The sequence below is a fragment of the Streptococcus sp. D7B5 genome (genome assembly GCF_029691405.1).
GTDB lineage: Bacteria > Bacillota > Bacilli > Lactobacillales > Streptococcaceae > Streptococcus.
The window spans coordinates 1,669,619-1,727,289 of the sequence record NZ_CP121467.1 but is presented as its reverse complement, the minus strand read 5'-3'; the positions used below and the strand labels follow the sequence as shown (position 1 = coordinate 1,727,289).

Sequence of the window (57,671 nt, the reverse complement as noted above, 5' to 3'; positions counted from 1 at the left end):
GCATATGTTCTGAAGTGACAATCTGATAAGAAATTCCCTGTAGCTCAGCATCTTCCCCACGCAATTGATGCGTTTCGATATTCTTGAAGGAATCTTGATAGCCGAGCAATTGTGGAATGCTCTTAGCTGACAAGTCCACATTGGTCTGCATGTTATCACTCAAAGCTTTGAGGATACCTTGATAATGACTCACACTGTTTAGGCTCAAAACCTTCTCAACGATCTTTTGAATAACTTCACGTTGACGTTTTTGACGACCATAGTCTCCCTCTGGGTCTTGGTAACGCATCCGTGAATACACCAGAGCTTCCTCCCCATTCAAGGTTTGTTCTCCAACACCGATAGAAATCTTATTAAACTCCTCTTGGTCAGCAATCGAAATTGGGAAACCGAGTGTATTGTTGACGGTAATTCCACCAACCGCATCCACCAATTGTTGAAGCCCCTGCATGTTAACCATCACATAGCGGTCAATGTGGATATTCATCATCTTTTGAATAGTAGAAATTGCAAGTTCCGCACCACCATTAGCATAGGCCGCATTGAGTTTGGCTTCCTGAACTTGACCGTTTCCAGTCTCAATCTTGGTCAAAATATCCCGTTCCAAACTCATCATTGTGGTTTTCTTTGTTTTGGGATTAACCGTCAGGAGAATCATGGAATCACTATTTCCCGCCCACGGGTCTGTACGTTCCACATTTCCCGTATCTACCCCCATCAAGAGGATGGTCAGAGGCTCCGTCGCTTCGATAACGTTGGTTTCTTCACCAATTTTTTTATAAGTCTTTTCACTCAAGGTTGCTGTTCCTTGTTGGAAAATGGTGTAACCATAAACCGCTACACCTAAAACTGTTACTGCTAGGAAACCTAGCACCATTCCAATTAATTTTTTAATCATCTCGTTATTCATTTATCAGCTTGCCCATAAGACAAACATCTAAAAATATCCCTTCTGCTAAATAGGCTCCTCTTTCTTGTAAGCCTTCTGTGATAAATCCCATTTTTGAGTAGAGGTGGATCGCAGCCTCGTTTCGTTTTTGTACACTGAGTTGCAAACGGCGCAAGACGCCACTGACTTTAGCCCACTCGATGCCTTCTTCTAGAAGTATAGTCGCCAAGCCTTGGTTCCAGAATTTCCTGCGAACTGCTAGAAAAACATCACCGATATGTCGAACTCTTAAATGTTGGTCCGCTGTGATATTTAAGACTCCTGCAATCTCATCATTCAGTAAGGCGAGGAGAGTAATTTGATTCTCTGATGCAGCTTGTTTTTCGATAAAAAGAGCCATTTCAGAAGCTGTCATCATGATGCCATTTTCATCCAAGCTGGTAAAATCTGTCTCTTGACCGACACAATCTAAAAATGCAATTAAGGCTGTAGCATCTGAAATCTCTGCCTCACGAATACACAACTCATACTCCATCTTGAAGCTCCTTGATGAGTTGTTCAGCCCGAGAGCCATGAGCCGTAAAATGAAGACAACGCCCCTCAGCTTCTTTCAAAATTTCCAACTCCAAGTAAGAATCTGGTAAATCTTCACCCAAAAGATGCCCCCACTCAATAACAGTCACACCACCACCGAAGAGAAACTCATCCAAGTCAATAGAATCAGCATCACCTTCGATACGGTAGACATCCAAGTGGTAAAGTGGCAAACGTCCTTCGTACTCTCTGACAATGGTATAGGTTGGACTTTTAATCATTTGACGGATATCCAAGCCCTTAGCAAGGCCTTTTGTAAAGGTTGTTTTACCCGCTCCCAACTCTCCAGTCAAGATCAGAACATCGTCTTTTTGAAGCAAATGACCTAATCTTTCTCCGAGAGCTAGAAGCTCTTCTTCATTTTTTGTGTGCATGCTACTATTATACCAAAAAGTTTTCTTTTGTGTGAATTTTCTTTATGGACTTACTATAACAATTTTGAAAAATTCTCCTCCACTTAAAAGAATACAACTATTGAAAAAACAAACAGGATATCCCGAATCAGGTGCCCATAAAAGGAGATTTCCCTTTGAATACATTTGGGAAAAAGGAAACGTGCGCATAGAAAACCAACACTGATATAAAGAAGAATCGAGGAAATCACTATGGGGTTCCTCAAGAAAACTATCGTAGCTAGAACGGAAATGACGACTGTTTTCTTTTTATTTAGGTGATTTTCTATAGCGCGAAAAATTTTATCAAAAGGTAAGAAAATCAATAGATCTACTCCTAGCAAGAAAAAGAAGGAGGGTAAAAAGAGGTCAACCAGTTCCTGCTGCAATTTGCTAGTGGTTTGGATGCTTTCTGAGAGAACCAGACAGGTTGCCAGAAGATTGACTACTAAAAGGAGGCAATAAACAAGGCTCACTTTCTTTTGAACATGTAAAATACTATGTCTAGACTGGTCTGCTGTATGGAAATAATTTATCCCAGCGCACAAAACAGAAATTCCTACTATCAAAATCAAAAAGTAAGCATTGGTCTGTTTTAAAGATAAAAAGGATTCTTTCCATAATAGGCAACTACTAAAACTAATCTGGATGACTGCAATCAGTAACAATAGGCGAATTGATTTTACCATTTCTTTTCCCTCCCTATATGGGATTATACCTTGTGAGGAGTTTGAAATGATTGTTTCCGCCTCAAGTGTTCTTTTTTTGTGCTCAACTGACCAAAAAACAGCTCTCTTGTGCACAGAACTGTTCTTTTACCAGTCTAATCCTTAAACCAGAGAGCAATTTCACGTTTTGCAGAAGCTTCCGAATCGGAGCCATGAACTACATTTTGAATAGCTTGATTGTCTCCTGCTGCTTTAGCAAAATCTCCTCGGATAGTTCCAGGCAAGGCTTCTTCTGGACGAGTAGCACCCATCATGGTCCGCCAAGTTTCAATCACTTTCGGTCCTGATAGAATGCCCACCACTACCGGTCCTGAAGTCATAAACTGACGGATAGGAGGATAAAAACTTTTTTCAACCAAGTCTTGATAGTGTTGATCAATCAAAGCTTCTGAAACTGCTGAACGTAACTCTAATTTTTCGATTTTGAAACCACGCTCCTCAATTCTTTTCAGAACCTGACCAACCAGCCCTCTTTTCACACCATCTGGCTTAATGATAAAGAATGTTTGTTCCATACGGACACCTCCTTGGCATTTTAGTTCTTCTATTCTACCACACTTTATGAAAAAGTGGGAAAATTTTCTGAAACAAAACAAAGAGAACCTTTGGGTTCTCTTGTTTGCTTTTATTCTACTGTTTCTTCAACTTGGATTTCCACAACTTCCTCTACAGGAGCAAGTTCTGCCTCTTCTTGTTCTGGAGCCAGATATTCTGCTTCATTGATAGCTTGTGGTTCAAGGTTACGGTAGCGAGCCATACCAGTACCAGCTGGGATGATCTTACCGATGATAACATTTTCCTTGAGTCCAAGGAGATGATCTTTCTTACCACGGATGGCCGCATCTGTAAGGACACGAGTTGTTTCCTGGAAGGAAGCCGCTGACAAGAAACTATTTGTTTCAAGTGAGGCTTTGGTGATTCCCATAAGAACTGGGCGACCAGTCGCTGGAACTCCACCTGCGATAAGAACATCCTTGTTAGCATCTGTAAAGTCGTTGATGTCCATGAGAGTACCCATAAGAAGGTCTGTGTCACCTGGATCCATGACACGAACTTTACGGATCATTTGACGAACCATTACCTCGATGTGCTTGTCACCGATTTCTACCCCTTGGCTACGGTAAACTTTTTGTACTTCACCGAGAAGGTAGGTTTCAACTGACAAGACATCACGAACAGCGAGGAGACGTTTCGGTTGGATAGAACCTTCTGTCAATGCCGCACCGCGAGAGACTTGGTCTCCAACTTCGACGCGCATACGGGCTGTAAATGGTACCACGTATTCGCCTTCTCCAGTTTCACCCTTAACGAAGACTTTCTTGGTACGAGTTGACGCGTCTTCTTCGATAGCTGTAACTTGTCCTTTGACCTCTGTGATGACCGCTTCCCCTTTAGGATTGCGGGCTTCAAAGATTTCTTGGACACGAGGAAGACCCTGAGTGATATCGGTATTTGAGGCAACCCCACCCGTGTGGAAGGTACGCATTGTAAGCTGTGTACCAGGTTCCCCGATAGATTGGGCAGCGATTGTACCAACTGCTTCACCAACTTCAACCGCATCACCAGTCGCCAAGTTGATACCGTAACAGTGACGGCAGACACCATGACGAGTGTTACATGTAAATACGGAACGGATAGTCACTTCTTCCACACCAGCATTGACAATTTCACGCGCCTTGTCTTCTGTAATCAACTCATTTGGACCAATGATCACTGCGCCAGTTTCTGGGTGTTTAACAGTTTTCTTAGTATAACGACCATTGAGACGCTCTTCGAGAGACTCGATCATCTCTTTTCCTTCTGCGATAGAACGGATCAAGAGACCACGGTCTGTTCCACAGTCGTCCTCACGGATGATAACGTCTTGGGCAACGTCAACCAAACGACGAGTCAAGTAACCTGAGTCGGCTGTCTTAAGGGCCGTATCGGTCATACCTTTACGGGCACCGTGAGTTGAGAAGAACATTTCGAGTACTGACAAACCTTCGCGGAAGTTTGAAAGGATTGGCAATTCCATGATACGTCCATTCGGAGCAGCCATCAGACCACGCATACCGGCAAGCTGTGAGAAGTTTGAGATGTTACCACGGGCTCCAGAGTCCATCATCATAACGATTGGGTTCTTAGGATCTTGGTTGGCAATCAAACGTTTCTCCAATTTTTCACGAGCTGCACGCCATTCAGCTGTAACGGCATTGTAACGCTCGTCGTCTGTGATCATACCACGACGGAATTGTTTGGTGATTTGTTCTACACGTTTGTGTGATTCCTCAATGATTTCAGCCTTGTCTTCAACGACTGGAATGTCGGCGATCCCCACTGTCAATCCTGCAAGAGTTGAGTGGTGGTAACCGAGGTTCTTCATACGGTCAAGTAGGGCAGATGTTTCTGTCGTACGGAAACGTTTGAAGATTTCAGCGATGATATTTCCAAGGTTTTTCTTCTTGAATGGAGGGTTGAGTTCAAGGTTGCGAATTGCTTCCTTGATATCTCCACCTAGTGGCAAGAAGTACTTAGCTGGAACACCTTCTGTTAAGTTAGCATTTGTTGGTTCTTGCAAGTAAGGTAGACCCTCTGGCATGATGTCGTTGAAGAGGATTTTACCAACAGTTGTCAGCAAGACCTTGTGTTTTTGCTCTTCTGTCCATGGTTTGTTAAGACTGTCTGTTGCGATACCAACACGTGAGTGGAGGTGAACATAACCATTGCGGTAAGCCATAACAGCTTCGTCACGGTCTTTGAAGACCATTCCTTCACCCTCACGACCAGCTTCTTCCATGGTCAAATAGTAGTTACCCAAAACCATGTCCTGAGATGGAGTAACAACTGGCTTCCCATCTTTCGGGTTCAAGATATGCTCAGCAGCAAGCATGAGGATACGAGCTTCTGCTTGGGCTTCTTCTGAAAGCGGTACGTGGATGGCCATTTGGTCACCGTCAAAGTCGGCATTGTAGGCTTCACAGACAAGTGGGTGCAAGCGAAGGGCCTTACCATCAATCAAGACTGGCTCGAAGGCTTGGATACCCAAACGGTGAAGGGTCGGTGCGCGGTTCAAAAGCACTGGGTGTTCTTTAATCACTTCTTCGAGGATATCCCAGATGCGTTCATCTCCACGTTCCACCAAGCGTTTCGCTGCTTTGACGTTTTGCACGATATCACGGGCAACGATTTCACGCATGACAAATGGTTTAAAGAGCTCGATCGCCATTTCACGCGGCACACCACATTGGTACATCTTAAGAGTTGGACCAACGGCGATAACGGAACGTCCTGAGAAGTCAACACGTTTACCGAGCAAGTTTTGACGGAAGCGTCCTTGTTTCCCTTTAAGCATGTGGCTCAATGATTTGAGTGGACGGCTACCTGGTCCTGTGATCGGGCGACCACGACGACCATTGTCAATCAAAGCGTCAACCGCTTCTTGAAGCATACGCTTCTCATTTTGAACGATGATACCTGGTGCATTCAACTCAAGCAAACGAGCCAAACGGTTGTTACGGTTGATAACACGACGATAAAGGTCGTTCAAGTCAGATGAGGCAAAACGGCCACCATCCAACTGCAACATTGGACGAAGATCTGGTGGAATAACCGGAAGGATGTTGAGAATCATCCATTCAGGTTTGTTTCCAGACTTGTAAAAGGCATCCAAGACATCCAAACGACGGATGGCTTTGACACGTTTTTGTCCAGTAGCTGTTTTCAACTCTTCTTTGAGTTCCGCAATTTCTTTTTCAAGATCTACTTGTTTCAAAAGGTCTTGGATAGCTTCAGCACCCATCTTGGCAACGAATGATCCATAACCATACTCACGCAAGCGTTCACGGTATTCGCGTTCTGTCATGATTGACTTGTGCTCAAGTGGTGTATCCTTCGGATCAATCACCACATAAGCCGCAAAGTAGATAACTTCCTCGAGGGCACGAGGGCTCATATCAAGGGTCAAGCCCATACGGCTTGGAATCCCCTTGAAGTACCAGATGTGAGATACAGGAGCTTTCAACTCGATGTGCCCCATACGCTCACGACGAACTTTTGTACGCGTTACTTCAACCCCACAGCGGTCACAAACAATCCCTCTGTAACGAATGCGTTTGTACTTCCCACAAGCACATTCCCAGTCTTTTGTAGGACCAAAGATGACTTCGTCAAAGAGTCCTTCACGTTCTGGTTTCAAGGTACGGTAATTGATTGTTTCAGGTTTTTTGACTTCTCCATAAGACCATGAACGGACTTTGCTTGGAGAAGCTAGGGTGATTTGCATACTTTTAAAACGATTTACATCAACCACTATTTCTTCCCTTTCTATTCTAAGTGAACTGCTTATTCTTGTTCAGCAGCTTCTTCTGTTGCTTCCGCTTTTGTTGCCTTCTCAGCTTCTTCAGCTTCAAAGGCTGCTTTAGCCTCTTGGGCCGCTTTTTCGCGGGCTTTTTCAAGGTCATCTACGTGGATGACATCTTCGTCCATTCCTTCATCCAAGTCACGAAGTTCCACTTCTTGGTCGTCTTCGTCAAGGACACGCATGTCAAGACCAAGAGATTGCAATTCTTTTACAAGAACTCGGAAGGATTCTGGAACACCTGGTTTTGGAATTGGTTTTCCTTTTGTAATGGCTTCATAAGCTTTCAAACGTCCGTTGATATCGTCAGACTTGTATGTCAAGATTTCTTGGAGAACATTTGACGCACCGTAGGCTTCAAGAGCCCAAACTTCCATCTCACCGAAACGTTGTCCACCAAACTGAGCTTTACCTCCGAGTGGTTGTTGGGTAACGGTTGAGTATGGTCCGACTGAACGCGCGTGCAATTTATCATCAACCATGTGGTGGAGTTTGATCATGTACATGACACCAACTGATACACGGTTATCAAACGGCTCACCTGTACGTCCATCGTAAAGGATTGTCTTAGCATCGCTGTCCATACCTGCTTCTTTAACAGTGTCCCAAAGGTCTTCCGAACTTGCTCCGTCAAAGACTGGTGTTGCGATGTGGATACCAAGAGTACGGGCTGCCATACCAAGGTGGAGCTCCATAACCTGACCGATATTCATACGTGATGGCACCCCAAGTGGGTTCAGCATGATATCGACTGGAGTTCCGTCTGGAAGGTAAGGCATGTCTTCTACAGGAACGATACGAGAGACAACCCCTTTGTTTCCGTGACGTCCGGCCATCTTATCTCCGACCTTGATCTTACGTTTTTGAGCGATGTAGACGCGAACCAGCATGTTAACACCTGATTGCAACTCATCACCATTTGCACGTGTAAAGATTTTAACATCACGAACGACACCATCGGCACCGTGAGGTACACGAAGAGAAGTGTCACGAACTTCACGAGACTTGTCTCCGAAGATAGCGTGCAAGAGACGTTCTTCAGCTGAAAGGTCTTTTTCACCCTTAGGTGTGACTTTACCTACAAGGATATCCCCTTCTTTAACCTCAGCACCGATACGGATAATACCCATTTCGTCAAGGTCTTTAAGAGCATCTTCCCCAACGTTTGGAATTTCACGAGTAATTTCTTCAGGCCCAAGCTTTGTATCGCGCGTTTCTGATTCGTATTCTTCGAGGTGGACAGATGTGTAGACATCGTCTTTGACCAAGCGTTCACTCATGATAACGGCATCCTCGAAGTTGTAACCTTCCCAAGTCATATAGGCAACGATTGGGTTTTGTCCAAGCGCCATTTCCCCTTTTTCCATAGAAGGTCCGTCAGCGATAAAGTCGCCTTTTTCAACGACATCGCCAACTTTAACAAGCGTGCGTTGGTTGTAGGCAGTACCTGAGTTTGAACGACGGAATTTTTGGATGTGGTAAACGTCCAATGAACCATCTTTGCGGCGTACTTCTACCTTGTCAGCATCTGCGTATGTAACTTTACCATCATACTGAGCAATAACAGCAGCACCAGAGTCATGAGCTGCTTGGTATTCCATACCAGTACCAACGTAAGGTGCTTTTGGATCAATCAATGGCACAGCCTGACGTTGCATGTTGGCACCCATGAGGGCACGGTTGGAGTCATCGTTTTCCAAGAAAGGAATACATGCTGTCGCAACGGCAACTACCTGTTTTGGTGACACGTCCATGTAGTCAACCACTTCTGCTGGATACTCTTGGTTGACCCCTTGGTGACGTCCCATGACAACTTTTTCAGCAAAGGTTCCATCTTCGTTAAGACGAGAGTTAGCCTGTGCTACAGTAAATTCATCTTCTTCATCGGCTGTCAACCAAACGATTTCGTTGGTCACAACACCTGTTTCACGGTCAACCTTACGGTATGGTGTTTGAACAAATCCATACTTATTCAAGTGTCCGTAAGATGACAAGTTATTGATCAAACCGATGTTAGGTCCTTCAGGTGTCTCGATTGGACACATACGACCATAGTGAGTGTAGTGCACGTCACGGACTTCATATCCAGCACGGTCACGAGTCAAACCACCAGGCCCCAAGGCTGACAAACGGCGTTTGTGAGACAACTCAGAAAGCGGGTTGTGTTGGTCCATGAACTGTGACAACTGTGATGAACCAAAGAATTCTTTAACCGCAGCTGTTACAGGACGGATATTGATGATTTGTTGTGGTGTTAAAACTTCATTGTCTTGAACAGACATACGTTCACGGACATTACGTTCCATACGAGAAAGTCCAAGACGTACTTGGTTGGCAAGCAATTCACCAACTGCACGGATACGACGGTTCCCAAGGTGGTCGATATCATCCACACGTCCGATACCTTCCGCCAAGTTGAGGAAGTAGCTCATCTCTGCAAGGATATCCGCAGGAGTTACAACACGAACCTTGTCGTCTGGATTGGCATTCCCAATGATGGTTACAACACGATCTGGATCCGTTGGCGCAACCACCTTGAATTTTTGAAGGACAACCGGTCCTGTCAGAACAGCTGCATCGTTTGGAATATAAACAATCTTGTTCAAGTCGCCATCCAAGTGACTCTCGATACTTTCAATCACGCTACGAGTCATAACGGTACCAGCTTCTACCAAGATTTCACCAGTTTCAGGGTCTACCAATGGCTCCGCAATGGTTTGGTTGAGCAAGCGTGTTTTGATGTTGAGTTTTTTATTGATCTTGTAACGACCAACGGCTGCCAAGTCATAGCGACGTGGGTCAAAGAAACGCGCTACAAGCAAGCTACGTGAGCTTTCAGCAGTCTTAGGCTCACCTGGACGAAGGCGTTCATAAATTTCTTTCAAAGCTTCGTCTGTACGAGAGTCCATTGGATTCTTGTGGATATCTTTTTCAACGGTGTTGCGAACCAATTCGCTGTCACCGAAGATATCAAAGATTTCATCATCACCTGAGAAACCAAGCGCACGAACTAAGGTCGTAAATGGAATCTTACGAGTACGATCGATACGAGTATAAGCGATATCTTTTGAGTCGCTTTCAAGTTCCAACCAAGCTCCACGGTTAGGGATAACAGTTGAGCCGTATCCCACTTTACCGTTCTTGTCTACTTTGTCATTAAAGTAAACACCTGGTGAGCGAACCAACTGAGAAACGATAATACGTTCACCACCATTGATGATGAAAGTACCCATTTCGGTCATGATTGGGAAATCACCAAAGAAGACTTCTTGGGTCTTGATTTCGCCTGTTTCTTTATTGATCAAGCGGAAGGTTACAAAAATTGGTGCTGAGTAGCTAGCATCGTGGATACGTGCTTCTTCGAGCGTGTATTTTGGTTCCTTGATTTCATAGCCAACAAATTCCAACTCCATTGTGTCTGTGAAGTTTGAAATTGGCAATACATCTTCAAATACTTCCTTAAGACCGTGATCTAGGAAATCTTTGAATGAATCCGTTTGAATTTCAATCAAATTTGGTAAGTCAAGAACTTCTTTGATTCTTGAAAAACTACGACGGGTACGATGTTTCCCGTATTGAACGTCATGTCCTGCCAAGATGATTCTCCTTTGTAAATAAATTCCAAGCCTTGTCAATCAGGCTTTTCTAATCGTCATATGGTTTTAAAAACCCCTATCACCGTGTCCCTTTGATGAATTTTCAGAATCTTTAAATTTTTGTTACAAGCACTCAAAAACCTGAAAAAAAGCACAAAAAGAGCAGCTAAATCTGACTTTTTCAGAAGATTTAACTGCTGTGAGCCTTGTCTGGACAATATTTCAGACAAAACCTACGACAAATGATTATTCATATTATACCTTATTTAGCTAGATTTTTCAAGGTTTTTTTACTATTTTTTTAACAATCTTTTCCTATATATTATTTTAAAATTTCAAGAGAATGAAGCATTATATTTTCTCTCAAAAATCAGGAAAACGCTTGCACTAATATTTACCTCGTGCTATACTGATAAGGAACAACTACACAAGGAGAATTGTGATGAAAAAGATCCCATCTCAAACTGAGAAAAAAATGATTTATGGTATCCGTTCCTTGAAGAACGGAACTGGTTCTGTCCTTATTGGTGCCAGCATTGTCTTGCTTTCTGCTACAATGCCAACTATTTCGGCCAACGAAAACCTTCCTCAAACTCAGGAAAATACCAGCGCTGTGACCAAGGCCCCTACTGAGACTGAAACGAGTCAAACTCAAAAGGAAACGCCTATTTCTGAACAAAAGAATGCAAACGCTTCCCTTGATTCTAAAAAGGAAGCTACAGCTGCGGAAACTACTACGGCTGTGGAAACTACTACAGCACCCGAAACATCTAAAACAGAAGATGCTACTACAAGCCAGACTAACAGCAAGGAAGAGAAAGTAGAGGCCAGCACTTCGACACCAACTTCAGATCAAAAACCACAAGCAGACACATCTTTTGAAGAACCAATCGCAGACAACCACTTCCGCATCCATGTAAAAAAACTCCCTGAAGAAAACAAAGATTCTCAAGGTCTTTGGACTTGGGATGATGTTGAAAAGCCGTCTGAAAACTGGCCCAATGGAGCCAAGTCCTTCAAGGATGCCAAGCAAGATGACTACGGCTATTACCTAGATGTCAAACTCAAAAATGAGCAAGCCAAGAAAGTCAGCTTCCTTATCAACAATACCAAGGGGGATAACCTGACAGGGGACCGTTCTGTAGAGCGCCTCTCTCCAAAAATGAATGAGGCTTGGCTAGATGAAAACTACAAGGTATACAATTATCGACCTCAACCAGCAGGAACTGTCCGTGTCAACTACTACCGCACCGATGGCAACTATGACAAAAAATCTCTTTGGTATTGGGGCGATGTCAAGAATCCAAGTAGCGGAGAATGGCCTGACGGGACAGACTTTACTGCAACTGGAAAATATGGCCGCTACATTGATATTCCACTCAATGAAGCTGCAAGAGAATTCGGATTTTTATTACTAGACGAAAGCAAGAAAGGCGATGATGTGAAAATCAGAAAAGAAGATTATAAATTCACTGATCTAAAAAATCACAGTCAAATCTTCCTCAAAGATGATGACGAAACCATCTACACCAACCCTTACTATGTACACGATATTCGCATGACTGGTGCCCAACATGTGGCTAAGTCTCGTATCGAAAGCAGTTTTTCTACCCTTGTTGGAGCTAAGAAAGACGATATCCTTAAACGCTCTAATATCACTGATCATCAAGGGAACAAAGTAACCATTACTGATATCAAGGTTGATGAAGCAGGTAAAAAAGTGACCTACATCGGAGACTTCTCTGACACCCAACACCCTTACACAGTCAGCTACGATTCAGACCGCTTTACGACACGTTCAAGCTGGCGCCTCAAGGATGAGACCTACAGTTACGACGGTCCACTCGGTGCAACCCTAAAAGAAGATGGCAAGCGTGTTGACCTCACCCTCTGGTCTCCAAGTGCTGATAAGGTTTCCGTTGTTGTCTATGACAAGAAAGATCCTGAAAAGGTAGTTGGAACTGTCGCCCTTGAAAAAGGAGAAAAAGGAACCTGGAAACAAACTCTGGATGCAAACTCTGGTCTCGGTATCAGCAACTACACTGGCTACTACTACCACTACCAGATCGAGCGCCAAGATAAAACTGTCCTCGTTCTTGATCCTTATGCCAAATCACTAGCAGCCTGGAACAGCGACCTTGCAAAAACAGACGCTGCCCATAAAGTCGCTAAAGCCGCCTTTGTTGACCCAGCCAAACTAGGCCCACAAGACTTGACCTACGGGAAGATTCGCAACTTCAAATCGCGCGAAGATGCTGTCATCTATGAAGCCCATGTTCGTGACTTCACCTCAGATCCTGCCATCGCAAAAGACTTGACCAAGCCATTTGGTACCTTTGAAGCCTTTATCGAAAAACTGGACTATCTCAAAGACTTGGGTGTGACCCACATCCAGCTCCTTCCAGTCTTGTCCTACTACTTTGTCAATGAATTGAAGAACCAAGAACGTTTGTCTGCCTACGCTTCAAGCAACAGTAATTACAACTGGGGATATGACCCTCAAAACTACTTCTCCTTGACTGGTATGTACTCTAGCGATCCTAAGGATCCAGAAAAACGAATCGCAGAATTCAAAAACCTCATCAACGAAATCCACAAACGTGGCATGGGAGCTATCTTGGATGTGGTCTACAACCATACTGCCAACGTTGATATTTTTGAGGATATTGAGCCAAACTACTATCACTTTATGGACGCAGACGGAACCCCACGTACTAGCTTTGGTGGTGGACGTTTGGGAACTACCCACTACATGTCTAAACGTGTCTTGGTAGACTCTATCAAGTATTTGGTCGAAACCTACAAAGTAGATGGTTTCCGCTTTGATATGATGGGTGACCACGATGCGGCTTCTATCGAAGAAGCTTACAAGGCTGCACGCGCCCTCAATCCAAATCTTATCATGTTAGGTGAAGGCTGGAGAACCTATACTGGTGATGAAAATACGCCTGTACAACCTGCTGACCAAGATTGGATGAAGAAAACAGATACTGTCGCTGTCTTTTCAGACGACATCCGTAACAACCTCAAGTCTGGCTATCCAAACGAAGGTCAACCTGCCTTTATCACAGGTGGCAAACGCGATATCAATACCATCTTTAAAAATCTCATTGCCCAACCAACTAACTTTGAGGCTGACAATCCTGGAGATGTTATCCAGTATATCGCAGCCCATGATAACTTGACCCTCTTTGACATTATTGCTCAGTCTATCAAAAAAGACCCAAGCAAGGCTGAAAACTACGCTGAGATCCATCGTCGTTTGCGACTTGGAAACCTCATGGTCTTGACTGCTCAAGGAACCCCGTTTATCCACTCTGGTCAGGAATACGGACGTACCAAACAATTCCTTGATCCAGCCTATAAGACCCCTGTTCCAGACGATAAGGTTCCAAACAAGTCTCACTTGTTGCGTGACAAGGACGGCAAGCCATTTGTCTATCCTTACTTTATCCATGACTCTTACGACTCTAGTGATGCTGTCAACAAGTTTGATTGGACCAAGGCAACAGATGGCAAAGCTTATCCTGAAAATGTCAAGAGCCGTGACTACATGAAAGGATTGATCGCTCTTCGTCAATCTACAGACGCCTTCCGACTCAAGAGTCTACAAGATATCAAAGAGCGCGTCCGACTCATTACTGTCCCAGGCCAAAATGGTGTTGAAAAAGAAGACGTGGCCATCGGCTACCAAATCACCGCTCCAAATGGAGATATCTACGCTGTCTTTGTCAATGCAGATGATAAGTCTCGCGAATTTACTCTAGGAACTGCATTTGCTCACTTGAGAAAAGCTGAAGTCCTGGCAGATGAAAACCAAGCAGGACCAGTAGGAATTGCTAAACCTCAGGGTCTTAAATGGACTGAAAAAGGCTTGAAATTGAACGCCCTCACTGCCGTTGTTCTCCGCTTGTCTCAAGGTGGTGCTATTGTCGCCCCAGCTGTGGAAGAAAAACCAGAATTTGATCTTTCTAGCTTGGAAGTTGAACCAGAACAAGGCCAAGCTCAAAACCTAGCAGCCAATCCTGAAACTCAAGAAACTGCTACAGAGGCTCGCTCTCAGAACCTCCTTCCAAACACAGGAACTGAGAGCAAATCACTTCTTGCCCTTGCTGGATTCAGCATCCTTGCCCTTCTCGGACTTGGATGGTTGATGAAAAACAAGAAAGAGAACTGATAATCAATGAAAATCAAAGAGTAAACTAGGAAGCTAGCCGCAGGCTGCTCAAAGCACAGCTTTGAGGTTGTTGATAAGGCAAAGCTGACCTGATTTAAAGAGATTTTCAAAGAATATAACCTAGCCCTCCTATAGAAAAACACCCCATGATTAGAAGAATCTTCTAGTCATGGGGTGTTCTTTTTATGATACACTTATCCATCAAATCATATATTCTACACTATAGGTAGCATCTGATAAGATACGCGCCAGGAACTGCTTGGTTCGTTCTTCCTGCGGACGACTAAAGAAATCGTGGGGATTGTTCTCCTCTACGATACGGCCTCCATCCATAAAAACAACGTGGTTAGCGACATCTCTAGCAAATCCCATCTCATGTGTGACGACCACCATGGTCACACCTTCTCCCGCCAACTGTTTCAGAACATCCAAAACATCTCCAACCAACTCAGGGTCTAGTGCAGATGTTGGTTCATCTAGCAAAATGACCTCGGGCTTGACGGCAATGGCACGCGCAATTCCTATTCGTTGTTGTTGCCCTCCAGATAGTTGTGAAGGGTAGTAGTCTTTGTAGGCCAGTAAACCAACTTTTTCCAAGGCAGATTCTGCACGTTTAAGTGCTTCTTCCTTGGGAACTTTACGAGCTACGATTAGACCTTCTAGAATATTTTCCAGAGCAGTTTTATTTGCAAAAAGATTGTAGTGTTGAAAAACAAAGGCTGTTTTTTGGCGAATTTCTAGAATGTCTTTCTTGCTTAATTTGGCCAAATCATAAGTTTTTCCTGCCAAGGTCAAACGGCCACTGTCAGCTTTTTCTAAGTGGTTGAGACAACGGAGAAAGGTCGTTTTCCCCGAACCTGATGGCCCTAAGATAACGACGACATCCCCTTGGTTGACCTGGAGATTGACATCCTCCAGCACCTGCCTCTCACCAAATGTTTTTGCGATATGTTCTACTTGTAACATCCTGTCCTCCTATACAAAACGCGCGCTAGATGCTTTTGCACTCTTTTCTTTTTTCACATAGCCTTTTTCCAGTAGGGAGAAGCCCCACTGAATCAAACCACAGATCAAAATATACTGCAAAAAAATCACAAAATAAGACTCAAAATACTGGTAACCGTAGGACGCTTCTACACGAGCAATAGCGGTGATGTCCTTGATGGTCATAACAAAGACCAGAGAGGTCCCTTTGACGATATTGATCACCAGATTGGCTAAGTTAGGCAAGGCTGAGCGCAAGGCTTGAGGAAAAACAATCCTTAGATAGGCCTGGGTTGTAGTCAAGCCAATCGCATGCGCTGCCTCTAGTTGTCCCTTGTCCACCGTCAAGATAGCTGAGCGCAAAATCTCCGATAAACTCCCGACTGTCATCAAACTATAAATGATAAAGGCATAGTAGAGAGGATCAAGCTTGAAAATATCAAAGTCACTGCCTATGCTTTTGAGAAATTGATTCAGCAGGCTTGGAAACAAACTATAAAAGAAGAGAATCAATAAAATCGGTGGTGTCGCTCGGATAAAAGCCAGATAGACCAGAGAAAAACTCCTCACCCCTCGAACCTTGTAGATCTGCCCCAAGGCTAAAAATAGAGCCGGTAAAAAGCTTAAGACCATAGCCACAATCATGATAATCAAGGTGATTGGCACACCCTTCAAGGTCTCCAGAAAGGTCTTTACAATATAGTCTATATCCATTTCTTACCTCCCTTTTGTTTCCAAAGACTTCTCAAGCAAACGACTCAAGCTAGAAATAACCAAGGCAATCCCCCAGTAAAGAAGCGCAACTGCCGTATAGGTTTCCAGAGAGTAGTTCCCTAAATTGCGACTGATCAAGAGATTCCCCGCCCCCATAACATCAACAAAACCAATCGTATAGGCCAAGGCAGCATCCCGCATGAGATTGAGAACAGCAGTCGTTATATTGGGAAGAGCAACTTGAAAAGCTTGGGGAAAAATGATTCTCCAAAAAGTCTGACTTGGAGTCAAACCAATACTAAGCCCGGCCTCTGCCTGCCCCTTTGGAATAGCTTGATAGGCCGCCTTGAAAACCTCGGCAACAATAGCCGCAAACAAGAGAATCATCGTCAAGAGAACAAAAATAGTTTTAGACCAGTTGTTGATGTCCAAACCAAGCCACCATTTCAGAAATTCTGGCAAGCCATAAAAGACTAGAAAAAGCAAGACAATCGGCGGTGTACAACGTAGGGTAAAGATATAGCCTTTGGAAATCGCTGCAAAACTCTTGTCTTCTCCTACTTGCGCCCAGGCCAAGAGACCTCCAAAAAGGGAACCAAGAAGAGTGGTAAAAAAGAGAATGGACAAGGTCATAGGAAGTGCCTGCCATAAGGTTGGCAAAAACTGAAAGACCTTGGAAAAATCATAAGAAACCATGCAAAACCCTTTCTAGTCTTGGAATTTCTGGTCTAGTCTTTGTCTACGTAACTAAAGACATCTTCTTTAAAGTATTGCTGAGATAGCTTAGCAAGCGTGCCATCTTCCTTCAACTCTTTGATTGCTTTTTCATATTCTTTAGCGAATTTCTCACCCTTTTCATCACGGTGAATCAAGGGATAAGTTGGAATACCCTTGTATGGGAACCAGCTGAGTTTATCCGCATATTGGTGGTAAGGGCCATCTTCTGCGGTAACTGCTTTTTCAAAGGACAGTTTGATATCAAAGAAGGCGTCATAACGTCCTTCTAAGACCCAGGCATAGGCATCTGCCACTTTAAAGGATTCAGCTGCTGTTAGCTCAATCGGTGCATCCTGATGTTTTTCATTGTAGCTGGTGATAACATTCCATTGAGCATTCTGTGGAGAGATGGGAACCAATTTCCCTTTATTCTTAGCAAAGTCATCAATGGTTTTGTATTTCTGTTCATCTTCTTTTCTGACAGTAAATCCGATGATGCTCGCTCCGACTGGTTCAGATGGAATGACAAACTTTTTAGCTCGTTCATCTGTGTACCAAGCTCCCTTGGTTCCGATGTCATACTTACCTGATTCCAGACCAATCAAGAGGTCATCATCACTGGTACCCGTATATTCAAATTGATAGTTTGCCAACTTCTCATCAACAGCCTTCAAAACAGCTACCTCATAACCATCTGATTCCCCTTTTTCATTGACAAAGTCATAAGGTACATAGTTTTGTGTATGGGCAACCTTCAAGGTTATAACTTCAGCAGACGAAGCCGTTTCTCCATCCTTGGCTGGAGCACCAGCTAAACTTCTCCCGATAATCGTTGCCCCAATTACTACAACCACTGCTACACCACCGATAATCCATGCTTTTTTACTCATCTTTTTCTCCTTTAGTTTTCAAGCGCTTCTCTCACCCACTGGATACGTTCAACTGCGATATCACTTGGAATGGTACAATCTGCCCCAAGTACCAAGCCCTGTTCCCCAGCTTCTGCAACTAGTTTCTTTGCTTCAGCCTGAATGGCATCCTTGCTACCAGTATACAGTAAGCCTGTCTTGCCATTTTCAAATCCTCCAAGAACCGTACGTCCCTTGAAAATCTCACGACCTTCCTTGAGAGTGACTCCCTCTGGTCCTACAGCCCAGTTAAAGACTTGGGCTGGATAGTCTGCAAAAAGGTGAATATCATTTCGCGCCCCCTCGTAGCCACAGATATGAAGAACAGTAACACCACCAACAGCACTAGCTGCTTCCAGAACCGTTATCTCGCTAGGTGCAATGACAGCTTGATACTCTGCTGCCGACACTCGTTGATCTTGGATACTCTGCACGCTGAGGTAGATTCCATCAGCACCAGCCTCTTCGATGACAGCTCGACTGAGACTCTCAATATCTTCTGCAATCACATCCAACACCTTTTTAAGGGCTTCAGGATCTTCCACCAGAAAGTCCGCAATAAGGTCATCGCCACCAGACACTTCCCCAAGCAACCACTTGAGATAGGTCACAGGAGCAAAAATATTGTAAATCGCAACGATATCTTCTGTAAACTCTTGCTTGATTTTCTTAACCAAATCCACCTGCTCTTTTATCCAAGAATGATCTGGCCCGAGTGGTTGAATGGTTGCCAATTCTTGAAGTGATTTGCCTTTGGCAATCGCTGGATTTGGATAAGCAAAGTAGCCATCACTCATGAGTTTGATAAAGTCCGGCTGAACTTCTCGGATAAAGCGCTTATGGCCCTCGATATTCTTCTCGATAATGGCTGGATTTGAGAAACCGTGTAGCCATTCGTCTTCGGATGTGAAATGGTGCCAAAAACCAACTGGCACACGATCAACCTTTTCACCTCTAAATGCTTTTAAAACCCATTCTTTTTTTTCTGACATTCTTATTCTCCATTTCTTACTTTTTCAACTAATAAACTGCTTGCGATATCATTCGAGCGTAGAAAGGGGAGACTGAACTTGGAAAAATCCTGAACTCCACGACATCTCTCTCCATTTTTACAATGCCCATTTTTTACGACACTTATGGCAACCAAAGCCAGCAAACCGACAACTGCAATGAAGATGCACCATCTTTTACTTTTCATAGCTCCTCCTTTTAGAGAACAGCTGCCTGCCGAATCCAGTCCAACCTCTCTAAGTCAAAGTCATCTGGAACAGTACAGTCAGCTCCCAGAAGAACTCCTTTACTACCAGCTTCAGCCAGCAACCGTCTTGTTTCATTTTGCAATTCCGCCTTGGAACCTTGATAAAGCAAGCTTTTCTTGCCATTTTCAAATCCACCTAAAACGGCCTTGCCTGTAAACAACTCTTGACCCTGTGTCAAGCTAACATCCTCATGGTGGGTCGCCCAGTTGACCACTTGAGCCGGATAGTCCTTAAATATCGTCACATCATTGCTCGCACCTTCAAAACCACAGATATGGAGGATATTGGTCCCACCAACCTGATTGGCAGCCTCCAAAATCGCTATATTGCTCGGTTCGATATAGGTTTGGTAGAGTGCTGGTGTGATGCGCTCATCTTGAATTTCCTGGGTGCTGAGATAAATCCCATCAACTCCACCTTGCTGGATGATTTTCTGAGTTAAGGAAGCAATGTCTCCTGCAATCACATCTAGAATTGCTCTGAATTGCTCAGGATTTTCAAGCAATAGGTCAGCCACTTCCCTATCTCCTCGAGAAGTTTCTGTACGGAACCAGCGCTTGAGGTAGGAGATAGGTGAAAAGATATTGTAGAAAGAAGCAATCTCTTCTGTAAAGGTCTCTCGAATCGCTTGTACCACTTCCACCTGTTGCTGAATCCATGGGTGTTCATCACCAATTGACTCAATAGAAGTCAGCTCCTGAATGCTTGCAATCTTAGGATTATAGACATTACTTGGATAAAGGAAAAAACCATCGCTCATAATTTTGACAAAATCAGGACGAATCCTTTCCACATAGTTGCGATGCCCATCAACACTTTTTTGAAAGATACGTGGATTATTTAATCCCTGCCCCTTTTCTTCGAGTGTTACAAAATGAAACCAAAATCCGACAGGAACTCTTTCCACTTCATCGCCTCGAATCGCTCTAAAGACTAGATCTCTTTTACTTGCCATACCTCTCTCCTTCCATTTGGATTGAAACCATCTTACCACTCCTTTTCCCCTTTTCCCAATATATATTGACTATCAACTCGATTGAAAATTTTTATATCTATAAAGAAAAAAATCCCTGAAAAGCTTGATGTTACTAGCCTTTCAAAGATTCACTTTATTTTCATCTATTTTTCAAAAAGGAACTGATATAGATTTTCTATCAAGCCGATTGAATTTTTTTATATCCATCTTCATTCCCAAATTAAGTACATAATTTTATCCTAATACCAAATTACTACTGAAAAATTTCTTTTCTCTCGATATTTCCTTGCACAAATCCTGTGAAAACGCTACAATATTAATAGACTATTATTAGGAGGATGGGATTATGAAAATATCCAAAGTTACCATTACAATTGCTTCTACACTTACTTCCGTCATTTTACTGACTGGCTGTGGCACAAATTCGGCAAATTCACAGACAACACAAAGTAGTACATCTGATAATCAGGTTACCATGACCTATGATCAGTTGCGTTCAAGAGAAAATACTATGTCAACTCTTTGGTATCAAAAAGCAGCTGAGACCAAGGCACTCTATCTACAAGGTTACAATGTCGCTACTGATCGTTTGAAAGAACTACTAAAAACACAGACAGATAAACCCTACTCTATCGTTTTGGACTTAGACGAAACCGTATTAGACAATAGCCCTTATCAAGCTCAAAATGTCAAAGACGGAACAGCATTTACCCCAGAAAACTGGGATGTCTGGGTAAAAAAAGCCGCAGCCAAGGCTGTACCAGGTGCTAAAGACTTTCTCCAATTTGCAGACCAAAACGGTGTCCAAATTTACTATGTATCTGACCGCACGATAGATCAGGTAGATGATACGATCAAAAACCTAGAAAACGAAGGAATTCCTGTACAAAGCCGCGATCATCTCATGTTCTTAGAAAAAGGCGTCAAATCTAAAGAAGGTCGTAGACAAGCAGTCCAAGAAAAAACCAACTTAGTCATGCTACTAGGAGACAATCTTGTGGACTTTGCAGAGTTTTCAAAGACCTCTGAAACTGAGCGCAACCAAAAATTAGAGGAATTACAAAAAGAGTTTGGTGAGAAATTCATCATTTTCCCTAACCCAATGTACGGATCATGGGAAAGCACTGTTTACAATGGTAATAAATTGGATGCCAAGGGTCAAACTGAAGAGCGACAAAAAAACTTACAAGGTTTTGATAAATAAAATAAGAGAGCTATCTACCAGTTTACACCAACCACAAGATATCGTATTTGCGAGAATATCAAAAAAGACGATTTCCAAGCGGAAATCGTCTTTTTTACTATTTTATCTTGTACTTGGTATAAACTAGTATATATTCCACTAGATAGTATGCTCTATCACTTGTACCACTTCCACCTGTTGCTGAATCCATGGGTGTTCCTCACCAATCGACTCAACTGATTGAATTTTTTTATAACCCCTCTTTCATGGCAAAGTATGCTCGTACTTTTGGAGCCACTTGTGTGCCGAAGAGTTCAATAGCTCTCAAAACTTGATCATGTGGCATAGAACCAAGCGGTAGATGGAGCATGAAACGGTCCAAGTCTAAATCCTCAATCATGCGAATCAATTTTTCTGCCACCTGATCTGGATTGCCCACAAACATGGCACCATTTGGTCCAACTTGCTCCAAATATTGCTCATAGGTCAACTCCTGCCAGTGCGGACGGTCCTTGGAAATTGCATCCACCACTTGCTTGGTCGGATGGAAATAATCTTTGACAGCCTGCTCGCCATCTTCCGAAATCCAGCCCCAAGAATGAGCACCCACCTTCAGGTCTTTCTCCGCATGACCGGCTTCCCTACCAATCTCACGATAAGCTTGAATCAGCTTTTTAAAATAACGTGGATTGCCACCGATAATGGCATAGACAATCGGCAACCCCGCCTGAGCAATCTTCACTGTTGACTCTACATGACCTCCTGTCGCCACCCACAATGGCAATTTGTCCTGAACAGGACGAGGATAGACTTCTTTTCCAGCGATGCTTTGAGTCAATTGTCCCTGCCAGTTCACTTTGGTGCTTTCATTTGCCAGCTGAAGCAGGTCTAACTTTTCATCAAAAAGAGCTTCATAGTCTTTCAAGTCATAGCCAAACAGAGGGAAGGATTCGGTAAATGAACCACGACCTGCCATAATCTCTGCCCGTCCATTTGACAAGGCATCGATGGTAGCATATTGTTGGAACAAGCGAATCGGATCCATACTCGAGAGAATGCTGACCGAACTAGTCAAACGAATCTTTTTGGTATTGACTGCCCCAGCTGCAAGAATAATCTCTGGCGCCGATACCGCAAAGTCCTCCCGATGATGCTCCCCAATCCCGTACACATCCAAACCAACCTTATCAGCCAGCTCAATTTCTGCCACCAACTGACGAATGCGTTCATCATGACTGTAAATCTGCCCAGTCGCTTCCAGAGCGGTTGTTTCACCAAATGTTGAAATTCCTAATTCTACCATACTGTTTCCTCGCTATCTCTTTTAGTTTTTAGAGTATTTTATCACTAATTAGTTTTACTTTCAATGGATTTGCTCATTAGAAAAAGCCTAGATGAACTAGACTTTCTTGGTTTATTCTACTGTTACTGACTTAGCAAGGTTACGTGGTTTGTCCACATCGAGTCCACGGTGGAGGGTTGCAAAGTAAGCGACCAATTGCGTTGGTACGACCATTGAGATTGGTGAGAGGTAAGGGTGGACAGTCGTAAGAACGATATCATCTGTCTCTTTGGCAACATTTTCTTCTGCGATTGTAAGTACCTTAGCACCACGGGCTGCGACCTCCTGGATATTTCCACGAGTGTGGTTAGCAAGGACTGGATCTGACAAGAGGGCCAAGACAGGTGTCCCCTCTTCAATCAAGGCAATGGTTCCGTGCTTGAGTTCTCCTGCCGCAAAGCCTTCACATTGGATGTAAGAAATCTCTTTTAGCTTAAGACTGGCTTCCATGGCTACATAGTAGTCTTGACCACGTCCGATGTAAAAGGCATTGCGAGTGGTTTCGAGAAGGTCACGAACCTTTGCATCAATGGTTTCTTTTTCTGAAAGGGTTGATTCGATAGACTGAGCTACGATTGACAACTCATGAACCAGGTCAAAGGCTTGCGCTTTGGCATTGCCATTTGCTTCCCCGACTGCTTTTGCAAGGAAGGCAAGGGCTGCGATTTGTGCTGTGTAGGCCTTGGTTGATGCCACGGCAATTTCAGGACCTGCGTGAAGAAGCATGGTATGGTTGGCTTCACGTGATAGGGTTGAACCTGGCACGTTTGTCACTGTCAAGCTTGGAATGCCCATTTCATTGGCCTTAACCAAAACCTGACGGCTATCCGCTGTTTCACCAGACTGGCTGATAAAGATGAAGAGTGGTTTTTTGCTGAGAAGTGGCATACCATAGCCCCACTCAGAAGAGATTCCAAGTTCAACTGGCGTATCCGTCAATTCTTCCAGCATCTTCTTAGAAGCAAATCCTGCGTGGTACGATGTCCCAGCTGCAAGGATGTAGATGCGGTCTGCATCTTGAACAGCCTTGATGATAGCTGGATCTACGACAACTTGACCAGCCTCATCTGTGTAGGCTTGGATGAGTTTACGCATAACCGTTGGTTGCTCGTCGATTTCCTTGAGCATGTAGTAAGGATAAGTCCCCTTACCGATATCTGACAAGTCGAGCTCCGCAGTATAGCTGGCACGTTCACGGCGATTGCCATCATAGTCTTGAACTTCGACACTATCAGCCTTGACGATTACCAACTCTTGGTCATGAATTTCCATGTATTGGTTGGTTTCACGAATCATAGCCATAGCATCTGAGCAGACCATGTTGTAGCCTTCTCCAAGACCAATCAAGAGTGGTGATTTGTTCTTAGCGACATAGATGACATCTGGATTTTCAGAGTCAATCAAGGCAAAGGCATAAGAACCACGGATGATGTGAAGGGCTTTTTTGAAGGCTTCAAGAACTGAAAGACCATCTTCTTCTGCAAATTTTCCAATCAGGTGAACGGCAATTTCTGTATCGGTTTGCCCCTTAAAGTGGTGACCTGCAAGGTATTCTTCCTTGATTTCAAGGTAGTTTTCAATCACTCCATTGTGCACCAAGACAAAACGTCCTGCCTCAGAGCGGTGTGGGTGAGCATTGTCCTCAGTTGGTTTTCCGTGAGTCGCCCAACGCGTATGTCCGATACCAGTCGTTCCCTCAACACCGGCTGTCTTAGCAGACAATTCTGCGATACGACCGACAGCCTTGACTAGATGATTTTCAGCACCACCTAGGACAAAAATCCCCGCAGAATCATAACCACGGTATTCGAGCTTTTCAAGCCCTTGAATCAAAATATCAGTTGCATTTGTGTTTCCAACAACACCAACAATTCCACACATAGTATATACGACACAGACCAGCTGTGCTTTCTCCTTAAATTGGTATAGTCTAATTCTCGCTTTACGGAATCAGCAAAAACAGTATATACTTGTTTTTCTCACTTGTCAAGAATAAAAATTGGTATAGCTTCTATAGAGTTCCTGAAATTGAGATTTCACCTAATAGCTGACAAGGCAGATGCTTTACTTATAGTCGTAAGGGAGGAGGTTGCCATGTGATTTTTCTTCGCACTTTTATCTGCTATCTTTGCTGCCCTAACGTCAATTCTAGCCAAGATTGGGATTGAGGGAGTTCCATCCAATCTAGCAACTGCTATTCGTACGGTCGTCGTCATTCTTATGGCCTGGGCCATGGTTTTCTTGATCAATAGCCAGACCGAAATTGTCAACATCAGTAGAGAAAGTTGGCTCTTTCTCATCTTATCTGGCTTGGCCACTGGCACCTCCTGGCTCTGCTACTACAAGGCACTACAGATGGGCAATGGGACTGAGGTAGCCGCTGTCGATAAATTCCGTCTCGTCATCACCCTTGTTCTAGCCTTTTTCTTCCTACAGGATATCCTGACGTTTAAAACAATCATTGGCTGTATCCTGATTACGCTTGGGACCTTGGTGATGATCTTATAATAAAAAAGTGAGATGAAGATCACCTCACTTTTTATTCTTAAAATCCATTATTTTCACTGAGCTCTTTGAACCAGTGACCTGATTTCTTCAGGCGACGTTCCTGCGTTTCCAAGTCAAGCTCAACCAAACCATAGCGGTTTTTATAACTATTGAGCCATGACCAGCAGTCGATAAAGGTCCAGATTAAGTAACCTTTACAGTTAGCACCGTCTTCAATGGCGCGATGAAGCTCAGCAAGATGCCCTTTGACAAAGTCAATACGATAGTCGTCCTGAATCATGCCATTCTCTCGGAATTTATCTTCACCTTCAACACCCATGCCATTCTCTGTCAGCATCCACTCGATATTGCCATAGTTTTCCTTGATGTTTTGGGCGATATGGTAAATCCCTTGCTCGTAGATTTCCCAACCACGGTGTGGATTAATTTTACGGCCTGGCATGACATAAGGCTCATAGAAATGCTCTGGCAAAAGCGGGCTATCAGGATGCTTAGCAAAACGTGGGGCCATAACACGCAAAGGCTGATAGTAGTTCACTCCTAGAAAATCAACAGTGTTCTCGCGAATGAGGTCTAACTCTTCTGCTGTAAAATCTGGCAGCAAATCATGCTCAGCTAAAATCTCCACTAACTCTTCTGGATAAGTCCCCAAGACAGATGGATCTAGGAAAGACTGGGCTTGGAAGAGGTCCGCAATGCGAGCAGCCTTGACATCCGCAGGATGTTGGCTACGAGGATAAGCTGGTGTTAAGTTGAGGACAATCCCAATCTTGGAATCAGGCAAAATCTCATGACAGGCCTTCACCGCAAGACTACTAGCCAGTTGCGTATGATAAGCTACCTGAACCGCCGCCTTGGCATCCACCTTGTGTGGATAATGGGCATCATAAAAATAACCAAACTCCACAGGAACGATAGGTTCATTGAAGGTGATCCATTGGTCCACCAAGTCACCGTAGGTCTCAAAACAGAAACGCGCATAGTCTTCGTAGGCCTTAATGGTTGCCTTATTTTCCCAACCATCCCCATCTTCTTGTAGGGCAAAAGGCAGGTCAAAGTGATAGAGATTGACTAAGAGACGAATGCCCTTGGCCTTAATGGCTTCAAATACCTGACGGTAGAAAGCCACACCTTGAGGATTGACTTCTCCACGACCTTGCGGGAAAATACGTGACCACTGGATAGAAGTGCGAAAGGCTGTATGACCTGTTTCTACTAGAAGCTCAATATCCTTTTCCCAGTTTTCGTAAAAAGTCGATGTTTTGTCAGGTCCAATTCCATTGTAGTAGCGATTTGGTTCTACTTTGAACCAATAATCCCAGAGATTGTCTCCCTTGCCATCACCTGCTACACGTCCTTCTGTCTGTGGGCCAGAAGTCGAGGAACCCCAGACAAAATCCTTTGGAAATTTTAGCATACTTATACCTCTTTTGTTGATATTTTATGTGTCTATTCAGTCTTATTATATAGAAAAAACAAGGTAAAAACTAGTTACATTTTTGCCTTGTTTTTCTTCTGATTATAGTTTTTATTTTTTGCTTAGGATTTCAAGAGTTTCAAGCAAGTTGTCTGCGTGAACTTCAATGGTGTCACCAGTCGCCTTGATCTTAACTTCGACAATACCATCAGCCGCCTTCTTCCCAACAGTGATACGGATTGGAAGACCAATCAAGTCGCTATCGCTGAATTTAACCCCGACACGTTCGTTACGGTCATCCGTCAAGACTTCGTAACCAGCTTCCATCAAGTTGGCTTCCAATTTTTCTGTCAAGACTTGCGCTTCTTCATCTTTAACATTGACAGTAATCAAATGCACATCGAATGGCGCCAATTCTTTAGGGAAGTTAACTCCCCAAGCGTAACGGTATTCACCTTTTGGAGTTTTATTGACAAAGAGGCGAGCGTGTTGCTCCATAACTGCTGAGAGGAGACGGCTGACACCAATACCGTAACAACCCATGATGATTGGGATCGCACGGCCATTTTCATCCAAAACATCCGCACCCATGCTTGCTGAGTAGCGAGTTCCCAATTTGAAGATGTGACCAATCTCGATACCACGCGCAAAGTTAAGAACACCTTGTCCGTCTGGGGAAATTTCACCCTCACGAACTTCACGGATATCCACATATTCTGCAGTAAAGTCGCGACCTGGGTTCACACCCGTCAAATGGTAGCCATCTTCGTTAGCCCCTACAACAGCATTGCGAACATCTTGCACCTTGCGGTCAGCAATGATTTTCACATTTTCTGGCAAAGCAACTGGGCCAAGCGAACCAAAGCCAGCTGAGATAACATTTGCTACTTCTTCCTCGCTCGCAACGTCAAAGAAATCTGCTCCCAAGTGGTTTTTCAACTTAACTTCATTGAGTTGGTCATTTCCAACTAGAAGGGCTGCAACAAGCTCACTATCTGCCATATAGAAGAGGGTTTTGATGGTTTGTTCTTGCGGAACGTTTAGGAAGGCTGCGACTTCATCGATGGATTTAACACCTAGAGTTTCCACTCGAGTCACTTCTTCTTCCGCAACGACACGGTTGCTTGGTTTGTACTCATTTGTTGCCATTTCCAAGTTAGCCGCATAGCCAGACTCACTTGAGTAGGCAATGGTGTCTTCACCAGAAACCATCCATTTGAGCAATTCTGCCTTGATTTCTTCTTGCACTTCTGTAGGAATCTCATCAAATGAGGCAACTGACTTGTCTAAGACAACCCAGCGGTCAAGGTCTGTACGAGCAGGTGTAATCGCCATAAATTCTTGACTGTCCTTACCACCCATGGCACCACCGTCACCGATGATAGCCTTGAAATCCAAACCACTACGAGTGAAGATGCGCTCATAGGCTGCCTTGTATTCATCATAGGTCACATCCAAGCTATCATAGTTGGCATGGAAACTGTAACCGTCTTTCATGATGAACTCACGTGTACGAAGAAGTCCGTTACGTGGGCGTTTTTCATCACGGTATTTCGGTTGGATTTGGTAAAGGTTGAGTGGCAATTGCTTGTAAGACTTGACAGAGTCACGGACAATGGCTGTAAAAGTCTCTTCGTGTGTCGGACCTAGGATAAAGTCTGACTTTTCACGATTTTTCAGTTTATAAAGGTCTTCACCATAGGTTTCGTAACGGCCTGATTCACGCCAAAGATCGGCACTGAGAAGGGCAGGAGCCAACATTTCCACCGCACCAATCTTATCAAACTCTTGGCGCATAATGTTTTTAGCCTTTTCAATCACACGGTTAGCGAGTGGCAGGTAAGAATAAACACCGGCAGAAACTTGACGAACATAACCAGCACGCAACATAAGGGCATGGCTGATAACTTGAGCATCGCTTGGCATTTCGCGAAGCGTTGGGATTAGCATTTTACTTTGTTTCATAATATTCCTCGATTATCTAAAAGAAGAGTCGCATAATGTCATTCCAGGTTACAGCTAGCATCAAGACAACCATGATAACTACACCAGCCATGGTGACATAGGTTTCAATTTCTTGTTTAAGGGGTTTCCGGCGGATAGCCTCTAGGATATTGAGCACAATCTTTCCACCATCCAAAGCCGGAATCGGAATCAAGTTAAAAATCCCGATATTGATGGAAATCACGGCTAGGAAATAGAGGACATTCTCAATTCCATTTTTAGCAGCATCGCTACTTGCCTTAAAAATAGCAACGGGACCACCGAGTTTGTTCAAATCTGGATGGAAAATCAAGTTTTTCAGAGCCGAAAGGATACGAAGTCCTGAGTCAGCTGCAGTTGTAAATCCACCAACAAACATGGATAGAAAGTCTGACTTGACTCCCGGTTGAACCCCAAGAATATAACGTCCTTGATTCTCTTCTGGAGTCACCGTGACTTGTTTTTCACTACCATTTTCGGAAATGGTCACATCTAAGGTCGGGGCTGTCTTGTCCTTGGTATCTGCTTCCACAGCCTGGGTCAAGTCTTGCCAATTCTTAACCTCATGCGAGCCGACCTTGGTGATTTGAGCTGTCTCAGCTACGCCCACCTTAGCCAAAGCGCCCTCTGGCATGACGTGAAAGAGATTGGTCTGAGTATCTCTAACACCGCCCTGCAAAAAGATCAAGATCCAAAAAACAACAACACCTAAGATAAAGTTATTCATAGGACCTGCAAAGTTGGTGATGAGCTTGCCCCAGATAGAAGCATTTTGATACTGTACATCCAAAGGAGCGATGCGCACTTCGGTTCCGTCTTCTTCAACAACCGTTGCATCGTGATCTACTGCAAAAATCTTTTCTTCTTCCAAGACCAACCCCTTGATAAAGAGCTTGTCTTCAAAGTCAAACTGGGTTACCTGCATAGGAAGAGCCGTTTGATCCAGTTTCTTCCCTGAGAGGTTGATCCGTTTGACCTTACCATCATCAGCAAGTGTTAAACTGACCGGAGTTCCTGTCTTAATTTCTGTCGCATCATCACCCCAGCCTGCCATACGAACATAGCCTCCTAGAGGAAGGATTCGAATGGTATAAGCAGTGCCATCCTTACCGATATGGGAAAAAATCTTGGGCCCCATACCAATGGCAAATTCACGAACTAAAATGCCCGATTTCTTGGCAAAATAAAAATGTCCAAACTCATGCACCACCACAATAATCCCAAAAACGAGGATAAAGGTTAGCAATCCAATCATTCAATATTCCTTTCTTTAAAACAGGCCAAATAAGTGCATCATTGGAAACACAATCAGCATGCTGTCAAAGCGATCCAACACACCGCCATGTCCAGGGATAAATTTTCCAGAATCCTTGACACCGAAATGGCGTTTCATGGCACTCTCAATCAAGTCACCAAACTGACCTGCCACACTGAAGAAGGCAGCAAAGAGACTCATTCTATAAATCCCATAAGGAAGAGCAACTGTGCTGTCCACTAACATGAAAATCACTGTTATCAGTACCGCACCTAGAATACCCCCGACAAATCCCTCAATACTCTTATTAGGAGAAACTCTCGGAGCCAACTTATGTTTACCAAAATTCATCCCTGTCAGGTAGGCTGCGCTATCTGTCGCCCAAACGATAAAGAGAGCCAGAAGCACCTTGTCAAAACCTGCCACCCGAGCATCTAGTAAGGCATTGAAGCCAAAACCAACATAAAAGCTCACAGCAATTGGAAAAGCGGCATCTTCAATCGTATAGCTTTTACTGAAAACGGTTGTCCCTAGCATTATGGTAATCAGAACACTATAGGCAACTACATTCCCATCAACAGGCAAAAAAGTTAGGTAATTTTCTAAAGGAACTGTGAGAGCGAAGGTCGCAAAAAGAGTCAAGGCACCCTCAATGGTCATAGTCTTTAGCCCCTTCATGTGCAAGAGTTCATGGACGCCTAGCATTGCTAACAAGCCAATCCCTACCTGCAACAAGAGCCCTCCCGCAAACAAGACTGGAAGGAAAATCGCCAGGGCCAATACCGCAAACAATGTTCTCTTTTGTAAATCCTTGGTCATATCTTCTCCTAAACTCCTCCAAAACGGCGATTGCGATGGTTAAAAGCAGCAATAGCTTCCTGCAAGGCGGCTTCATCAAAATCAGGCCACAAGGTATCCGTAAAGTAAAGCTCACTATAGGCTGCTTGCCATGGCAAGAAATTACTTAAACGCAACTCACCACTCGTACGGATAATCAAATCAGGATCCCGCAAATCCTTTGGCAGGTGCTGCGTGAAAAGATAGTCCCCAATCATATCTTCTGTGATGTCACCAGGGTTGATTTTAGCATCTAGAACATCTTGAGCCAAGCCCTTAAGAGCCTGCGTAATTTCAGCACGGCCACCATAGTTAAGCGCAAAATTGAGAATCAAGCCCGTATTGTTCTTGGTCAATTCCTCTGCTTTTTTCAAAGCTTCAAAAGTCGGCTTAGGCAAACGGTCTGTCTCCCCAATCATCTGAATCTTAACGTTATTTGCATGCAATTCAGGGACATAGTTATCATAAAACTCGACTGGCAAGTTCATGATAAACTTGACTTCTTGATCTGGGCGCGTCCAATTTTCCGTTGAAAAGGCATAAACCGTGATGACCTTGACTCCCATCTTGTTAGCTGCCTTGGTTACCTTTTGAAGGGCTTCCATTCCCGCCTTATGACCAAAAACCCGTGGTTGCATCCGTTTTTTAGCCCAACGGCCATTCCCATCCATGATGATGCCAATATGAGCAGGAACCTGTGTTGGAACCTCGACTTCTACAGCTTTATCTTTCTTAAAAAATCCAAACATGTTCTTATTCCTATTCAAAAATCTATCGTTTCATTATACCATATTTCCCTATTTTCTTCTATTGCTAAGTTATTAGCTCTCCGTACAGACAAAAAATAAGCCGCCTGATTGGGCGACTTAATTTTATAGGGAGATTATTATGAAAAAGTTTTAGGAGTTTAAGTTAAGTTACTCTTAACTTATGAACCTAGTATACCGTCCCTAACTTAAATTTTTCTTAAGTTTTTTGAAAAAGTGAGATTTTTCCATTTTTCTTGCCAATTTTTCTTGGACAAGCGTTCTTGATAGAGCTTCATTCGGTCCTCATTCTCTAAAAAATGAGGAGTTGGGGAAACCTGAAAGTTCAAAATATCCTCTATACCATAGGGGACAAAGAGCTCCAAAGTTGCGTCGGCATGCAAGCGGAGTCCTATCGCCGTACACTGTTCCGGATATTTACTCATGGCATCACAAGAACTCGTGTAAGGCACAGTGTGGGGACTGTGCAGATGCATATAGACCTGATTTTTCAACTCCCAATGATATTGAGGGAAATCTTCTCTCAGCTTTTTCTCTATGGATACTGTTTCCTCATAAGAAATATCTGGATCAAAGAAAATCACATCCACATCCGTCTCACGGTCAAAAGGCGATTTGTCTGACAAGAGATTCCAGATGAAATTTCGGACCGAACCTGCTGCCAACCACGAGTCTTTCAGATCAAGGTCACGAATGATGGTCAAAATGGTCATCATATCCGGATTTTCTCTGAAAGTATCTAGAATTTTTTGTTCATTTTTCACTGTATTCATACCCTAAATGCTCATATGCCTTAGCCGTTGCAACCCGCCCAGAACGAGTTCGCATGATGAAACCTTTCTGAATCAGGTAAGGTTCGTACATATCTTCGACTGTCTCACGCTCCTCGGCAATATTAACAGAAAGAGTTCCTAAACCGACAGGACCACCACCGTACATCTCAATCATGGTGCGAAGGATTTTTTGGTCTACATAGTCCAAACCTTCACGGTCTACATCCAGCATGGTCAAAGCCTTATCCGTAATCACATCATCAATCAAGCCATCCCCCATAATCTGGGCAAAGTCGCGCACGCGCTTGAGGAGACGATTGGCGATACGAGGAGTTCCTCGACTGCGTAAGGCCAACTCCGAAGCTGCCTCATGGGTGATTTCCATCTCAAAAATATCTGCCGTCCGCTCAACAATCTCTGTCAAGTCAGCGTGGGCATAGTATTCCATATGACCCGTAATCCCAAAACGTGCTCGTAGAGGATTAGAAAGCATCCCCGCACGTGTCGTCGCACCAATCAAGGTAAAAGGCGGCAAGTCCAAATGGACACTGCGACTGCCCTCTCCAGCCCCAATCATGATGTCAATGTAAAAGTCCTCCATGGCACTATAAAGTACCTCTTCCACCGACATGGGCAAGCGATGAATCTCGTCAATAAAGAGAACGTCTCCAGGCTCCAAATCATTCAAAATCGCTACCAGATCCCCTGCTTTTTCGATAACAGGACCAGACGTTTGCTTGAGATTGACTCCCAGTTCATTGGCAATAACAAAGGCCATGGTTGTTTTCCCGAGACCTGGAGGACCAAATAAAAGAACATGGTCCAGTGCCTCATCCCGCATTTTGGCAGCCTCGATAAAGATTTGCAGCTGGTCCTTGACCTTATCCTGACCGATATATTCACGTAAATATTGGGGACGGAGGGTACGTTCTACTAACTCCTCATCCCCCATGATCTCATTGTCTAAAATTCTACTCATGGCTCTATTATATCAAAAATCCAAGCCACAAACAAAAAAGCCACCTGATTGGGTGGCTTCATTAGGGAGATTATTATGAAAAAGAAAAGTTTAGGATTTCATTAAATAAAGTTAGGAGGTCTTTATTTAATAACTATATGATACACAAGGAGACTTAAAATTCCCTTAATTTTTAAATCAATCACTAACAATTTTCTTTAACAGCTGTTTGACCTGCAATACGTCCAAAAGTAAAGATATCCGTAAGCGAATTTCCTCCTAGACGGTTACCTGCATGGAGTCCACCTGCGACTTCTCCGGCAGCATACAAACCAGGGATAATCTGACCGTTTTCATTCAAAACGTGTGTTGAAGTATCAATCTTGAGTCCACCCATTGTATGGTGAACAGCTGGTTTTCTCGGTGTTGCGTAAAATGGCGCAACCTCACACTTGAGATCAAAACTACCCTTGTTAAATTCAGGGTCGAATCCTGCATCCACATAAGAGTTATACTTCTTGATTGTATCTGCTAACACCTCTGGATTCATACCAATCTGAACAGCCAACTCTTCTATCGTATCTGCACGGTAAAGAGTGCCTGCTTTAACTTGGGCATCGATTTTTTCTTGGCTAGTATTGTAGGCTGTTTCCTTGATACGTTCATCTGCGATTAGATAGAACAAGCCTCCATTATCAATCGCCGCTTGAGATAGCTTGTCTCGGCTACCGTACTCATCTACAAAGCGCTTCCCTTCAGTATTTACCATGATGAAGTTTGCTGGAGGAACTTGAAGTCCTGAGAAAAGAGCTCCTGTCACTGGATCGGATACTGGCATCATTTGACTAAAGCCCATACCCACTAAATCTGCACCTACACTTTGCCCTAAAAGAATACCATCTCCTGTTACAGCTGGTGTATTAGATGTAGCAATATCATCTGCAATTTCAGTCCAGTAGGTATTGTATTTTTGTAGCATCTTTGTATTGGCACCAAATCCTCCAGAAGCTAGAACAACGGCATCTGCATTGACAATGATGGTTTGACCATTTCGACCTTCTGCTCTGACACCCTTGACAGCCCCGTCTTTTACAAGCAATTCTTTAACTGGAGAATCTGTCAAAATCTTGCCACCATGTTCTAGAACATATTTTTGTAGGACAGATATAAAGGCATACCCCATTGGTTGAACCGGCTTATGGCCACGACGCCAAAGGGCTCCAACTGGCATTGTCACTTCGCTACGAACAAATTCAACGCCGATGTCTTCCAACCAACGAACAGACTCTAGGGCCCGTTCGGTTAAAACAGAAACCAAATCGTATTGGCCATGAATTTCATTCCCTTGTAAATCTTTTCGTTTCCCACCGATATAGGTTTGGATACGATAGAGCAAGGTAGAATCGAACAAATAGCTCGGGTCCTGCAAATACTGCTCAACCTCAACTTTCAAGGCTCTAAAGTCCTCTAGATATTCTGGATCAATCGTTGATTCATCTGTCGCAATCAATTCTTGAAGCGTATGTGCCTCACCTGGATGAGCTGCGAAGGTTCCTTGCCATGCTGGATCTGGTGCATTCATTGGACCACCTGCACGAACAGTATTTCCTCCAATTGCAGGAAATTTCTCAACAACAATTGGCTTCTTACCAGCTTGTAAGACTGCAGCCGCTGCAGCTAATCCAGCTCCTCCGCCTCCGACGATGACAACATCTGCCTGATAGGTCTTATCTTCTTTATCTAGGGCAGATGGCGCTTTTGAACGCTTCCGTAAAACATCTGGATTTGCACCGGCTTGTTTGACTGCACGCGCAACTCCATCTAAAACACCATTTGAAGTCACAGAAGCTCCTGACACCGCATCAACATTTAATGTTTGCCCCTCAATGATTTCTGCTGGAATACGGGTAAAGACGACATCTGCGATTCCTGAAGATTCTCCAGAAGAATCGATTTCAATTTTTTCAATACGGTCCTCAGAAACCGTGACATCCATCGGCAATTTACCATTATGGCCTTCAGTTGTAACATGGTAAGTCCCCGGTTCAAAGCGAACTTCTTCAGGAAGGTTTAGTTGGTTTGCAATAGATACAAAGCGAAGGAAGCGATAAAAACAACTATCTAAGAAATCAACGGTTCGCTCATCAATCAAATCTCCATTGTCATCAAACGCTCGATGCGCTCGACCAAGTAAAAACTCACTACCTGGCATAACTGTTGCATTTACCCCAGGAGCATCCAAAATCTGACGAAGATGAAGTTGGGCACGTGAAGAACCTTGAATATCGTAGGAAGCTCCGACAATCATTGTCGGCTTTCCGTCTAGTGGATGAATGTTAAAAGACAACCACTCGAGCAAGCTATTCAAACTTGATGGAATCGTATGATTGTGCTCGGGTGTCGAGATAATGACACCATCAGCTTCTGAAATAGCTTTATTAAACTTCTGAATAATAGGTGTATCTGTTTGATCATCTGTTTCATTGAACATTGGTACATCTGTTATCTCTAAAATCTCAATATCCGCTTTCTGAGCAAAATGTCTTTTCATAAATTGCAACAGGTTGCGATTATAGGATTTTTTTGCATTAGTCCCAACAATAGCTACTAATTTCATGGATTGTTCTCCTTTCTTGAAATACTTATGCTTTCAACCATTCTTCCCAAATGAAAGATTTCTTACGATTTGTATCTTCTGGTTTGACCAAAGCCTTTGTTAGTTCAACAAAATTTTGAAACTCTGAAAAATGTTCTTCTAGTTCTGCAACCTTTTCAGGATTGTTCAAATGACACTCATCATCTAGGACTTGCTCAGAATGACCTAGAAAGAACTCTGTACCCGGCATAACTCTCGCTTTAAGCTCCGGCGCATCTAAAATCTGGCGTAAATGTGCCTGCGCTCTAGAGGTTCCAAGCAAACCGAGAGAAGCACCAACAATCATCGTTGGTTTGTTAACCAAAGCACGACTGGTATAAGCAATCCACTCCAAAGCAGAGGCCAAAGGTGCTGGTATTGTGTGATTGTACTCAGGTGTTGAAATAATCACACCATCTGCAGCAAGAATTTTTTCTGAAAAAGCTTGAACTTCAGCTGGCGCTTGCTTGTCCTCAGGTTCGTTAAAGGCTGGCAATTGTTTGATTTCCAATACCTCAATGTCGGCTTTATCCGAAAAGTGCTTTTGCATAAATTTCAAGAGTTTCCGATTGGTTGAGCGATCTGAATTGGTTCCAACGATAGCAACTAGTTTCATCTTGGTACCCCTTTCATTTATTTAATCTACTTTCATTATACTACTTTAGAAAATCTTGTAAATCCTTGATAATAAAGACCGTGTTATTCTATCAGATTATCGTACTTTAGTACAAGTTCGTGAAAAAATTAACAAAATATCTTCATAAACTATTGACCGGTTTCCTTAACTATGATATAGTCTTGGTGAAAAAATATACATTTAAGGAGGATGTTTTTATGAAAGAGACATTCAATCGTTGGAGGATTTTAGTCGCGTCTACAGCCATTCTTCTTTGTACAGGTGCCGTCTATTCCTTTTCTGTTTTTGCCGGACCACTTAGCAGTTCAACAGGCTGGTCCATGTCTGATATTATGTTAGCATTTGCTATCAACTCTGCAATAGGCCCTATCCCCATGATTCTCGGAGGTTATTTAGTTGACAAAGGTTATGTAAAATGGACCATCGCCCTCGGCGCTCTTCTATTTGCTAGCGGATTTTACTTAACCGGCTATGCCAATTCACCAGCCATGCTTTATTTGACCTATGGATTAATGGCCGGGCTTGGTCAAGGTTTTGCCTATTCAGGTGCCCTCTCCAATTCACTTCGCCTCTTCCCTGATAAACGTGGCTTAGCCTCTGGAATTCTGACAGGTGGCATGGGATTTGCCGCAGTCATCGCTTCTCCAGTCGCGAGCAATCTCATTCAAAAACAAGATGCCTTCTTTGCTTTTCGTACAATTGGGCTAGTCTATATTGTTGTTATCATCTGTGCAATTTTCTTTATTAAGGCAGCTCCAAGCGGCTACCAACCAGCAGGCTGGAAAGCTCCTATCCCAACCAAACAAGGACCTACTAATAAAAACTGGAAACAAATGCTACAAAGTCCTCTGTTTTACATTATCATTAGCATGTTCTTTGTTGGCGCCTTTTCTGGTTTGATGATTGCCTCTCAAGCATCACCAATCGGTCAATCAATGTTTGGACTCTCTGCAGGCACTGCAGCTCTCTATGTCTCTCTTTATTCAATCGCAAACTCTAGTGGTCGTTTTATCTGGGGATCACTTTCTGATAAAATCGGCCGTTCAAAGACCTTATTGATTATCTATTCTGTCATTGTCCTAGCTTTATTCTCCCTAACTATCGTCCCTGGTCAATTTGGGTTTACCTTAGGAATTATAGGACTTGGTATCTGCTTTGGTGGTGTTATGGGGGTCTTCCCATCTATCGTCATGGAAAATTATGGCCCTGCAAATCAAGGAGTCAACTACGGTATCGTCTTCACTGGATATTCTTTAGCAGCATTTTTCGCTCCCAAGGTCGCTGTTCAAATGGCAATGGCTAATAATGGAAATTATAGTGTAGCTTTTTATGTTGCTATTGCTTTAGCCTTCATTGGACTTATGCTTACTATTTTTTATATGAAAAATAGCATAAAAATCTAGTTATCCGCATAAAAACTGGACTTATCACACTTTATCAAGGTCAAAACCACTCAATTTACTACTAATTTACTACTTATGAATGAGCTTTGATACGACGATTTATCCTTGAAAAGTGAAGATATAAAGATACTTCCAATAAAATTTGAATATTTAATAGGTAGACACTTCAAAAAATGAGGTGTCTATTTTTTTACCCGATTTTGAAAGGAAGTGAACTTATGAAAACAAAAAATCAAGAATCAAAAGGTCGTTCCCCACTCTTTAAGACCATCAAACATTCATTCAGCCAATAAAAAAGAAAGGATAGGTAAAAATATGGAACTTAAATTTGTGATTCCCAACATGGAAAAAACATTCGGCAATTTAGAATTTGCTGGCGAGGATAAAGTCGTTCAGCGAAGAATCAACGGACGGCTAACTGTCTTATCAAGAAGCTATAATCTCTATTCTGATGTTCAAAGAGCAGATGATATTGTGGTGGTGCTTCCTGCTGAAGCTGGCGAAAAACATTTCGGCTTTGAGGAACGTGTGAAGTTAGTCAATCCACGTATTACCGCAGAGGGCTACAAAATCGGCACTCGTGGTTTTACAAATTACCTTTTACATGCTGACGACATGATAAAAGAATAAAGAAAGAGAGGAAAAATGATGAGATTAGCAAATGGCATTGTATTAGATAAAGACACGACTTTTGGAGAATTGAAATTCTCTGCTCTACGTCGTGAAGTGAGAATCCAAAATGAAGACGGGTCGGTTTCAGATGAAATCAAGGAACGTACCTATGACTTAAAATCCAAAGGACAAGGACGCATGATTCAAGTAAGTATTCCTGCCAGCGTGCCTTTGAAAGAGTTTGATTATAACGCACGGGTGGAACTTATCAATCCCATTGCGGACACCGTTGCTACTGCCACCTATCAAGGAGCAGATGTTGACTGGTATATCAAGGCAGACGATATTGTGCTGACAAAGGATTCTAGTTCATTCAAAGCTCAACCACAAGCAAAGAAAGAACCGACACAAGACAAATAGTCGCTAGGTAGAAAGGAGACTTTTTCGCATGAAACAGCGTGGTAAAAGGATTCGCCCATCTGGTAAAGATTTAGTCTTTCATTTTACGATAGCGTCACTCCTGCCTGTTTTCCTGCTGGTTGTCGGACTGTTTCATGTGAAGACAATCCAGCAGATCAACTGGCAGGATTTTAACCTATCACAAGCAGATAAGATTGACATTCCCTATTTAATTATCAGTTTCAGTGTCGCAATTCTTATCTGCTTGCTGGTAGCGTTTGTATTCAAACGGGTTCGCTATGATACGGTTAAACAACTTTACCACCGTCAAAAACTGGCAAAGATGATACTTGAAAACAAGTGGTATGAATCTGAACAGGTCAAAACAGAGGGTTTCTTTAAAGATAGTGCTGGTCGTACAAAGGAAAAGATAACCTACTTCCCTAAAATGTATTATCGACTTAAAAATGGCTTGATACAGATACGGGTGGAAATCACGCTGGGAAAATATCAAGACCAACTCTTACACTTGGAAAAGAAATTAGAGAGTGGCTTGTACTGTGAGCTGACGGATAAAGAGTTAAAGGATTCCTATGTGGAATATACTTTGCTCTATGACACCATAGCCAGTCGTATTTCTATTGATGAAGTAGAAGCTAAAGATGGTAAACTTCGCTTAATGAAAAACGTATGGTGGGAATATGATAAGCTCCCTCATATGTTGATTGCTGGTGGTACAGGTGGCGGTAAAACTTACTTTATACTGACACTGATTGAAGCCTTGCTTCATACAGATTCAAAACTGTATATTCTTGACCCGAAAAATGCTGACCTTGCGGACTTAGGTTCTGTGATGGCAAATGTCTACTATAGAAAAGAAGACTTGCTTTCTTGCATTGAAACATTCTATGAAGAAATGATGAAACGTAGTGAGGAAATGAAGCAGATGAAGAACTATAAGACTGGCAAAAATTATGCTTACTTAGGTCTCCCGGCACACTTCTTAATCTTTGATGAATACGTCGCTTTCATGGAAATGCTGGGAACAAAAGAAAACACCGCAGTTATGAATAAGCTGAAACAGATTGTCATGTTAGGTCGTCAAGCTGGCTTCTTTCTAATACTGGCTTGTCAACGTCCAGACGCAAAATATTTAGGCGACGGAATCCGTGATCAGTTTAATTTCAGAGTGGCTTTAGGTCGTATGTCTGAAATGGGCTATGGCATGATGTTTGGCAGTGACGTACAAAAGGATTTCTTCTTAAAGCGAATCAAAGGTCGTGGCTATGTTGATGTAGGAACAAGTGTCATATCATAGTTTTATACTCCCCTTGTACCAAAAGGATATGATTTCTTGGAGGAAATTAAAAAGTTATCCAACAGCAGACAGTCCACGCAGGCGACGTGCGAAGCGGAAGTCGCAGGTGTGGACTGATCTTGCTGGCTGGTGTGGCAATAGCCACGCCAGCACTTAACCCCCCGTATCTAACAGGGGGGTACAAATCGACAGGAAACAGTCAAAAAAACATTAGAAAATCCTTTGGTTACAAGGGATTTACAAAATTTCAGCGTATGTCAAATGGGCTTTAAAAGTTGACATACGCCTTTTTGATTGGAGGGATTTTTACTGAATGAACAAACTTGGTTACAGCATTTAAAAGAAAAACGCTTGGCTTATGGACTATCTCAAAACCGTTTAGCTGTTGCGACTGGTATTACAAGGCAGTATCTAAGCGATATTGAAACAGGAAAAGTCAAGCCATCAGAGGATTTACAGCAGTCCCTTTGGGAAGCTCTGGAACGCTTCAATCCCGACGCTCCCCTTGAAATGCTGTTTGATTATGTAAGGATTCGCTTTCCGACAACAGACGTACAGCAGGTGGTCGAAAACATCTTACAACTGAAACTGTCCTATTTTCTTCATGAGGACTATGGTTTCTATTCTTATTCAGAGCATTATGCTTTAGGCGACATATTCGTCCTTTGCTCCCATGAACTGGACAAAGGAGTTCTGGTGGAATTGAAAGGTCGTGGGTGCAGACAATTTGAAAGCTATCTTCTGGCACAACAAAGAAGCTGGTATGAGTTCTTTATGGACGTTTTGGTGGCTGGCGGTGTGATGAAACGCCTTGACCTTGCCATTAACGATAAGACAGGGATTTTGAATATCCCTGTACTCACTGAAAAGTGCCAACAGGAAGAATGTATCTCCGTCTTCCGCAGTTTTAAAAGCTATCGCAGTGGCGAACTGGTACGCAAAGAGGAAAAGGAATGTATGGGAAACACCCTCTATATCGGTTCATTACAAAGTGAAGTTTATTTCTGTATCTATGAAAAGGACTACGAGCAGTACAAGAAAAATGATATTCCCATTGAAGACGCAGAAGTAAAAAACCGTTTTGAGATTCGATTGAAAAATGAGCGTGCCTATTATGCAGTCCGTGATTTACTCGTCTATGACAATCCAGAGCATACCGCCTTTAAAATTATCAATCGGTATATCCGTTTTGTAGATAAAGACGATTCCAAACCTCGTTCTGATTGGAAACTGAATGAAGAATGGGCTTGGTTTATTGGGAACAATCGTGAACGATTAAAACTAACCACAAAACCAGAGCCTTACTCCTTCCAAAGGACGCTGAACTGGCTATCTCATCAAGTTGCCCCGACCTTAAAGGTTGCGATTAAACTTGATGAAATCAACCAGACGCAGGTTGTAAAAGACATTCTCGACCATGCGAAACTGACAGACCGACACAAGCAGATTTTGAAGCAACAGTCAGTAAAAGAACAGGACGTGATAACAACAAAAAAAGGATATAATGGGAGATAAGACGGTTCGTGTTCGTGCTGACTTGCACCATATCATAAAAATCGAAACAGCAAAGAATGGCGGAAACGTAAAAGAAGTTATGGAAATAAGACTTAGAAGCAAACTTAAGAGTGTGTTGATAGTGCATTATCTTAAAATTTTGTATAATAGGAATTGAAGTTAAATTAGATGCTAAAAATTTGTAATTAAGAAGGAGGGATTCGTCATGTTGGTGTTCCAAATGCGTAATGTAGATAAAACATCTACTGTTTTGAAACAGACTAAAAACAGTGATTACGGAGATAAATAAATACGTTAGATTAATTCCTACCAGTGACTAATCTTATGACTTTTTAAACAGATAACTAAAATTACAAACAAATCGTTTAACTTCTGTATTTGTTTATAGATGTAATCACTTCAGGAGAGATTACATGAACAAAAATATAAAATATTCTCAAAACTTTTTAACGAGTGAAAAAGTACTCAACCAAATAATAAAACAATTGAATTTAAAAGAAACCGATACCGTTTACGAAATTGGAACAGGTAAAGGGCATTTAACGACGAAACTGGCTAAAATAAGTAAACAGGTAACGTCTATTGAATTAGACAGTCATCTATTCAACTTATCGTCAGAAAAATTAAAACTGAATACTCGTGTCACTTTAATTCACCAAGATATTCTACAGTTTCAATTCCCTAACAAACAGAGGTATAAAATTGTTGGGAATATTCCTTACCATTTAAGCACACAAATTATTAAAAAAGTGGTTTTTGAAAGCCGTGCGTCTGACATCTATCTGATTGTTGAAGAAGGATTCTACAAGCGTACCTTGGATATTCACCGAACACTAGGGTTGCTCTTGCACACTCAAGTCTCGATTCAGCAATTGCTTAAGCTGCCAGCGGAATGCTTTCATCCTAAACCAAAAGTAAACAGTGTCTTAATAAAACTTACCCGCCATACCACAGATGTTCCAGATAAATATTGGAAGCTATATACGTACTTTGTTTCAAAATGGGTCAATCGAGAATATCGTCAACTGTTTACTAAAAATCAGTTTCATCAAGCAATGAAACACGCCAAAGTAAACAATTTAAGTACCATTACTTATGAGCAAGTATTGTCTATTTTTAATAGTTATCTATTATTTAACGGGAGGAAATAATTCTATGAGTCGCTTTTTTAAATTTGGAAAGTTACACGTTACTAAAGGGAATGGAGATAAATTATTAGATATACTACTGACAGCTTCCAAGAAGCTAAAGAGGTCCCTAGCGCCTACGGGGAATTTGTATCGATAAGGGGTACAAATTCCCACTAAGCGCTCGGGACCCCTTGTAGGAAAATGTCCTAAGTGGGATATCTGTCAACTGGTATGGTTGACTAAAAATACTTCCTACGAAAATGTAGGGGGTATTTTTTTACGAAAAAATACAATCGATTCTTAAAAAGAAAAATTTTTGATTGGCAAAACCATAACAAGTTCGTTTTAGGGTTTTGATTTTGCGATTGATGCCTTCTAAAGGACCATTAGAGTATTCAAATTTAGCGCTATTTAAGACATATTTTCTGTTTTGACGAAGGGTTTGAATAGCAGTATCCATTTCTGTATTGGTTTTTTGGTAGTCTAAGATGGTTGACTCTAGTAATTCACTATTGCGCTCGTTTAGGGCTTTCGTGATATCTTGGTAAGTTTGGTATACTTCAGCGAACTTGGAAAATTTACTAGTAATGAGATCAACAGCATTTTGGCGAGTCATATATTGTTTAACGCCGCGAAGAAAAACTACTTCTTCAGGGTGAAGATCTTCAGCTTTTTTATGGAATAGCTTCCAATGTGACTTCATAATTTTATATTCTTGGCTCTGTTTATCAAGTTGCTTTAGGATAGAGATACGACAATTGTCCAAAGCGCGACCAGCTAATTGTACAAGGTGGAAGCGATCAATAATGATATTGGCATTAGGGAAAAGGCGATAGATAAAACTTTGATATTGAGCATTTAAATCAATTACAACTGATTGAACGCATTCGCGTTCGGCTTTTGAATAACGACTTTCAAAATAATCAACAATGGTAGGTGATAGACGATCCTGTAACTTTGTGACAATTTGGTGGGTTTCAGCGTCACAACAGATAAAGGACATCACAGACTTAATTGAACGAAACTCGTCAAAACATAGATGCTTAGGCAACTTAGCCACACGATAGTGTGGTTCCATGCGCTCTAAGATTGTTCGACGAACACTGCTAGGAGAGCAGTGACACATTTCAGCAATAAGCTGACCAGATAAGCCTTTACGAGCTAAAAGCATGATTTGATTTTTGAGATCACTGGATAAGGTTTGATTTTCTTTGGTTAAATTAGTAATAGCACCAAAAGTAGTATGGCATGATTTACATTTATAGCGTTGTTTACGAAGCTCTAGTTCATATCTTCTCCCATTTAAACTTGCCAGTCGTACATGAGTTTTGCGAAAGCCATCCTTATTAACTGTGGGAAAGCCACAGTTACGACAACGATTAATCGGATAAGAAAGAGTAGCTGTTATTAGCGTTATATACTCTTTAACAGAATCGTTGTTGTGTTCAGCTTCTTCAACAGAAATAATTTTAATATTTTTATCTTTAATTCCAAGAATATTTAGGATAGAATCATTATGGGACATTTGTTTAACCTTCTTTCATGATTTTTGTGGTGAATTGATTGTATAACGAGGGGACAGCAAATGTCCTCTTTTTTGTATAAAAAAATCTGGCATGGAATCTCTATCCATACCAGAAAGTGTATACCCCAAAAAAATAACTCAAATACAAATTCATTGAATATAGAGAGGAGAACATTTTTATGAATTTTGGACAAAACCTTTATAACTGGTTTCTATCAAACGCTCAATCACTGGTGCTTTTAGCAATCGTTGTGATTGGCTTGTATCTTGGCTTCAAGCGTGAGTTTAGCAAACTGATTGGCTTTTTAATTATTGCGATTATTGCGGTTGGCTTAGTCTTCAACGCTGCTGGAGTAAAAGACATTTTACTAGAGCTATTCAATCGCATTATTGGTGCTTAAATAAAACCGTTCTTTTGTGGAATATAAGTGGTTTTCTTATGTTCCGCAAAGGAATGGTACACCAAACGAAGTGCGGTAGGGATTTTTGAATCTCTACAAAGAAAGGACGTGAATATATGGACGATATGCAAGTCTATATTGCGAATTTAGGCAAATACAATGAGGGCGAATTGGTCGGTGCGTGGTTTACCTTTCCCATTGACTTTGAGGAAGTCAAAGAGAAAATCGGCTTGAATGATGAATATGAGGAATACGCCATTCATGACTACGAGTTACCCTTTACGGTTGACGAATACACTTCCATTGGCGAACTCAATCGACTATGGGAAATGGTATCGGAATTACCCGAAGAATTACAATCGGAGCTATCTGCTCTGCTCACTCATTTTTCAAGCATTGAAGAACTAAGCGAACATCAAGAGGATATTATCATTCATTCCGATTGTGATGATATGTATGACGTGGCACGCTACTACATTGAAGAAACGGGTGCTTTAGGCGAAGTACCAGCTAGTCTTCAAAACTATATTGATTATCAAGCCTATGGTCGGGATTTAGACCTTTCAGGAACGTTTATCTCAACCAATCATGGGATTTTTGAAATCGTCTATTAAATCTGTCGGTACATTACTACTGGCAGATTTTCTATTTTACGGGGTGGCTCAATCAGCTACCCCTATTTTTTATGAAAGGATTGATTACATGAAGAAAATACGAAGCTATACCAGTATCTGGTCTGTGGAAAAGGTACTGTATTCTATCAATGATTTTAGACTTCCGTTTCCCATAACCTTTACGCAAATGACATGGTTTGTCGTGTCACTCTTTGCAGTGATGATACTTGGCAACTTGCCCCCTCTTTCCATGATAGAGGGAGCATTTCTCAAATACTTTGGGATTCCTGTGGCTTTCACATGGTTTATGTCTACAAAAACTTTTGATGGTAAAAAGCCTTATGGATTTTTGAAGTCTGTCATTGCTTATGCACTGCGACCAAAGCTGACCTATGCAGGAAAAAAAGTAACGCTTGGCAGAAACCAGCCACAAGAAGCCATTACAGCAGTTAGGAGTGAATTTTATGGCATATCCAATTAAATACATTGAAAACAATCTCGTCTGGAATAAAGACGGGGAATGTTATGCTTACTATGAGCTTGTTCCTTACAATTACTCATTTCTAAGTCCAGAACAGAAAATACAAGTGCATGATTCTTTCAGACAGCTTATCGCACAAAATCGTGATGGCAAAATTCATGCTTTACAAATCAGTACAGAATCCAGCATACGTTCTGCACAAGAGCGTTCCAAAAATGAAGTCACTGGCAAGCTCAAAGCGGTTGCCTATGACAAAATCGACCAACAGACAGACGCTTTAATATCCATGATTGGCGAAAATCAAGTGAACTACCGTTTCTTTATCGGCTTTAAGTTGCTTCTCAACGATCAGGAGTTTTCTATGAAAAGTCTTACCGTTGAAGCAAAAAATGCTTTGTCTGATTTTGTCTATGATGTGAACCATAAGCTGATGGGCGATTTTGTTAGTATGAGTAATGATGAAATCCTGCGTTTTCAGAAGATGGAAAAGCTCTTAGAAAATAAAATCTCTCGTCGTTTCAAAATCCGCAGGTTAGATAAGGACGACTTCGGCTATCTGATTGAACACCTTTACGGACAGACAGGCACTGCCTATGAAGAGTATGAGTACCATCTATCAAAGAAAAAGCTGGATAATGAAACGCTGATTAAATACTATGACTTGATTAAGCCTACTCGCTGTTTGGTGGAAGAAAAACAGCGATATTTGAAAATCCAGCAGGAAGATGAAACCGTCTATGTAGCTTACTTTACCATTAACAGCATTGTCGGAGAACTGGACTTCCCGTCCTCTGAAATCTTCTACTACCAGCAACAGCAATTTACATTCCCGATTGATACGTCAATGAATGTGGAAATTGTAGCGAATCGTAAAGCCCTATCTACTGTCCGCAATAAAAAGAAAGAACTGAAAGACTTGGATAACCACGCTTGGCAAAGTGATAATGAAACCAGCTCCAATGTGGCGGAAGCTCTGGAAAGTGTGAATGAGCTGGAAACCAATTTAGACCAAAGCAAGGAATCTATGTACAAGCTGTCTTATGTGGTAAGGGTATCAGCAAATGATCTTGACGAACTCAAACGTCGTTGTAATGAAGTGAAAGATTTTTATGACGATTTAAGCGTAAAACTGGTACGACCATTTGGGGATATGCTCGGCTTACATGAAGAATTTTTACCTGCCAGCAAGCGTTATATGAATGATTATATTCAATACGTGACCTCTGATTTCCTCGCTGGTTTAGGTTTTGGTGCTACTCAAATGCTGGGGGAAAATGAGGGGATTTATGTTGGCTACAGCTTAGATACTGGACGCAATGTCTATCTGAAACCTGCTCTTGCCAGTCAAGGGGTTAAGGGTTCAGTAACCAATGCGTTAGCGTCGGCTTTTGTTGGTTCGCTGGGTGGTGGTAAATCCTTTGCGAATAACCTTATCGTCTATTATGCGGTGCTTTATGGGGCACAAGCAGTGATTGTAGACCCAAAAGCAGAACGTGGCAGATGGAAAGAAACCTTGCCAGAGATTTCCCATGAAATCAATATCGTCACTCTGACTTCTGATGAGAAAAACAAAGGCTTACTTGACCCTTATGTGATTATGAAAAATCCCAAAGATTCTGAATCACTGGCTATTGATATTCTGACATTCCTTACGGGGATTTCCTCTCGTGATGGGGAACGCTTCCCAATCCTTAGAAAAGCCATTCGTGCAGTAACCAATAGTGAAGTACGAGGGTTGATGAAAGTGATTGAGGAATTACGGGTTGAGAATACGCCACTAAGTACCAGTATAGCCGACCATATCGAAAGTTTTACAGACTATGACTTTGCACATTTATTATTCAGTAATGGTTATGTGGAGCAGTCTATCAGCTTAGAAAAACAACTGAACATTATACAGGTTGCGGACTTGGTACTTCCCGACAAGGAAACTTCCTTTGAGGAATATACCACTATGGAGCTTTTATCCGTTGCTATGCTGATTGTCATTAGTACCTTTGCTTTAGACTTTATCCATACAGACCGAAGCATTTTCAAGATTGTAGATTTAGACGAAGCATGGAGCTTTTTACAGGTAGCACAAGGAAAAACACTATCTATGAAGCTGGTTCGGGCTGGTCGTGCTATGAACGCTGGGGTATATTTCGTGACCCAAAATACAGACGACCTCTTAGATGAAAAACTGAAAAATAACCTCGGCTTAAAATTTGCATTTCGTTCCACTGACCTTAACGAGATTAAAAAGACCTTAGCCTTTTTTGGTGTAGACCCAGAGGACGAAAACAATCAGAAGCGATTGCGTGATTTGGAAAACGGGCAATGCCTTATCAGTGATTTATATGGTCGTGTCGGTGTGATACAGTTCCACCCTGTATTTGAAGAACTGCTCCATGCCTTTGATACCAGACCACCTGTGCGAAAAGAGGTGTAAATGTGAAACCATCAATAGTAAACAGAATAAAATCAAACTGGACGCTGAAACGTCTAGGTAAAGTGGCAATGACAGTGGCTTTCACACTTGTGATTGCCATTTTTCTTTTAGCCATGCTGGGAACGGTGGTTCAAGCTGCGGGCTTGGTAGATGATACGGTCAATGTGGCAAATGAATACAGCCGATACCCACTTGAAAACTATCAACTGGATTTTTATGTGGATAATAGCTGGGGCTGGCTTCCGTGGAACTGGTCGGACGGGATTGGAAAACAGGTCATGTATGGACTATATGCCATTACCAATTTTATTTGGACAATCAGTTTGTATGTTTCCAATGCGACAGGTTACTTAGTACAGGAAGCCTATTCCTTAGACTTCATTTCCGCTACAGCAGATTCCATTGGTAAGAATATGCAGACCTTAGCTGGTGTGAGTGCAAACGGATTTTCAACAGAGGGTTTCTATGTTGGATTCCTCTTACTCTTGATTTTGGTTCTTGGGGTTTATGTTGCCTATACGGGACTGATAAAGAGAGAAACCACAAAGGCAATTCATGCCATTATGAATTTTGTGCTGGTGTTTATCCTATCGGCTTCCTTTATTGCCTACGCTCCCGACTACATTAAAAAAATCAATGACTTTTCATCAGACATCAGTAATGCCAGTTTATCACTTGGCACGAAGATTGTCATGCCCCATTCCGATAGTCAAGGCAAGGACAGCGTGGACTTAATCAGAGATAGCCTGTTTTCCATACAGGTTCAGCAACCGTGGCTACTGCTTCAATACAACAGTTCAGACATTGAAAGTATCGGTATTGACCGTGTGGAAAGCCTGCTCTCCACCAGCCCAGATTCCAACAATGGCGAAGACAGAGAAAAAATTGTTGCGGAAGAAATTGAAGACAGAAGCAATACCAATCTAACCTTTACAAAGACCATTAACCGTTTAGGTACAGTCTTCTTCCTATTTGTCTTCAATATTGGGATTTCCATATTTGTATTCCTATTAACAGGAATCATGATTTTCTCGCAGGTACTTTTTATCATCTATGCTATGTTTCTGCCTGTGAGCTTTATTTTAAGCATGATTCCATCATTTGATGGTATGTCAAAACGAGCCATAACAAAGCTCTTTAATACCATTTTGACACGAGCTGGAATCACATTGATTATTACGACAGCATTTAGTATTTCAACCATGCTCTATACCTTATCGGCTGGTTATCCGTTCTTTTTGATTGCTTTTCTACAGATTGTGACCTTTGCAGGAATCTACTTCAAGCTGGGCGATTTAATGAGTATGTTTTCTCTACAGAGTAACGATTCTCAAAGTGTGGGAAGTCGTGTGATGAGAAAACCTCGTATGCTTATGCACGCTCACATGCACCGTCTACAGCGGAAACTTGGACGTTCCATGACTACTCTAGGGGCTGGGTCTGCCATTGTTACAGGTAAAAAAGGACAGTCGGGTTCGGGGAGTTCTGCAAGGACACAAGCAGATCACTCCCGACCAGACGGAAAGGAAAAATCAACACTTGGAAAACGTATCGGTCAAACCATCGGTACAGTAGCTGATACCAAAGACAGAATGGTAGACACTGCTAGTGGTTTGAAAGAACAGGTTAAAGATTTGCCGACCAATGCAAGATATGCAGTATATCAAGGAAAATCCAAAGTAAAAGAGAATGTCCGTGATTTAACCAGTAGTATTTCTCAAACCAAAGCGGACAGAGCCAGTGGACGCAAGGAACAGCAGGAACAAAGGCGAAAAACCATTGCGAAGCGTCGCTCTGAAATGGAACAGGTCAAACAGAAAAAACAGCCTGCTTCTTCTGTTCATGAAAGACCGACTACAAGACAAGAACAATATCATGATGAACAGACCTCAAAACAGTCTAATATTCAGACTTCATATAAGGAATCTCAACAAGCCAAACAAGAGCGTCCAGCAGTTAAGTCCGATTTTTCAAGTCCAAAAGTGGAACGCCAAGGCAATACCGTTCAAGAAAAAACCGTTCAAAAGCCAGCAACTTCAACCACTACAGCAGATAGAACTTCACAACGTCCAATCACAAAAGAACGTCCGTCTACTGTTCAAAGAGTACCACTACAAAATACAAGAAGTAGACCACCAATCAAAACCGCCACCATTAAGAAAGTCGGTAAGAAACCATGAAGTTGAAAACTTTAGTGATTGGTGGTTCTGGATTATTCTTGATGGTCTTCTCACTGCTTCTGTTTGTTGCCATTTTATTTTCAGATGAACAGGACAGCGGAATTTCCAATATTCATTATGGAGGTGTGAATGTTTCCGCAGAAGTGCTGGCTCATAAGCCTATGGTAGAAAAATATGCCAAAGAATATGGCGTTGAAGAATATGTCAACATACTTCTTGCGATTATACAGGTGGAATCGGGCGGTACTGCGGAAGATGTTATGCAGTCCTCGGAATCCCTCGGTCTTCCACCTAATTCATTGAGTACAGAAGAATCCATTAAGCAAGGTGTGAAGTATTTCAGTGAATTATTAGCCAGTAGCGAAAGGCTCAGTGTAGATTTAGAATCGGTTATCCAGTCCTACAATTATGGTGGTGGTTTCTTAGGGTATGTGGCTAATCGTGGAAATAAATATACCTTTGAACTGGCTCAAAGTTTCTCAAAAGAGTATTCAGGTGGCGAAAAAGTGTCTTACCCCAATCCCATAGCCATACCTATCAATGGGGGCTGGCGATACAACTATGGCAATATGTTTTATGTGCAACTGGTAACGCAGTATCTTGTCACAACAGAGTTTGATGATGATACGGTACAAGCCATCATGGACGAAGCACTGAAATATGAGGGCTGGCGATACGTTTACGGTGGAGCTTCCCCGACTACTTCTTTTGATTGTAGCGGACTGACACAATGGACGTATGGAAAAGCTGGAATTAACTTACCACGAACCGCACAACAGCAATATGATGTGACCCAGCATATCCCACTATCGGAAGCACAAGCTGGCGATTTGGTTTTCTTTCATTCTACCTATAACGCTGGCTCTTATATTACTCATGTTGGGATATACCTTGGCAATAACCGTATGTTTCATGCAGGCGACCCAATCGGTTATGCCGACTTAACAAGCCCCTACTGGCAACAGCATTTAGTGGGAGCAGGACGAATCAAACAATGAGAAAGGAAGATTTAATGATGAAATTTAGAAAAAATCAGAATAAAGAAAAACAGATACCAAAGGAAAAGAAACCTCGTGTCTACTATAAGGTCAATCCTCATAAAAAGGTTGTGATTGCCTTGTGGGTACTTTTAGGGCTTAGTTTCAGCTTTGCGATATTCAAGCACTTTACAGCTATAGATACTCATACTATTCACGAAACAACTATCATAGAAAAGGAATACGTTGATACTCATCATGTAGAAAATTTTGTAGAGAACTTTGCGAAAGTCTACTATTCATGGGAGCAATCCGATAAGTCCATTGATAATCGAATGGAAAGTCTAAAAGGCTATCTGACAGATGAACTTCAAGCTCTCAATGTTGATACAGTACGCAAAGATATTCCTGTATCGTCTTCTGTAAGAGGATTTCAGATATGGACGGTAGAGCCAACTGGCGACAATGAGTTTAATGTAACCTACAGTGTAGACCAGCTCATTACAGAGGGAGAAAATACAAAGACCGTCCACTCTGCTTATATAGTGAGTGTCTATGTAGATGGTTCTGGAAATATGGTACTGGTTAAGAATCCGACCATTACCAACATACCTAAGAAATCAAGTTATAAACCAAAAGCCATTGAAAGTGAGGGGACGGTTGATTCCATTACAACCAATGAAATCAATGAGTTTTTAACGACGTTCTTCAAGCTCTATCCTACAGCGACAGCCAGTGAACTTTCCTACTATGTGAATGACGGGATATTAAAACCAATCGGAAAAGAGTACATCTTTCAAGAACTGGTAAATCCTATTCACAATCGTAAGGATAATCAAGTCACGGTATCGCTGACAGTGGAGTATATCGACCAGCAGACCAAAGCAACGCAGGTATCTCAATTTGATTTGGTACTTGAAAAGAACGGGAGTAATTGGAAGATTATAGAATAACAAATATTGGTACATTATTACAGCTATTTTGTAATCACGTACTCTCTTTGATAAAAAATTGGAGATTCCTTTACAAATATGCTCTTATGTGCTATTATTTAAGTATCTATTTAAAAGGAGTTAATAAATATGCGGCAAGGTATTCTTAAATAAACTGTCAATTTGATAGTGGGAACAAATAATTGGATGTCCTTTTTTAGGAGGGCTTAGTTTTTTGTACCCAGTTTAAGAATACCTTTATCATGTGATTCTAAAGTATCCAGAGAATATCTGTATGCTTTGTATACCTATGGTTATGCATAAAAATCCCAGTGATAAAAGTATTTATCACTGGGATTTTTATGCCCTTTTGGGTTTTTGAATGGAGGAAAATCACATGAAAATTATTAATATTGGAGTTTTAGCTCATGTTGATGCAGGAAAAACTACCTTAACAGAAAGCTTATTATATAACAGTGGAGCGATTACAGAATTAGGAAGCGTGGACAAAGGTACAACGAGGACGGATAATACGCTTTTAGAACGTCAGAGAGGAATTACAATTCAGACAGGAATAACCTCTTTTCAGTGGGAAAATACGAAGGTGAACATCATAGACACGCCAGGACATATGGATTTCTTAGCAGAAGTATATCGTTCATTATCAGTTTTAGATGGGGCAATTCTACTGATTTCTGCAAAAGATGGCGTACAAGCACAAACTCGTATATTATTTCATGCACTTAGGAAAATGGGGATTCCCACAATCTTTTTTATCAATAAGATTGACCAAAATGGAATTGATTTATCAACGGTTTATCAGGATATTAAAGAGAAACTTTCTGCCGAAATTGTAATCAAACAGAAGGTAGAACTGTATCCTAATATGTGTGTGACGAACTTTACCGAATCTGAACAATGGGATACGGTAATAGAGGGAAACGATGACCTTTTAGAGAAATATATGTCCGGTAAATCATTAGAAGCATTGGAACTCGAACAAGAGGAAAGCATAAGATTTCAGAATTGTTCTCTGTTCCCTCTTTATCATGGAAGTGCAAAAAGTAATATAGGGATTGATAACCTTATAGAAGTTATTACTAATAAATTTTATTCATCAACACATCGAGGTCCGTCTGAACTTTGCGGAAATGTTTTCAAAATTGAATATACAAAAAAAAGACAACGTCTTGCATATATACGCCTTTATAGTGGAGTACTACATTTACGAGATTCGGTTAGAGTATCAGAAAAAGAAAAAATAAAAGTTACAGAAATGTATACTTCAATAAATGGTGAATTATGTAAGATTGATAGAGCTTATTCTGGAGAAATTGTTATTTTGCAAAATGAGTTTTTGAAGTTAAATAGTGTTCTTGGAGATACAAAACTATTGCCACAGAGAAAAAAGATTGAAAATCCGCACCCTCTACTACAAACAACTGTTGAACCGAGTAAACCTGAACAGAGAGAAATGTTGCTTGATGCCCTTTTGGAAATCTCAGATAGTGATCCGCTTCTACGATATTACGTGGATTCTACGACACATGAAATTATACTTTCTTTCTTAGGGAAAGTACAAATGGAAGTGATTAGTGCACTGTTGCAAGAAAAGTATCATGTGGAGATAGAACTAAAAGAGCCTACAGTCATTTATATGGAGAGACCGTTAAAAAATGCAGAATATACCATTCACATCGAAGTGCCGCCAAATCCTTTCTGGGCTTCCATTGGTTTATCTGTATCACCGCTTCCGTTGGGAAGTGGAATGCAGTATGAGAGCTCGGTTTCTCTTGGATACTTAAATCAATCATTTCAAAATGCAGTTATGGAAGGGATACGCTATGGTTGCGAACAAGGATTATATGGTTGGAATGTGACGGACTGTAAAATCTGTTTTAAGTATGGCTTATACTATAGCCCTGTTAGTACCCCAGCAGATTTTCGGATGCTTGCTCCTATTGTATTGGAACAAGTCTTAAAAAAAGCTGGAACAGAATTGTTAGAGCCATATCTTAGTTTTAAAATTTATGCGCCACAGGAATATCTTTCACGAGCATACAACGATGCTCCTAAATATTGTGCGAACATCGTAGACACTCAATTGAAAAATAATGAGGTCATTCTTAGTGGAGAAATCCCTGCTCGGTGTATTCAAGAATATCGTAGTGATTTAACTTTCTTTACAAATGGACGTAGTGTTTGTTTAACAGAGTTAAAAGGGTACCATGTTACTACCGGTGAACCTGTTTGCCAGCCCCGTCGTCCAAATAGTCGGATAGATAAAGTACGATATATGTTCAATAAAATAACTTAGTGTATTTTATGTTGTTATATAAATATGGTTTCTTGTTAAATAAGATGAAATATTTTTTAATAAAGATTTGAATTAAAGTGTAAAGGAGGAGATAGTTATTATAAACTACAAGTGGATATTGTGTCCTGTATGTGGAAATAAAACACGATTAAAGATAAGGGAAGATACTGAATTAAAAAAATTCCCCCTCTATTGTCCGAAATGCAGACAAGAAAATTTAATTGAAATAAAGCAGTTCAAAGTAACTGTGATTACAGAGCCAGACGCAAAGACGCAGAGCCGATAAAATGAGATTAATACAATCTCATTTTATCGGCTCTTTCCGTTATGTATGGATTCTTTTAATTAGTCTTCGATGTTTCTTGCTTCGTTGATACCGCTGGCTAAAGATTCCATTAAGGATAGTTCTTTGTCTGTAAAGCTATCCATGTATTTCTCTATCTGTAATCGTCGGGTGCTTTTTACCAAGTTATTAGCAGGTAAGAAAAATTCATCAACGGAAACATGAAGTAACGATACAAGGTCATAAAGAACTTGTATGCTGGGGTGTTGCCCTTTATTTTCAATATTAGTTAAGTACCGTGGGTCAATTTCAATCAATGCTCCCACTTGTTCACGAGTTAAACCTCGTTTCAATCGAGCTTCTTTAATGGCTAAACCAAAGGCTCTAAAATCATATTTATCTTCTTTTTTACGCATAGTAGACCACCTCTATACATTTTATTGTTCCTACTGAATTAAAAACAGGTATAGAAAAACGTGTTATATGGTTTATAGGTTTATATTTAATAAAAAGCACTACTAAACGCCAATAAAAAAAACCGTTATATGGTAGTGCTATTTACGCTGTTAAAATATTGTATATTACTTCCAAATGGCGGTTTGTTGGAGGTCAACGTCGCCATGAAGTACATCATATACAATAAATTTCCTTACATTGGGTTCTTGTCAAAAAAAGTCGTCTATCTGCAATAGATAAGTACGTCCACCAATGTGGTTTTATAAATCATATAGATAGAATAACAGAAGCATGTAAACAGAGAAATAAATCTGTTTATATGCTTTTTTGGCTATTCAGAACTTTTTTACAAAGTTTATTTATCAGTAATGCAACAAATCCCCCTTTCACATTGGGACTAAGAGTGAAAGGAGATAAACGAGCAAGGCTCACTTCCTTTCCTAGACAGAAAGGGGGTGAGAAACATGAAACCATCTTCTTTTCAGACCACAATAGAAAATCAGTTTGACTATATCTGTAAACGTGCTATGGAAGACGAGCGAAAGAATTATATGCTTTATCTTTCAAGGATTGCAAAGCGTGAGGTGTCCTTTTCGGATGTTGGCGATTATCTTGTTAGCCAGTTTGCGACAACAGATAACTATTCAACTGACTTTCAGATTTTTACACTCAATGGGTTATCAGTAGGCGTTGAAAATGATTTGTTGAGTGAAGCATTACGTGAGTTGCCAGACAAGAAACGTGAAATTCTACTGCTGTTTTACTTTATGGACATGAGCGATTCAGAAATTGCAGACCTGTTGAAATTGAACCGTTCTACTGTCTATCGGCATAGAACCAGTGGACTAGCCTTAATTAAAAAGTTTATGGAGGAATTTGAAGAATGAAAACACAATATCCTATGATTCCCTTTCCTCTCATTGTAAAGGCAACAGATGGCGATACCGAAGCGATTAACCAGATTCTACATCATTACAGAGGGTACATAACGAAGCGTTCCCTACGACTTATGAAAGATGAATATGGCAATCAAAGTATGGTCGTTGATGAAGTCTTACGTGGAAGAATGGAAACCAGACTGATTACAAAGATTTTGTCATTTGAAATTAAGTAATATCCTCTCTCCTTTCGTGGAAGCGTGCTAAACCATTCCACGCTTCCCGAACAGGGAGGTTTGTTATTCCACCAAAGCATATTGAGCTTTCAATGTGTTTTGATAGGCTAACGAGCCATTGTTCTTTGAAAACTGAATAAAAGTAATCGAATACGTTTCGATAAGAAAAGAGCCAACGGAACTAACCGCCATGACCTATCTTATAAAGATAGCGAGCGATTCATGTTAGTGATCCGAGAAGCAATCTTTAGCAGGATTGCCTGCAACGACATTCTTATCGTGATAATGATACTCCCATACAGTCAATAGTCCGAGCGTGATAAAACCGTCGCAGGCAATGAGTATGGCTACATGAGAACCATGCAGGGGTGGAACTCCCGTGAGCTTTGCTAAAGCTGTTCGATTGCTGGTAAAACAACTTTTATGAAATCCAAATAAGTGATTTGGAAAGGAGGATTTTATGAAGCAGACTGACATTCCTATTTGGGAACGTTATACCCTAACCATTGAAGAAGCGTCAAAATATTTTCGTATTGGCGAAAACAAGCTACGACGCTTGGCAGAGGAAAATAAAAATGCAAATTGGCTGATTATGAATGGCAATCGTATTCAGATTAAACGAAAACAATTTGAAAAAATTATAGATACATTGGACGCAATCTAGCGTCGCCAAAGGGTCTTGTATATGATAAAATAGTATTAAGTCGTATCAAGGCTCTTTCCATAAAGGAAAGGAGCAAATGCCATGTCAGAAAAAAGACGTGACAATAAAGGTCGAATCTTAAAGACTGGAGAGAGCCAACGAAAAGACGGAAGATACTTATACAAATATATAGATTCATTTGGAGAACCGCAATTTGTTTACTCGTGGAAACTTGTGGCTACAGACCGAGTACCAGCAGGAAAGCGTGATTGTATCTCACTTAGAGAGAAAATCGCAGAGTTACAGAAAGACATTCATGATGGTATTGATGTTGTAGGAAAGAAAATGACACTCTGCCAGCTTTACGCAAAA

At 41.7% G+C, this 57,671-nt stretch carries 53 protein-coding genes and 1 pseudogene (2 of these 54 running past the window's edge); 26 read left to right on the top strand and 28 right to left on the bottom strand.

The window, feature by feature from the left end:
* The 7 genes from P8P68_RS08445 to rpoB form a co-directional block, all read right to left on the bottom strand.
* Positions 1 to 898, bottom strand: the 5' portion of a protein-coding gene (locus P8P68_RS08445; RefSeq protein WP_000592171.1) for an LCP family protein. It extends 143 nt beyond the left edge of the window; only the first 898 of its 1,041 coding nucleotides appear in the window; it begins with the start codon at positions 896 to 898; the stop codon falls past the left edge of the window.
* A gap of 4 nt (positions 899 to 902) precedes the next feature.
* Entirely contained in the window at positions 903 to 1,424 is a 522-nt protein-coding gene (locus P8P68_RS08440) for a GNAT family N-acetyltransferase (protein WP_000455514.1), read from the bottom strand.
* Positions 1,414 to 1,857, bottom strand: a complete 444-nt coding sequence (gene tsaE / locus P8P68_RS08435; RefSeq protein ID WP_000556959.1) for a tRNA (adenosine(37)-N6)-threonylcarbamoyltransferase complex ATPase subunit type 1 TsaE — start codon at positions 1,855 to 1,857, stop codon at positions 1,414 to 1,416. Before tsaE ends, P8P68_RS08440 begins: the two co-directional genes overlap by 11 nt.
* Before the next feature lie 83 nt (positions 1,858 to 1,940).
* Positions 1,941 to 2,564: a hypothetical protein gene (locus P8P68_RS08430; RefSeq protein WP_049520827.1), complete on the bottom strand. Its 624-nt coding sequence runs from the start codon at positions 2,562 to 2,564 to the stop codon at positions 1,941 to 1,943.
* A 134-nt stretch (positions 2,565 to 2,698) separates the two neighbouring features.
* Entirely contained in the window at positions 2,699 to 3,118 is a 420-nt protein-coding gene (ndk, locus tag P8P68_RS08425) for a nucleoside-diphosphate kinase (RefSeq protein ID WP_000438308.1), read from the bottom strand.
* A 110-nt stretch (positions 3,119 to 3,228) separates the two neighbouring features.
* Positions 3,229 to 6,894 (bottom strand): DNA-directed RNA polymerase subunit beta', encoded by a 3,666-nt coding sequence (gene rpoC, locus P8P68_RS08420; RefSeq protein WP_278275867.1) that lies wholly within the window; start codon positions 6,892 to 6,894, stop codon positions 3,229 to 3,231.
* Between the two features lie 32 nt (positions 6,895 to 6,926).
* Complete coding sequence (rpoB, locus tag P8P68_RS08415; RefSeq protein ID WP_278275866.1) at positions 6,927 to 10,538, bottom strand: DNA-directed RNA polymerase subunit beta; 3,612 nt, start codon at positions 10,536 to 10,538, stop codon at positions 6,927 to 6,929.
* Positions 10,539 to 10,980: 442 nt separating this feature from the next.
* Here rpoB and P8P68_RS08410 point away from each other — a divergent pair, with 442 nt between their 5' ends.
* The gene (locus tag P8P68_RS08410) at positions 10,981 to 14,715 is read left to right on the top strand and encodes a pullulanase (protein ID WP_278275865.1); all 3,735 of its coding nucleotides are present in this window, start codon (positions 10,981 to 10,983) and stop codon (positions 14,713 to 14,715) included.
* A gap of 201 nt (positions 14,716 to 14,916) precedes the next feature.
* Here P8P68_RS08410 and P8P68_RS08405 read toward each other — a convergent pair whose 3' ends face one another.
* The 7 genes from P8P68_RS08405 to P8P68_RS08375 are packed head-to-tail and all read right to left on the bottom strand — an operon-like array spanning position 14,917 to position 20,252.
* Positions 14,917 to 15,681, bottom strand: a complete 765-nt coding sequence (locus P8P68_RS08405; protein ID WP_049505423.1) for an amino acid ABC transporter ATP-binding protein — start codon at positions 15,679 to 15,681, stop codon at positions 14,917 to 14,919.
* 9 nt (positions 15,682 to 15,690) lie between these two features.
* Complete coding sequence (locus tag P8P68_RS08400) at positions 15,691 to 16,413, bottom strand: amino acid ABC transporter permease (RefSeq protein WP_000350563.1); 723 nt, start codon at positions 16,411 to 16,413, stop codon at positions 15,691 to 15,693.
* A 3-nt stretch (positions 16,414 to 16,416) separates the two neighbouring features.
* Entirely contained in the window at positions 16,417 to 17,109 is a 693-nt protein-coding gene (locus P8P68_RS08395; RefSeq protein ID WP_084849971.1) for an amino acid ABC transporter permease, read from the bottom strand.
* 32 nt (positions 17,110 to 17,141) lie between these two features.
* The gene (locus P8P68_RS08390) at positions 17,142 to 18,020 is read right to left on the bottom strand and encodes a transporter substrate-binding domain-containing protein (RefSeq protein WP_000037011.1); all 879 of its coding nucleotides are present in this window, start codon (positions 18,018 to 18,020) and stop codon (positions 17,142 to 17,144) included.
* A gap of 11 nt (positions 18,021 to 18,031) precedes the next feature.
* On the bottom strand, positions 18,032 to 19,030 hold the full coding sequence (locus P8P68_RS08385; RefSeq protein ID WP_070534617.1) for a uroporphyrinogen decarboxylase family protein: 999 nt from the start codon (positions 19,028 to 19,030) through the stop codon (positions 18,032 to 18,034).
* A gap of 2 nt (positions 19,031 to 19,032) precedes the next feature.
* Positions 19,033 to 19,236, bottom strand: coding sequence for a hypothetical protein (locus P8P68_RS08380; RefSeq protein ID WP_070534618.1), 204 nt, complete (start codon positions 19,234 to 19,236; stop codon positions 19,033 to 19,035).
* Positions 19,237 to 19,247: 11 nt separating this feature from the next.
* Positions 19,248 to 20,252 carry a uroporphyrinogen decarboxylase family protein gene (locus P8P68_RS08375; protein WP_278275864.1) on the bottom strand — a complete coding sequence of 335 codons (1,005 nt, stop codon included), beginning with the start codon at positions 20,250 to 20,252 and terminating at the stop codon, positions 19,248 to 19,250.
* 367 nt (positions 20,253 to 20,619) lie between these two features.
* Between P8P68_RS08375 and P8P68_RS08370 the strand changes: the two genes are divergently transcribed.
* Positions 20,620 to 21,477, top strand: a complete 858-nt coding sequence (locus tag P8P68_RS08370) for a 5'-nucleotidase, lipoprotein e(P4) family (protein WP_000703388.1) — start codon at positions 20,620 to 20,622, stop codon at positions 21,475 to 21,477.
* Positions 21,478 to 21,706: 229 nt separating this feature from the next.
* On the opposite strand, the gene P8P68_RS08365 is transcribed toward P8P68_RS08370, so the two are convergent.
* Together P8P68_RS08365 and glmS are read right to left on the bottom strand one after the other, a co-directional pair.
* Positions 21,707 to 22,759: an LLM class flavin-dependent oxidoreductase gene (locus tag P8P68_RS08365; RefSeq protein WP_000229782.1), complete on the bottom strand. Its 1,053-nt coding sequence runs from the start codon at positions 22,757 to 22,759 to the stop codon at positions 21,707 to 21,709.
* Positions 22,760 to 22,870: 111 nt separating this feature from the next.
* On the bottom strand, positions 22,871 to 24,679 hold the full coding sequence (gene glmS, locus P8P68_RS08360) for a glutamine--fructose-6-phosphate transaminase (isomerizing) (protein ID WP_084945081.1): 1,809 nt from the start codon (positions 24,677 to 24,679) through the stop codon (positions 22,871 to 22,873).
* 243 nt (positions 24,680 to 24,922) lie between these two features.
* Here glmS and P8P68_RS08355 point away from each other — a divergent pair, with 243 nt between their 5' ends.
* Positions 24,923 to 25,306, top strand: a complete 384-nt coding sequence (locus tag P8P68_RS08355; RefSeq protein WP_278276310.1) for an EamA family transporter — start codon at positions 24,923 to 24,925, stop codon at positions 25,304 to 25,306.
* A gap of 37 nt (positions 25,307 to 25,343) precedes the next feature.
* Here the strand turns inward: P8P68_RS08355 and P8P68_RS08350 are convergent, their stop codons facing one another.
* The 9 genes from P8P68_RS08350 to P8P68_RS08310 all read right to left on the bottom strand — a co-directional run bounded on the left by P8P68_RS08350 (position 25,344) and on the right by P8P68_RS08310 (position 36,547).
* Positions 25,344 to 26,723 carry a glycoside hydrolase family 1 protein gene (locus tag P8P68_RS08350; protein WP_278275863.1) on the bottom strand — a complete coding sequence of 460 codons (1,380 nt, stop codon included), beginning with the start codon at positions 26,721 to 26,723 and terminating at the stop codon, positions 25,344 to 25,346.
* A gap of 111 nt (positions 26,724 to 26,834) precedes the next feature.
* Entirely contained in the window at positions 26,835 to 28,688 is a 1,854-nt protein-coding gene (locus P8P68_RS08345; protein WP_000814033.1) for a proline--tRNA ligase, read from the bottom strand.
* A 16-nt stretch (positions 28,689 to 28,704) separates the two neighbouring features.
* A complete protein-coding gene (gene rseP, locus P8P68_RS08340; RefSeq protein ID WP_000579738.1) occupies positions 28,705 to 29,961 on the bottom strand; it encodes an RIP metalloprotease RseP in 1,257 nt (418 codons plus the stop codon).
* Positions 29,962 to 29,976: 15 nt separating this feature from the next.
* Positions 29,977 to 30,780, bottom strand: a complete 804-nt coding sequence (locus P8P68_RS08335) for a phosphatidate cytidylyltransferase (RefSeq protein WP_000159122.1) — start codon at positions 30,778 to 30,780, stop codon at positions 29,977 to 29,979.
* 8 nt (positions 30,781 to 30,788) lie between these two features.
* Entirely contained in the window at positions 30,789 to 31,547 is a 759-nt protein-coding gene (locus tag P8P68_RS08330; protein WP_000466705.1) for an isoprenyl transferase, read from the bottom strand.
* Positions 31,548 to 31,753: 206 nt separating this feature from the next.
* Positions 31,754 to 32,338, bottom strand: a complete 585-nt coding sequence (locus P8P68_RS08325) for a nucleotidyltransferase family protein (RefSeq protein ID WP_001098879.1) — start codon at positions 32,336 to 32,338, stop codon at positions 31,754 to 31,756.
* Entirely contained in the window at positions 32,319 to 33,317 is a 999-nt protein-coding gene (ruvB, locus tag P8P68_RS08320) for a Holliday junction branch migration DNA helicase RuvB (RefSeq protein WP_016893669.1), read from the bottom strand. Before ruvB ends, P8P68_RS08325 begins: the two co-directional genes overlap by 20 nt.
* 184 nt (positions 33,318 to 33,501) lie before the next feature.
* Positions 33,502 to 35,913 carry a flavocytochrome c gene (locus tag P8P68_RS08315; RefSeq protein ID WP_278275862.1) on the bottom strand — a complete coding sequence of 804 codons (2,412 nt, stop codon included), beginning with the start codon at positions 35,911 to 35,913 and terminating at the stop codon, positions 33,502 to 33,504.
* 25 nt (positions 35,914 to 35,938) lie between these two features.
* A complete protein-coding gene (locus tag P8P68_RS08310; protein ID WP_278275861.1) occupies positions 35,939 to 36,547 on the bottom strand; it encodes an NADPH-dependent FMN reductase in 609 nt (202 codons plus the stop codon).
* A gap of 218 nt (positions 36,548 to 36,765) precedes the next feature.
* On the opposite strand from P8P68_RS08310, the gene P8P68_RS08305 reads away from it, so the two are divergent.
* The 9 genes and pseudogenes from P8P68_RS08305 (at position 36,766) to erm(B) (ending at position 42,966) form a co-directional block, all read left to right on the top strand.
* A complete protein-coding gene (locus P8P68_RS08305; RefSeq protein WP_278275860.1) occupies positions 36,766 to 37,971 on the top strand; it encodes an OFA family MFS transporter in 1,206 nt (401 codons plus the stop codon).
* 315 nt (positions 37,972 to 38,286) lie between these two features.
* Positions 38,287 to 38,601: a YdcP family protein gene (locus tag P8P68_RS08300; RefSeq protein WP_000420682.1), complete on the top strand. Its 315-nt coding sequence runs from the start codon at positions 38,287 to 38,289 to the stop codon at positions 38,599 to 38,601.
* A 15-nt stretch (positions 38,602 to 38,616) separates the two neighbouring features.
* Positions 38,617 to 39,003 carry a YdcP family protein gene (locus P8P68_RS08295; RefSeq protein ID WP_000985015.1) on the top strand — a complete coding sequence of 129 codons (387 nt, stop codon included), beginning with the start codon at positions 38,617 to 38,619 and terminating at the stop codon, positions 39,001 to 39,003.
* A 28-nt stretch (positions 39,004 to 39,031) separates the two neighbouring features.
* Positions 39,032 to 40,417, top strand: a pseudogene (locus P8P68_RS08290) (FtsK/SpoIIIE domain-containing protein).
* 2 nt (positions 40,418 to 40,419) lie between these two features.
* Positions 40,420 to 40,572 carry a hypothetical protein gene (locus tag P8P68_RS08285; RefSeq protein ID WP_000879507.1) on the top strand — a complete coding sequence of 51 codons (153 nt, stop codon included), beginning with the start codon at positions 40,420 to 40,422 and terminating at the stop codon, positions 40,570 to 40,572.
* A 22-nt stretch (positions 40,573 to 40,594) separates the two neighbouring features.
* Positions 40,595 to 41,815: a MobT family relaxase gene (gene mobT / locus P8P68_RS08280; RefSeq protein WP_000398285.1), complete on the top strand. Its 1,221-nt coding sequence runs from the start codon at positions 40,595 to 40,597 to the stop codon at positions 41,813 to 41,815.
* A complete protein-coding gene (locus tag P8P68_RS08275; RefSeq protein WP_000502600.1) occupies positions 41,805 to 41,972 on the top strand; it encodes an MLS leader peptide in 168 nt (55 codons plus the stop codon). The genes mobT and P8P68_RS08275 overlap by 11 nt, the downstream gene beginning before the upstream one ends.
* A 48-nt stretch (positions 41,973 to 42,020) precedes the next feature.
* On the top strand, positions 42,021 to 42,104 hold the full coding sequence (locus P8P68_RS08270) for a 23S rRNA methyltransferase attenuator leader peptide ErmL (RefSeq protein WP_033647236.1): 84 nt from the start codon (positions 42,021 to 42,023) through the stop codon (positions 42,102 to 42,104).
* A gap of 124 nt (positions 42,105 to 42,228) precedes the next feature.
* Positions 42,229 to 42,966 carry a 23S rRNA (adenine(2058)-N(6))-methyltransferase Erm(B) gene (gene erm(B), locus P8P68_RS08265; protein WP_001038795.1) on the top strand — a complete coding sequence of 246 codons (738 nt, stop codon included), beginning with the start codon at positions 42,229 to 42,231 and terminating at the stop codon, positions 42,964 to 42,966.
* Between the two features lie 256 nt (positions 42,967 to 43,222).
* On the opposite strand, the gene P8P68_RS08260 is transcribed toward erm(B), so the two are convergent.
* Positions 43,223 to 44,470: an ISL3 family transposase gene (locus tag P8P68_RS08260; RefSeq protein ID WP_000019067.1), complete on the bottom strand. Its 1,248-nt coding sequence runs from the start codon at positions 44,468 to 44,470 to the stop codon at positions 43,223 to 43,225.
* A gap of 179 nt (positions 44,471 to 44,649) precedes the next feature.
* On the opposite strand from P8P68_RS08260, the gene P8P68_RS08255 reads away from it, so the two are divergent.
* The 10 genes from P8P68_RS08255 (at position 44,650) to P8P68_RS08210 (ending at position 55,089) form a co-directional block, all read left to right on the top strand.
* The gene (locus tag P8P68_RS08255; protein WP_001009056.1) at positions 44,650 to 44,871 is read left to right on the top strand and encodes a hypothetical protein; all 222 of its coding nucleotides are present in this window, start codon (positions 44,650 to 44,652) and stop codon (positions 44,869 to 44,871) included.
* Between the two features lie 116 nt (positions 44,872 to 44,987).
* Positions 44,988 to 45,485 (top strand): antirestriction protein ArdA, encoded by a 498-nt coding sequence (locus P8P68_RS08250; protein WP_000342539.1) that lies wholly within the window; start codon positions 44,988 to 44,990, stop codon positions 45,483 to 45,485.
* An 88-nt stretch (positions 45,486 to 45,573) separates the two neighbouring features.
* Positions 45,574 to 45,966, top strand: coding sequence for a conjugal transfer protein (locus tag P8P68_RS08245; RefSeq protein ID WP_000723888.1), 393 nt, complete (start codon positions 45,574 to 45,576; stop codon positions 45,964 to 45,966).
* Complete coding sequence (locus P8P68_RS08240; RefSeq protein WP_000331160.1) at positions 45,950 to 48,397, top strand: ATP-binding protein; 2,448 nt, start codon at positions 45,950 to 45,952, stop codon at positions 48,395 to 48,397. The genes P8P68_RS08245 and P8P68_RS08240 overlap by 17 nt, the downstream gene beginning before the upstream one ends.
* Positions 48,398 to 48,399: 2 nt before the next feature.
* Positions 48,400 to 50,577 (top strand): YtxH domain-containing protein, encoded by a 2,178-nt coding sequence (locus P8P68_RS08235; RefSeq protein ID WP_278275859.1) that lies wholly within the window; start codon positions 48,400 to 48,402, stop codon positions 50,575 to 50,577.
* Positions 50,574 to 51,575 carry a bifunctional lysozyme/C40 family peptidase gene (locus P8P68_RS08230; RefSeq protein ID WP_000769868.1) on the top strand — a complete coding sequence of 334 codons (1,002 nt, stop codon included), beginning with the start codon at positions 50,574 to 50,576 and terminating at the stop codon, positions 51,573 to 51,575. Before P8P68_RS08235 ends, P8P68_RS08230 begins: the two co-directional genes overlap by 4 nt.
* Positions 51,572 to 52,507 (top strand): conjugal transfer protein, encoded by a 936-nt coding sequence (locus tag P8P68_RS08225; protein WP_001224320.1) that lies wholly within the window; start codon positions 51,572 to 51,574, stop codon positions 52,505 to 52,507. Before P8P68_RS08230 ends, P8P68_RS08225 begins: the two co-directional genes overlap by 4 nt.
* A gap of 244 nt (positions 52,508 to 52,751) precedes the next feature.
* On the top strand, positions 52,752 to 52,868 hold the full coding sequence (locus P8P68_RS08220; RefSeq protein ID WP_001791010.1) for a tetracycline resistance determinant leader peptide: 117 nt from the start codon (positions 52,752 to 52,754) through the stop codon (positions 52,866 to 52,868).
* 15 nt (positions 52,869 to 52,883) lie between these two features.
* Positions 52,884 to 54,803, top strand: a complete 1,920-nt coding sequence (tet(M), locus tag P8P68_RS08215; protein ID WP_000691736.1) for a tetracycline resistance ribosomal protection protein Tet(M) — start codon at positions 52,884 to 52,886, stop codon at positions 54,801 to 54,803.
* A gap of 118 nt (positions 54,804 to 54,921) precedes the next feature.
* Complete coding sequence (locus tag P8P68_RS08210) at positions 54,922 to 55,089, top strand: cysteine-rich KTR domain-containing protein (RefSeq protein WP_000336323.1); 168 nt, start codon at positions 54,922 to 54,924, stop codon at positions 55,087 to 55,089.
* A gap of 59 nt (positions 55,090 to 55,148) precedes the next feature.
* Here P8P68_RS08210 and P8P68_RS08205 read toward each other — a convergent pair whose 3' ends face one another.
* The gene (locus P8P68_RS08205) at positions 55,149 to 55,502 is read right to left on the bottom strand and encodes a helix-turn-helix transcriptional regulator (protein ID WP_001227347.1); all 354 of its coding nucleotides are present in this window, start codon (positions 55,500 to 55,502) and stop codon (positions 55,149 to 55,151) included.
* 504 nt (positions 55,503 to 56,006) lie between these two features.
* Between P8P68_RS08205 and P8P68_RS08200 the strand changes: the two genes are divergently transcribed.
* Positions 56,007 to 56,429: a sigma-70 family RNA polymerase sigma factor gene (locus tag P8P68_RS08200; RefSeq protein ID WP_000804885.1), complete on the top strand. Its 423-nt coding sequence runs from the start codon at positions 56,007 to 56,009 to the stop codon at positions 56,427 to 56,429.
* Positions 56,426 to 56,656 carry a helix-turn-helix domain-containing protein gene (locus P8P68_RS08195; RefSeq protein WP_000857133.1) on the top strand — a complete coding sequence of 77 codons (231 nt, stop codon included), beginning with the start codon at positions 56,426 to 56,428 and terminating at the stop codon, positions 56,654 to 56,656. The genes P8P68_RS08200 and P8P68_RS08195 overlap by 4 nt, the downstream gene beginning before the upstream one ends.
* 225 nt (positions 56,657 to 56,881) lie before the next feature.
* Here the strand turns inward: P8P68_RS08195 and P8P68_RS08190 are convergent, their stop codons facing one another.
* A complete protein-coding gene (locus tag P8P68_RS08190) occupies positions 56,882 to 57,133 on the bottom strand; it encodes a hypothetical protein (RefSeq protein WP_001845478.1) in 252 nt (83 codons plus the stop codon).
* Here P8P68_RS08190 and P8P68_RS08185 point away from each other — a divergent pair.
* Both P8P68_RS08185 and P8P68_RS08180 read left to right on the top strand, forming a co-directional pair.
* A complete protein-coding gene (locus P8P68_RS08185) occupies positions 57,117 to 57,320 on the top strand; it encodes an excisionase (RefSeq protein WP_000814511.1) in 204 nt (67 codons plus the stop codon). The two genes, P8P68_RS08190 and P8P68_RS08185, sit on opposite strands and share 17 nt — an antisense overlap.
* A gap of 81 nt (positions 57,321 to 57,401) precedes the next feature.
* A protein-coding gene (locus P8P68_RS08180) for a tyrosine-type recombinase/integrase (RefSeq protein WP_001291561.1) crosses the window boundary here: on the top strand, positions 57,402 to 57,671 show its 5' end (the start). The gene runs 948 nt beyond the window's last position; the window shows 270 of its 1,218 coding nt (coding positions 1-270); its start codon is at positions 57,402 to 57,404; its stop codon lies off the right edge, out of view.

Excerpts from the sequence above, each read along its gene's own strand:
- P8P68_RS08230 (WP_000769868.1), top strand. The coding sequence starts at position 50,574 with ATGAAGTTGAAAACTTTAGTGATTGGTGGTTCTGGATTATTCTTGATG.
- P8P68_RS08270 (WP_033647236.1), top strand. The coding sequence starts at position 42,021 with ATGTTGGTGTTCCAAATGCGTAATGTAGATAAAACATCTACTGTTTTG.
- P8P68_RS08245 (WP_000723888.1), top strand. The coding sequence starts at position 45,574 with ATGAAGAAAATACGAAGCTATACCAGTATCTGGTCTGTGGAAAAGGTA.
- P8P68_RS08225 (WP_001224320.1), top strand. The coding sequence starts at position 51,572 with ATGAGAAAGGAAGATTTAATGATGAAATTTAGAAAAAATCAGAATAAA.
- P8P68_RS08255 (WP_001009056.1), top strand. The coding sequence starts at position 44,650 with ATGAATTTTGGACAAAACCTTTATAACTGGTTTCTATCAAACGCTCAA.
- P8P68_RS08395 (WP_084849971.1), bottom strand. The coding sequence starts at position 17,109 with ATGGTTTCTTATGATTTTTCCAAGGTCTTTCAGTTTTTGCCAACCTTA.
- P8P68_RS08300 (WP_000420682.1), top strand. The coding sequence starts at position 38,287 with ATGGAACTTAAATTTGTGATTCCCAACATGGAAAAAACATTCGGCAAT.
- P8P68_RS08190 (WP_001845478.1), bottom strand. The coding sequence starts at position 57,133 with ATGTCAGTCTGCTTCATAAAATCCTCCTTTCCAAATCACTTATTTGGA.
- ndk (WP_000438308.1), bottom strand. The coding sequence starts at position 3,118 with ATGGAACAAACATTCTTTATCATTAAGCCAGATGGTGTGAAAAGAGGG.
- P8P68_RS08260 (WP_000019067.1), bottom strand. The coding sequence starts at position 44,470 with ATGTCCCATAATGATTCTATCCTAAATATTCTTGGAATTAAAGATAAA.
- P8P68_RS08275 (WP_000502600.1), top strand. The coding sequence starts at position 41,805 with ATGGGAGATAAGACGGTTCGTGTTCGTGCTGACTTGCACCATATCATA.
- P8P68_RS08385 (WP_070534617.1), bottom strand. The coding sequence starts at position 19,030 with ATGTCAGAAAAAAAAGAATGGGTTTTAAAAGCATTTAGAGGTGAAAAG.
- tsaE (WP_000556959.1), bottom strand. The coding sequence starts at position 1,857 with ATGCACACAAAAAATGAAGAAGAGCTTCTAGCTCTCGGAGAAAGATTA.
- P8P68_RS08370 (WP_000703388.1), top strand. The coding sequence starts at position 20,620 with ATGAAAATATCCAAAGTTACCATTACAATTGCTTCTACACTTACTTCC.
- P8P68_RS08330 (WP_000466705.1), bottom strand. The coding sequence starts at position 31,547 with ATGTTTGGATTTTTTAAGAAAGATAAAGCTGTAGAAGTCGAGGTTCCA.
- P8P68_RS08295 (WP_000985015.1), top strand. The coding sequence starts at position 38,617 with ATGATGAGATTAGCAAATGGCATTGTATTAGATAAAGACACGACTTTT.
- P8P68_RS08375 (WP_278275864.1), bottom strand. The coding sequence starts at position 20,252 with ATGGCAAGTAAAAGAGATCTAGTCTTTAGAGCGATTCGAGGCGATGAA.
- P8P68_RS08205 (WP_001227347.1), bottom strand. The coding sequence starts at position 55,502 with ATGCGTAAAAAAGAAGATAAATATGATTTTAGAGCCTTTGGTTTAGCC.
- P8P68_RS08310 (WP_278275861.1), bottom strand. The coding sequence starts at position 36,547 with ATGAAACTAGTTGCTATCGTTGGAACCAATTCAGATCGCTCAACCAAT.
- P8P68_RS08335 (WP_000159122.1), bottom strand. The coding sequence starts at position 30,780 with ATGACCAAGGATTTACAAAAGAGAACATTGTTTGCGGTATTGGCCCTG.
- glmS (WP_084945081.1), bottom strand. The coding sequence starts at position 24,679 with ATGTGTGGAATTGTTGGTGTTGTTGGAAACACAAATGCAACTGATATT.
- P8P68_RS08390 (WP_000037011.1), bottom strand. The coding sequence starts at position 18,020 with ATGAGTAAAAAAGCATGGATTATCGGTGGTGTAGCAGTGGTTGTAGTA.
- P8P68_RS08240 (WP_000331160.1), top strand. The coding sequence starts at position 45,950 with ATGGCATATCCAATTAAATACATTGAAAACAATCTCGTCTGGAATAAA.
- P8P68_RS08365 (WP_000229782.1), bottom strand. The coding sequence starts at position 22,759 with ATGGTAGAATTAGGAATTTCAACATTTGGTGAAACAACCGCTCTGGAA.
- P8P68_RS08440 (WP_000455514.1), bottom strand. The coding sequence starts at position 1,424 with ATGGAGTATGAGTTGTGTATTCGTGAGGCAGAGATTTCAGATGCTACA.
- P8P68_RS08250 (WP_000342539.1), top strand. The coding sequence starts at position 44,988 with ATGGACGATATGCAAGTCTATATTGCGAATTTAGGCAAATACAATGAG.
- P8P68_RS08405 (WP_049505423.1), bottom strand. The coding sequence starts at position 15,681 with ATGTTACAAGTAGAACATATCGCAAAAACATTTGGTGAGAGGCAGGTG.
- P8P68_RS08400 (WP_000350563.1), bottom strand. The coding sequence starts at position 16,413 with ATGGATATAGACTATATTGTAAAGACCTTTCTGGAGACCTTGAAGGGT.
- P8P68_RS08345 (WP_000814033.1), bottom strand. The coding sequence starts at position 28,688 with ATGAAACAAAGTAAAATGCTAATCCCAACGCTTCGCGAAATGCCAAGC.
- P8P68_RS08305 (WP_278275860.1), top strand. The coding sequence starts at position 36,766 with ATGAAAGAGACATTCAATCGTTGGAGGATTTTAGTCGCGTCTACAGCC.
- P8P68_RS08315 (WP_278275862.1), bottom strand. The coding sequence starts at position 35,913 with ATGAAATTAGTAGCTATTGTTGGGACTAATGCAAAAAAATCCTATAAT.
- P8P68_RS08325 (WP_001098879.1), bottom strand. The coding sequence starts at position 32,338 with ATGAATACAGTGAAAAATGAACAAAAAATTCTAGATACTTTCAGAGAA.
- P8P68_RS08380 (WP_070534618.1), bottom strand. The coding sequence starts at position 19,236 with ATGAAAAGTAAAAGATGGTGCATCTTCATTGCAGTTGTCGGTTTGCTG.
- P8P68_RS08430 (WP_049520827.1), bottom strand. The coding sequence starts at position 2,564 with ATGGTAAAATCAATTCGCCTATTGTTACTGATTGCAGTCATCCAGATT.
- P8P68_RS08410 (WP_278275865.1), top strand. The coding sequence starts at position 10,981 with ATGAAAAAGATCCCATCTCAAACTGAGAAAAAAATGATTTATGGTATC.
- P8P68_RS08185 (WP_000814511.1), top strand. The coding sequence starts at position 57,117 with ATGAAGCAGACTGACATTCCTATTTGGGAACGTTATACCCTAACCATT.
- ruvB (WP_016893669.1), bottom strand. The coding sequence starts at position 33,317 with ATGAGTAGAATTTTAGACAATGAGATCATGGGGGATGAGGAGTTAGTA.
- P8P68_RS08350 (WP_278275863.1), bottom strand. The coding sequence starts at position 26,723 with ATGCTAAAATTTCCAAAGGATTTTGTCTGGGGTTCCTCGACTTCTGGC.
- P8P68_RS08195 (WP_000857133.1), top strand. The coding sequence starts at position 56,426 with ATGAAAACACAATATCCTATGATTCCCTTTCCTCTCATTGTAAAGGCA.
- P8P68_RS08200 (WP_000804885.1), top strand. The coding sequence starts at position 56,007 with ATGAAACCATCTTCTTTTCAGACCACAATAGAAAATCAGTTTGACTAT.
- rseP (WP_000579738.1), bottom strand. The coding sequence starts at position 29,961 with ATGATTGGATTGCTAACCTTTATCCTCGTTTTTGGGATTATTGTGGTG.